The sequence below is a fragment of the Vibrio sp. Y2-5 genome (assembly GCF_014596725.1).
In the GTDB taxonomy this organism is placed as follows: Bacteria; Pseudomonadota; Gammaproteobacteria; order Enterobacterales; family Vibrionaceae; genus Vibrio.
The window spans coordinates 1-57671 of the sequence record NZ_JACVEG010000006.1 but is presented as its reverse complement, the minus strand read 5'-3'; the positions used below and the strand labels follow the sequence as shown (position 1 = coordinate 57671).

Genomic DNA, 57671 nt, shown 5'->3' with positions numbered 1-57671 from the left:
ACCAATATTTCTTTTTCATTTATAAAACGAGGTATCACTATGGTTTGGGTCGAGCTATTAGTTGTTCTTCTCTTCATCTTTTTGGGAGCACGTATCGGCGGCATTGGTATTGGCTTAGCAGGCGGTGCTGGTGTTATCGCACTTGCTCTGGGTCTTGGTGTACCAACCAGCCAAGCATTTATCCCTGTTGATGTAATTCTTATCATCATGTCTGTCATCACGGCGATTGCGGCAATGCAAGTGGCTGGTGGTATGGATTGGCTTGTCCAGATAGCCGAAAACTTCCTGCGCAAGAATCCACAACGCATTACTTTTTACGCGCCGATTGTTACCTTCATCATGACATTAATGGCAGGTACAGGGCATACTGCGTTCTCTACGCTTCCCGTGATTGCTGAAGTCGCTAAAGGTCAAGGCGTTCGTCCATCACGTCCTCTTTCTATCTCGGTTGTTGCATCACAAATCGCTATCACAGCGTCTCCAATCTCAGCGGCTGTTGTTGCTTTTGCAGCAATGCTGACTCCATTTGGCGTTGACTACTTAACGCTTTTAGCTGTGTGCATTCCAACGACGTTTGCAGCTTGTATGGTTGGTGCACTTGTCTCTAATTTCATGGGCGGTGAACTGAAAAATGACCCTGTTTACCAAGATCGTTTAGCGAAAGGTTTAATTAAACTTGCCGACCAACAGCAACGTAATATTCTGCCAACAGCCAAAATAGCGACTTACATTTTCCTCGCCGCTATTGGTTTCGTTGTTTGCTATGCAGCAGCGATCTCAAAATCTGTTGGTTTGATTGAAAACCCAGCTTTAGGCCGTAACGAAGCAATCATGACAGTTATGCTGGCAGCTGCAGCACTGATCGTATTCGTCACTAAAATCGATGCCGCGAAAATTTCAAGCGCACCAACATTCCGTTCAGGTATGACCGCATGTGTGTGTGTATTGGGCGTGGCTTGGTTAGGTTCAACTTTCGTTAATGCTCACGTTGCAGACATCAAAAATGTTGCTGGCGCACTATTGGCTGACAGCCCATGGATGCTAGCTATCGTATTATTCTTTGCTTCTATGCTGCTTTACTCGCAAGGTGCAACCACTGTGGCACTCATGCCAGCGGCGCTTGCTATTGGTGTTGCTCCTCTAACAGCAGTCGCATCCTTCGCTGCGGTAAGTGCTCTGTTTGTTCTACCAACTTACCCAACACTACTTGCTGCGGTTGAAATGGATGACACAGGCTCAACGCGCATTGGTAAATATGTTTTCAACCACCCATTCTTCATTCCGGGCGTTGCGACCATTGCTTCTGCAGTAACCTTTGGCTTCCTATTTGGCGGACTGTTCATCTAATTCTGACTAGTCCGTTAAAAGCCAGAAAAGAAAACCCGCGATATTCGAACAACCTTGTGTTGGATGAATTCGCGGGTTTTGTATTACTTCAATGAAACTTATTCACTCTCATCTCGGTCTGATTGAGTTAATATGGCACAATAATTTGTCGCCTTTGCCATTCACACTCAACCAGAAATTGATTAGATGATACGTAAATTTTTCTATTTTTTACTCTTAACACTGTCTGTATTCAGCCATCCAGCCTTTGCTGTATTCGGTAACAACAATACACTTTCGGTGAGTAATGACGGCAATAAGTTTGTTCCTGTCGATCAGGCTTTTCCGTTTAATAGCTTCCAGCAAGGCGATCGTCTTTTTGTTGACTGGCAAGTGAAAGATGGCTACTACTTATATCAAGATCGAATCACAATCAGTGCAGAAAACGTCACATTAGGTGACTTTGATCTGGTCGATGGTGAAGCTTATCACGATGAGTTCTTTGGTGATGTCACCATCTACACCACTCCGCTTTCTATTGAGCTGCCACTGAGAGACTACCAACTTGGTGCGCGTATTATCATTCAATATCAGGGATGCGCAAAAGCAGGCTTCTGTTATCCGCCAGAAACACGCGTAGTAGAAATCAGTAAATTCGACTTCTCACAACCAGCTAATTCAGAAACCATTTCCACCGTTCAAAGTGACAATACACAAGACACATTAAAGTCTGTGAGACTTAACAGCGCCCCTATTTCAGAACAAGACTCGTTAGCTGGCAAACTAGCGCAAAACTGGTGGACACCATTACTGTTCTTAGCATTAGGCATTGGTTTGGCTTTCACACCCTGTGTTTTGCCTATGTATCCGATTCTGACGGGTATTGTTTTAGGTAATGGGCAGCTAACTCATAAACGAACCTTGTTATTAAGCGTGGTTTACGTTCAAGGTATGGCGCTGACCTACACTCTATTAGGTTTAATTGTTGCTTCTGCTGGTTTGCAGTTCCAAGCCGCGCTACAACACCCTTATGTTTTGATTGGTCTAAGTGCAATGTTTGTGTTGCTCGCACTGTCAATGTTTGGCTTGTACACACTTCAACTTCCAAGCTCAGTACAGACTTGGCTGAACAATCTGAGCAACCAGCAGCAAGGAGGCCGTCTCGCTGGCGTTTTTGCTATGGGGGCTATTTCGGGATTAGTGTGTTCACCTTGCACAACCGCCCCACTTTCAGGAGCCCTGCTCTATGTCGCGCAAAGTGGTGATTTACTCACCGGTGGCATAGCGCTTTATGCACTGGCTATCGGCATGGGTATTCCGTTGATTCTAGTCGCTGTCTTTGGTAACCGCTTATTACCAAAAGCAGGGGCTTGGATGGGCAAAGTAAAAACCGCATTTGGTTTCATTCTTCTTGCTGCACCGATTTTCCTGCTGGAACGACTGCTCCCGGAAATCTGGGCGACCGCTCTATGGTCAGCATTGGGCTTCGCTGCTTTTGCTTGGTTATATCACATTAAAAACAGCCTGCCTTTTGGCGGTTGGAAGCAGAGTACTTTAGGCATCTTTGCGATTCTGGGATTGCTGACCTCTGCTCAGCCTGCTTTGAATTACTGGTTTAATGACACCCAGACAGAGCAGCAGCAATCATCCATCAGTTTCAAGCGCATTGCGAATGTGGATGAACTTAACGCTGAACTGGAAAAAGCCAAATTGGCGGGTAAGCCAGTGATGCTAGACTTCTACGCCGATTGGTGTGTAGCGTGTAAAGAGTTCGAAAAATACACCTTCCACCAGCCAGATGTTGAACAAAAACTGAAAGACATCGTGCTGCTACAGGCAGATGTCACACGCAATCAGCCACAAGACATTGAATTGCTTAAACAGATGGACGTTCTTGGTCTTCCTACCATTGAGTTTTGGAACAGTCAGGGCAAAAGAGTACCGAGTGCACGCATAACCGGTTTCATGCAAGCAGACCGCTTTTTACAACACCTAAAAGACCATCAGATCTAAATTTTCATCTCTTTGCGCGACAAGGTTTGGCCCTATACGTCAAACCTTGTCGTGGTATTCATCTTCATGCAGATAAAAACTGGATATAGTTCAGACTTTTAGTCCATAGACATTGTTCCAAACCTCAAACCAGACAATAATTTATTTAACGTAATTGTTAAAAGTGTTTAACGTCATGGATTCGACATACACCATCATCATCGCTGATGATCACCCGCTGTTTCGAAACGCATTGTTTCAATCCGTCCATATGGCGATAAGCGGTGCAAATTTGCTTGAAGCAGACTCTTTAGATGCTTTACTAAAACTGCTTGAAAAAGATCCTGAACCGGACTTGCTGCTGCTGGACCTTAAAATGCCCGGCGCTAACGGCATGTCTGGCCTTATTCAATTACGTGCGGAATATCCGGATTTACCGATTGTAGTGATCTCTGCCAGCGAAGAGTCTTCTGTGGTATCACAGGTGAAGAGCCATGGTGCGTTCGGTTTTATTCCTAAATCCAGTGACATGCGCGCGTTGATCAGCGCTTTAAATCAGGTACTTAACGGTGAACCCTACTTCCCTGAAGGCCTGATTACCAACAACGAAGCCTGTGATGATCTGGCGGGTAAGATAGCAACCCTAACTCCCCAGCAATACAAAGTACTGGGTATGCTTTCGGACGGTTTGCTGAATAAGCAAATTGCTTATGAGTTGAATGTTTCGGAAGCCACTATCAAAGCACATATGACCGCGATCTTCCGAAAACTGGGTGTAAAAAGTAGAACTCAGGCAGTAATCTTACTCAAAGAACTGAACAGCTAATATTGCGCCCCTAGGTTACTGACTCGGCTCCAAAACGTCTTCCTCGGCTGGTAAACGTAAACCTACTTTGGTCACTTGCCAGTCGACAACATCTGCAACCACCCAATGTAATCCATACCATTCAAATTGGTCACCCAATACCGGGGTTGTGCCCAAATGTTCGGTAACTAAGTCTTTTAGCGTCATATCTGCGCGGAATGGTCCTAACTCCAAACCATAAATCATGGCAACATCAACCAGTTTCGATTCCACATCTAAGAAGAAATCACCAAAGAAGCGAGCAAGAGACTCTTTCACTGGCGCTTCACTAAATAACTGGCTCAGCGCCGCCAAATCTTTCTCTTGGGCAACCACACAGAGAATATCACCAGATTCTAATCGAGTACTTCCTGAAGGATGAAGCAACGTTTTGTCACGAAACAAAGCGGCGATTCGCGTCCCCTCTGGCATAAAAAGATTGCGAATAGGTTCTCCGATACACCATTTATCTTTCTTCAACTGATAAACAAACAGCTCCCACTCACTGGTTGGAAAAATCTCAAGCCCAGAGCGAGAAATAGGTTCGGGTTTCGAAGGCAACTCGACTTTGGCCAGACTCATTGCCTTGGTTAGTGACCCACCTTGAATAATCAGCGACACCATCACCACGAAGAATGCCAAGTTAAAGTAAAGCTTGGCATCTGGCAGACCCGCCATCATTGGGAACACCGCCAAAATAATCGGTACAGCGCCACGCAACCCTACCCATGAAATGAACCATTTCTCTCTAGCTGTAAAGCTTTTAAACGGCAACAAACTCACCCAAACAGAGATAGGCCGAGCAAAAAGAATCATACCAAATGCCAGTGCTAAGCCCGGCAATGCGATGGTTAACAAGTTAGTTGGTGTCACCAATAAACCAAGCACAAGGAACATTCCGATTTGTGCTAGCCATGTCATGCCATCCAATACGTTTAAAATTGAATGGCGGCTACGGGTTGGACGATTTCCTAACAGCAAGCCCACCAAATAAATGGATAGAATCCCACTGCCACCGAGCGCATTCGCCAGAGCAAAAATGATCAGTCCACCACTTACGGTGAGAATGGAATACAACCCCTCAGGAAGCTGTGTGCTGTTGATGATTTTCCACAGTAACCAACCACCGGATAGACCTAATAAAGCTCCTACACCAAACTGCTGGACGAAGTTAAGCGCTAAGAAACTGACACTGAAATCTCTGCTAGCACTACTCAAAATAGCAATCATGGTGACGGTTAAAAACACCGCCATCGGATCATTGGTACCCGATTCTATTTCTAACGTTGAACCCACACGCTCGTTGAGGCTACGCCCTTTCAGCAGTGAAAATACAGCGGCGGCATCAGTCGAGCCTACGATAGCCCCAACCAAAATGCCCTGCATCAACGACAGGTCAAACAACCAGGTAGCTAATGCACCAGTAATTAAAGTGGTCAAGGCAACACCAAATGTTGCTAACGAAACCGAGGGCCAAAATGCAACTTTAAAGCTGGCAACGCGCGTCCTCATACCACCATCTAAGAGGATAATCGCAAGGGCCAAGTTACTGACTAAATACGCTAACGGATAATTATCAAACAGTATTCCACCAGGCCCATCTTCGCCCGCTAACATACCAACAGCAAGAAACACCAACAGAATCGGAATACCTAATTTCGAAGATACGGGGCTGAGCAACACACTCAATGCGATCAGCAATGCACCCACAAGAAAAAAGCCGTTTATCGTTATTGCATCCAATCTTTCACCTTTCCAACTGACTCAAACGTTTATAGATACATATTTATTATGCTCTCCATTGTGCACATTTTTATTACCTACGTCAGAAAAGTCTGTGTAAATAATTGCAACGTTTTCTCCCTCATTATCATTAGTCGTCAATGCCTGTTACTTACACAGTTATTTCCCCACTTCTGCACTCCGACCTTATACTTTTGGCTAATTTAACAGTTAATTAACATTCAAAAAGCAAACAGAAATAAACCAAAACCACATAAATACAATAAGTTATAAATAAAAATTTACAGACTAAAGTTGCACAGATCTCTTGCCTTAACACTGCTAATGTATAAATCGTAACATTACGTTAACACAACACTTAACAGGAAGGAGAAGGCCATGGCGTTCGAATCTACAGAACATGCTCAAGCCTACTGGAAAGAAAACTTGGGGATTATGGGATCACTGCTCGCAGTGTGGTTCTTGGTGTCTTATGGCGCAGGCGTTTTATTCGTTGATGCGCTAAATAGCATTCATTTAGGCGGCTTTAAGCTTGGATTCTGGTTTGCACAACAGGGCTCAATCTACACATTCGTCGCTTTAATCTTTATTTACGTTGCGCGCATGAACTCGCTCGACAAGAAATATAACGTGCATGAAGACTAAGAGGTTTTAGAAATGGATATTCAAACTTGGACGTTTATTCTTGTTGGTCTCTCTTTTGCTCTCTACATTGGCATCGCCATTTGGGCTCGAGCGGGATCAACCAGTGAATTCTATGTCGCTGGCGGCGGTGTACACCCTGTAGCGAACGGTATGGCGACAGCCGCAGACTGGATGTCAGCAGCATCTTTCATCTCAATGGCAGGTATCATCTCATTCATCGGTTACGATGGTGCGGTTTACCTAATGGGTTGGACAGGCGGCTACGTTCTATTGGCTCTATGTTTAGCACCTTACCTACGTAAATTTGGTCAGTTCACTGTGCCAGATTTCATCGGTGAACGTTACTACTCGAAAACTGCTCGTATGGTAGCGGTATTCTGTGCGATCTTCATTTCGTTTACTTACGTTGCAGGCCAAATGCGCGGTGTAGGCGTAGTGTTCTCTCGCTTCCTAGAAGTAGACATTAACGTTGGTATCGTTATCGGTATGGCGATTGTGTTCTTCTACGCTGTACTTGGTGGCATGAAAGGCATCACTTATACGCAGGTAGCTCAGTTCTGTGTTCTCATTTTCGCCTTCCTTGTACCTGCAATCTTTACGTCAATCATGATGACAGGCAATCCACTACCACAAATTGGTATGGGTTCAACCATCGCAGGAACCGATGTTTATCTTCTTGATAAGCTAGATGGTCTAACGCAAGAACTTGGCTTTACTCAGTACACTGAAGGCAGCAAGAGCATGGTGGATGTATTCTTCATCTGTGCTGCACTGATGGTGGGTACTGCGGGTCTTCCACACGTAATCATTCGCTTCTTCACAGTACCAAAAGTACGTGATGCGCGTATCTCTGCGGGTTGGGCGCTACTGTTTATCTCGCTACTTTATACTACTGCACCAGGCGTTGCTGCGTTTGCTCGCGTAAACCTAATCGAAACGATTAACGGTCCTGATATGCAAGGTGTTCCTGCTGAACAAGCACCAAGCTGGTATAAAAACTGGGAAAGCACTGGTCTAGTTAAATGGGAAGATAAAAACGCCGATGGTCGTATGTTCTACTCTGGTGACGCTCGTAACGAGATGAACATCAACCGCGACATCATCGTACTAGCTTCTCCTGAGTTGGCTAAACTTCCTAACTGGGTTGTTGGTCTACTAGCAGCAGGTGGCTTAGCTGCAGCACTATCTACAGCAGCAGGTCTACTACTAGTAATCTCTACATCTATCTCTCATGACTTGTTGAAGAAAGGCTTCAAGCCAAACATGACCGATAAACAAGAACTGCTCGCCGCTCGTCTGGCTGCAATTGTGGCTATCGTTGGCGCAGGTTACTTGGGCATCAACCCTCCGGGCTTCGTAGCGCAGGTGGTCGCCTTCGCCTTCGGCTTGGCCGCGGCATCCTTCTTCCCTGCCATCATCTTGGGTATTTTCTACAAGAAGATGAACAAAGAAGGTGCTATCGCAGGTATGGTTGCAGGTATCGTGTTCACAGCGGCGTACATCATCTACTTCAAGTTCATTAACCCAGCAGCAAGTACACCTGACAACTGGTTCTTCGGCATCAGCCCAGAAGGTATCGGTACTCTAGGTATGTGTTTGAACTTTGTGGTCTCTATCGTGGTGAATAAATTCACTGCAGAAGTACCAACTGAAGTACAAGACATGGTTGAGTCAATCCGCTTCCCTAAAGGTGCAGGCACAGCTCACGACCATTAATACGCAAAAAGGTTGGGCGAAAGCGTCTCAACTCTAGCGATAACAAAAAAGCCCAAAGCATTGCTTTGGGCTTTCTCTTTTTCGTTCGGTGCAAATTAAGCGTTAGCATCCACCGCAGTAAAACTTGGATTTACTGTAGTCAGTTTGCGGATCAGGTAGTTCAGTAACACACCATACATAGGCACAAATAAACCAAGGCTGATCACCAGTTTAAAGCCGTAATCGACTAAAGCGATTTCCGTCCAGTGCTCTGCCATAAATGGATCTGGGCTTTGGTAGAATGCAATACCGAAAAAAGCGACAGTATCTAAAGCATTACCAAATAGTGTTGATGCGGTCGGTGCTACCCACCACTGCTTCATTTGACGCAAGCGGTTAAACACATGTACATCCATGATCTGACCAAGTAGATAAGCCATGAAACTTGCAATCGCGATACGCGCAACAAACATGTTTAACTCGCTTAATGGGGCTAAACCTTGGAACTGACCTTCATAGAACACTACGGAAAGCAGATACGAAACCACAAGTGAAGGCAGCATCACGTAAAAAATGATTTTACGCGCAAGGCCAGCACCAAAAATACGTACCGTTAAGTCAGTCGCTAAGAAGATAAATGGAAAAGTGAAAGCGCCCCAAGTGGTGTGCAAACCGAATACGGTAAACGGGATTTGTACCAGATAATTGCTTGATGCAATGATCACTAAGTGGAACAAAACCAGAAATGTCAGGGCTTTGCGCTGTTGCGCAGGGGTAAAGTTACTCATATTGTACCTTTTTAGTTTGATTTGGGGGCGAGGGAACCCAAATGAAGCTTGCGCTTCTCACTGATTGTCATTCGGAAGATTTGGCTCTCCCGAGCTAAGGGCGGCGATTATACATTAATCAATTTTGCCTGCAATAGTTCACAAAATAGCAAACGTTTTCCAGCTCACGTTAAATATAGAAGCTTGGATTGCTTAGAAATAATGACGTTGACGGGTCAAAAATTGCGCCACTTTTGACCTTTTCCTTGAGAAGATCCTCAAGATCATGCTAATCTTCCGCTCCATTTTTCTAGCCTAAATTTCGTCAATTCGATGAAATAGTTAAGCTAGTGCTATCTTTAAGAGTGTCGGAGCACAATCCGATCACGCAATCCCAAACCAAAGTGGAACCAAATAAATGGGCAAAGGTACTCTGTATATTGTCTCTGCACCAAGCGGCGCAGGTAAATCAAGCTTGATCGCAGAAATGTTGGAACACAACCCAGCCTATGCGATGAAAGTATCCGTGTCGCACACTACTCGTGGTATGCGTCCGGGTGAGCAAGATGGTGTTCACTACCATTTTGTGCAGAAGGAACACTTTGAAGCGTTGATCGAAAAAGGCGAATTTCTGGAATACGCAGAAGTCTTTGGTAACTACTACGGTACTTCACGTGTCTGGATTGAAGAGACCCTTAATAAAGGTATTGATGTCTTCTTAGATATCGACTGGCAAGGTGCTCGCCAAATCCGTGAGCAAATGCCAAAAGCGAAGAGTGTCTTTATTCTTCCGCCTTCAAACGGTGAGTTAGAACGTCGTTTGAATGCGCGTGGCCAAGACAGCGAAGCTGTTATTGCTAAGCGTATGGCAGAAGCTAAATCTGAAATTTCTCACTACCACGAATACGACTACATCATCATTAATGATGACTTCGATACCGCCCTAACCGATTTTAGAGCGATCATTCGTGCAGAGCGATTAAAGCAAGATAAGCAAGCTGAAAAATACAAAGGTATGCTAAAAGCACTACTCGCAGAGTAATTAAACGTATTATTAACAACCCTACTAGCTAGAAACCGCTACCGTAAGGTTGTATACTTTCTCGTCATTCAACATTTTTGTTTATATTGGAGTTCTCATGGCACGCGTAACTGTTCAAGACGCTGTTGAAAAAGTTGGCAACCGTTTCGACCTAGTTCTGATTGCGGCTCGCCGCGCTCGTCAAATGCAAACTGGTGGTAAAGATTCACTTGTGCCTGAAGAGAACGATAAGCCAACGGTTATCGCTCTTCGTGAAATCGAAGAAGGTCTTATCACTAAAGACGTACTTGACGCTCGTGAGCGTCAAGAGCAGCAAGAGCAAGAAGCAGCTGAATTAGCAGCAGTGAGCAGCATTGTTCACAACCGTTAATCCCTGCAAGTAAGAAAATAGACAACTCTCGGGCCTATAATTTGTATCTATTCGATAGCCTCAAAGACGTTGCCCAGGAATATCTCACAGAGCCTCAACTTGAGGCTCTGCGCCAATCTTATATAGTGGCAAGAGATGCCCACGAAGGGCAAACCCGCTCAAGCGGCGAACCTTATATTATCCACCCAGTGGCAGTAGCTCGAATTCTGGCTGAAATGCGCTTGGATTTGGAAACACTACAAGCAGCCCTCCTTCACGACGTTATCGAAGACTGTGATGTCACCAAAGAAGATTTAGAAGCTCAATTTGGTCAAGCCGTGGCTGAACTGGTTGACGGTGTATCTAAGCTCGACAAACTAAAATTCCGCGATCGCAAAGAAGCTCAAGCTGAGAACTTCCGAAAAATGGTTCTTGCTATGGTGCAAGACATCCGCGTGATTCTTATTAAGCTCTCTGACCGCACGCATAACATGCGCACGCTAGGCGCTCTTCGTCCGGATAAAAAACGTCGAATTGCCCGAGAAACCCTAGAGATTTACGCACCACTCGCCCACCGTTTAGGTATTCACAACATCAAAACTGAGTTAGAAGAACTGGGTTTTGAAGCGTTATATCCAAACCGTTATCGGGTTCTGAAAGAAGTCGTAAAAGCGGCACGTGGTAACCGTAAAGAAATGATCCAACGTATTCACAGTGAGATCGAAGGCCGCTTACAAGAGGTTGGCTTACCGGCTCGTGTGTTTGGTCGTGAGAAAAACCTCTTCTCCATCTACAACAAGATGAAGACCAAAGAGCAGCGTTTCCACACCATTATGGATATCTATGCGTTTCGTGTTGTGGTTGATAGCGCTGACACCTGTTACCGAGCACTCGGCCAAGTACACAGCTTGTATAAACCACGTCCGGGTCGCATGAAAGACTATATTGCGGTTCCTAAAGCGAACGGCTATCAGTCTCTGCATACCTCGATGGTCGGTCCACACGGCGTTCCAGTTGAAGTTCAGATTCGAACCGAAGACATGGATCAAATGGCAGACAAAGGTGTGGCAGCACACTGGTCATATAAAGCCAATGGTGACCGCACTGGCACCACAGCACAGATTAAAGCTCAGCGCTGGATGCAAAGCTTACTTGAGCTACAACAAAGCGCAGGTAACTCGTTCGAATTTATCGAAAACGTTAAGTCTGATCTCTTCCCTGATGAGATTTACGTCTTCACTCCTAAAGGTCGTATCGTTGAACTGCCTGTTGGCGCAACCGCGGTAGACTTCGCGTATGCGGTACATACCGACGTGGGTAACACCTGTGTGGGTACTCGCGTTGACCGCAATCCGTACCCATTAAGCAAGCCTCTGAAAAACGGACAAACTGTTGAAATTATCAGTGCTCCGGGTGCTCGTCCAAACGCAGCATGGCTTAACTACGTAGTGACTTCACGTGCTCGTACTAAGATCCGTCAGGTTCTGAAAACCATGCGTCGTGAAGAATCGGTCAGCTTGGGTCGTCGCCTGCTTAATCATGCATTGGGTGAAGAGTCGATCACCACCATCAGCACAGAGAGTGTTCAACAGGTTCTCAGCGATCTGAAACTTTCCAGCGTTGATGATTTATTAGCTGCGATTGGTCTTGGCGAATTGATGAGTATCGTGATTGCTCGTCGTTTACTCGGCAATGCTGATGAACTGAGTGAAGTTGAAAGCAAAGACGGTCAGCCGAAGAAGAAACTGCCTATCCGAGGTGCAGAAGGTATTCTGTTAACCTTCGCTAACTGTTGTCACCCGATACCGGATGACCACATTATTGCGCACGTTTCTCCGGGGCGTGGACTTGTCGTACACCGTGAAACCTGTCCTAACGTACGTGGGTATCAGAAAGAGCCTGATAAGTACATGGCAGTGGAGTGGACCAAAGATTACGAGCAGGACTTCATTACTGAACTGAAAGTCGATATGCAAAACCGCCAAGGCGCACTTGCAGAATTGACTAATGTAATTTCGAAGACAGGCTCCAATATTCACGGTTTGTCGACTGAAGAACGTGACGGTCGTCTGTACACAGTGACAGTGGTACTGACCACCAAAGATCGTGTTCATCTAGCTGGCATTATGAAGAAAATTCGTGCAATGCCAAATGCACCGAAGGTGAGACGCAGAAGGCACTAATTGCGCCGATGCTCAAATAACCTAACGATGTAGCCCTTGATATGGCCTATCAAGGGCTTTTTTTATTTAATGTGGTGAGCCTTTTCTAACCACAGACTGAAACATAGAAACTTGTTATGAACTTAGAACGTTACACTCGAATTCAAGAGGTGCTGAAAGCACGCCAACCTGATCTGACCGTATGTTTAGAAGAAGTACATAAGCCGAATAATGTGTCTGCGGTCATTCGTACTGCGGATGCGATTGGATTGCATAAAATCCATGCAGTTTGGCCAAGCAAGCAAATGCGTACTCTTGGGCATACTTCAGCAGGCGCTCGTAACTGGGTCGAAGTGGACACTCATGACAATATTCAAGATGCAGTAAAAGCGCTAAAAGCACTGAACATGCAGGTATTAGTCACCAACCTTTCTGAAACTGCTGTGGATTTTCGTGAAATAGACTACACCAAGCCGACCGCGATTATCGTGGGTAGTGAAAAAGTAGGTATCTCAAAGCAAGCTCTTGAGCTGGCTGATCAAGACATAGTGATCCCTATGGTAGGGATGGTGCAATCACTCAATGTTTCTGTTGCTAGCGCACTGATTCTGTATGAAGCTCAGCGTCAGCGCCAAGCCGCGGGCATGTATCAGCAAGAAAAAAGCCCGCTTCCTGAAGAAACCATTCATCGAATTCTGTTTGAACGTGGTCACCCAGTATTAGCCAAAGTAGCTAAACGCAAAAAGCTACCCTACCCACCTCTGGATGATGAAGGCCAAATTGTTGCGGATGAATCTTGGTGGAAAGCGATGCAGAGCAAATAATTCCCCTGTACAAAAACACAGCTTAATGTTTGAATAAACCTTATTTCAAACAGCTAAATGGTTGATTATGTCTCAGCTTTTATCAGCAATTCCATTAACCTCACTTTCCGGAGTGGGCGCAAAAGTGGCCGAAAAACTGGAGAAAGTTGGGCTTATCACCGTACAGGATTTACTGTTCCACCTGCCGTTGCGTTATGAAGACCGCACTCGCATCTATCCTATCGTAAAACTGCATCCCGGCCTTTGGGTGGCAGTGCAAGGTAAAGTCATGGCCGTAGATACTACCTTCGGCCGTCGCAAAATGCTGACAGTAAAAATCAGTGACGGAAACGGCACCCTGACTCTGCGTTTTTTCAACTTTACGGCTGGGATTAAAAACAATTTTTCCGAAGGTAAGTTAGTACACGCTTACGGTGAAATTAAGCGTGGCAGTACTGGTCTGGAAATCATCCACCCTGAATACAAGTTCTATTTCCCAGAGCAAAAAACCGATGTTGAAGCAAACCTGACCCCAGTCTACCCTACCACTGAAGGTCTACGTCAGCTTACTCTGCGCAACTTAACCGATCAGGCTTTATCTCTCCTCGACAAAGCAGCAGTGCAAGAGCTTCTTCCTTCAGGCTTATACGATCATCAAATCACTCTGTCTCAGGCGTTGCATACCATTCATCGCCCACCATCTGATATTGATTTAAGCTTGTTTGATGATGGTCGCCATCCGGCGCAAATTCGCCTGATTATGGAAGAACTACTGGCACAGAACCTTTCAATGCTGGCAGTTCGCAGTAAAGGGCAGCAAGATGTTGCCCTTCCTCTTAAAGCCTCAGACACGCTGAAAAATCAGCTACTGGCTCAATTACCATTTTCGCCAACCAATGCCCAGACTCGCGTGGTTAACGAGATAGAAGCAGACCTTGCGAAACCTCATCCAATGATGCGTTTAGTCCAAGGGGATGTGGGTTCAGGTAAAACACTGGTTGCGGCACTAGCAGCAGCCAGAGCGATTGAAAACGGCTATCAAGTCGCCTTGATGGCACCAACAGAATTGTTAGCAGAGCAGCACGCCATCAACTTCAGCCAGTGGTTTGAGGCTATGGGTATCAAGGTTGGCTGGTTAGCAGGCAAACTCAAAGGCAAAGCCAAAGAAGCCGAGCTCGCTCGTATTGCCAGTGGCGAAGTAAAAATGGTAGTGGGTACTCACGCACTGTTTCAAGAACACGTTGTATTCGACCATTTAGCCTTAGTGATCATTGATGAACAGCACCGTTTTGGTGTCCACCAGCGTTTGGAACTACGCGAAAAAGGCGCTAAGCAAGGCGCGTATCCGCATCAGCTGATCATGACAGCCACACCGATTCCTCGAACGCTTGCAATGACAGCGTATGCAGATTTAGAAACCTCAATTATCGATGAACTTCCACCGGGCAGAACGCCAATTCAAACGGTCGCTATTCCAGATACCAAAAGGGATGACATCGTTGAACGGGTTCGTAATGCTTGTCTGAATGAAGGTAAGCAAGCTTATTGGGTTTGTACTCTGATTGATGAATCAGAAGTCTTGGAAGCACAAGCCGCCGCTGACACTGCGGAAGAGCTGCAACGCAAACTACCTGATGTAAAAATCGGTTTGGTTCACGGCAGAATGAAACCTGCCGAGAAACAACAAGTGATGCAGGCATTCAAAAATAATGAGCTGCATCTTCTGGTCGCAACTACAGTTATTGAAGTAGGTGTTGATGTTCCCAACTCAAGCTTGATGATCATCGAAAACCCAGAGCGCCTTGGTTTAGCCCAGCTCCACCAGCTGCGCGGTCGTGTTGGCCGTGGCTCTGTTGCCAGTCATTGTGTACTTCTGTACCACGCGCCACTTTCAAAAACAGCGCAAAAACGCCTAGGAGTACTACGCGAAAGTAATGATGGATTTGTTATCGCACAACGCGACTTAGAAATTCGTGGTCCCGGTGAACTACTCGGTACTAAGCAAACCGGTTTAGCGGATTTTAAAATTGCCGACTTAGTGCGAGATCAACGCTTAATTCCTGAAGTTCAGCGCATCGCTCGTCATATTCACGACAACTACCCGACAAACGCAACCGCGATTATTGATCGCTGGCTTGGCGAACGAGACGTTTACGCGAAAGCTTAAACCTTGAATTGATTGGCTGTATTTTCCTTTGCACCAAATTAAAGCAAACGTTTGCTTTTTACAGTTATTACTCTATAATCGCCGCAAAATTTAGCCTTAAATTATCTAAGACTAACTTCCAGAGCAGAATCTGATTAACAGCAATCACAGGTAACTATTCTGCTCCACAAGAAATGCCCATTCAGCGCATTTTTGTGTACGATTCTATTAGGAAAATAACAATGACAACCGAAAACGCGGCTCGTAAGTCCGATCTTGTTTATCAACTCAATGACAGACCACCTTTGCCACACACTTTATTCGCTGCACTTCAGCACCTGCTCGCTATGTTCGTAGCGGTTATCACGCCATCCCTTATTATTTGCCAAAGTTTAGGCGTTCCGGCTGCAGAAACTAACACCATTATCAGCATGTCGCTGTTTGCCTCAGGTGTATCTTCATTTATTCAAATTCGCACCATTGGTCCTATCGGCTCTGGCTTGCTGTCCATTCAAGGCACTAGCTTTAACTTCTTAGGTCCAATCATTGGTGCTGGCTTAGCGCTTAAAGCTGGCGGCGCAGATATTCAAACTATGATGGCCGCTATTTTCGGTACCATCCTTGTTGCTTCCTCTGCTGAAATTCTGCTTTCTCGCGTATTGGAATTTGCACAGCGCGTTATCACTCCGCTGGTTTCAGGCATTGTTGTTACGCTAATCGGTTTGACTCTAATCCAAGTCGGTCTCGTCTCTATGGGTGGCGGTTATGCGGCTATGGGGGACGGTACTTTTGGCAGCCTAGATAAGCTTGCACTTGCGGGAACAGTTCTGGCCATCATCGTTCTGCTTAACCGCGCTCACAATCCATACATTCGCGTTGCATCTATTGTGATTGCAATGATTGTTGGCGTAACCTTGGCTTATTTCATAGGCATGGTCGATACCAGCAAAATGAGTGAAACAGCACTTATCGCTCTGCCTGTACCAATGCAGTATGGCTTAAGTTTCGACTGGTCGCTGTTTATTCCATTAGTACTGATTTTCCTCATCACAGCATTAGAAGCAATCGGCGATATTACAGCAACATCAGAAGTCTCTGGCGAACAGGTGAAAGGTCCAGTCTACATGAAGCGCATCAAAGGTGGTGTATTGGCAGATGGCCTCAACTCTGCAATTGCTGCAGTATTCAACAGCTTCCCTAACTCAACCTTTAGTCAAAATAATGGTGTGATTCTACTGACTGGCGTTGCTAGCCGTTACGTCGGGTACTTTATCGCAGGTATGCTAGTGTTATTAGGCTTGTTCCCAGGTGTCGCAAGCTTTGTACAGCTGATACCAGAACCGGTACTAGGCGGAGCGACCATCGTGATGTTCGGTACTATCGCCGCAGCGGGTATTCGCATCATCGCTCGTGTGGATTTAGATCGCCGAGCAATTCTGATCATGGCGCTGTCATTCTCTATGGGTCTCGGCATCGCTCAAAAGCCAGAAATACTGCAATTCATGCCTGACTTTGTGAAAAGCATTTTCTCGACAGGTGTTGCCGCTGGCGGTATCACAGCAATTTTGTTGAATCTTCTGCTACCAGAAACGAAACCAGCAAGAAAAGAACAACCAGAACAAGAGCTTGAACAAGCTTTAGACTCGTAATCTGTAATCCAGAAATAACAGAAAGGCTCGCGTTGATGCGAGCCTTTTTCTTTCATATTCAGTTAATTAGCTATTTAGTTGGAAAACTAATCTGAGCGCGTAAGCCGCCTTCACTGCGATTACTCACTACAACTGAGCCACTGTGCTGACTGATAATACGTTTAACAATGGCTAACCCCAACCCCGTCCCTTCACTACCCCGAGCTGTATCGCCTCGAGTAAAAGGTTCAAACACTTTATTCACCTGACTTGGTTCAATACCGGGGCCATTGTCTTCAACACACACCCAAACCATGCTGTTGTCCGCTGTCACACCTGAGCTGACTCTCACCCAACCATTGCCGTAACGAACTGCATTCACAACAAGGTTGCTTATGGCACGTTTAATCGCAATTGGGTTACCAAACGCATCCGCTTTGTCTTTGTGCAATTCAACTTCGATTTGCACTTCGTAACCACCTTCAGAGCTTGCTACATCCTGAGCGATCTCATTCACATTCACCTTTTCAAAAGTCTGCTTATTTACAGGCTTCAAGTAGTCCATAAACTGGCTAATGATCTCATTGCACTCTTCGGTATCACTGATGATCCCTTCAGCCAGATAACTGTCTTCCGGAGACATCATTTCAGTAGCAAGACGAATGCGAGTGAGTGGTGTACGCAAGTCATGGCTGATACCTGCCATCAACAAGGCTCGATCTTCTTCTAGTGCTTGGATACCTTTTGACATCTGGTTGAATGCTCGAGTAACCGAACGAATTTCAGAAGCGCCTCTTTCAGGCAATGGCGGCGGCACTTCTCCTCGTCCAACCGCCTGCGCGACTTTTTCTAAAGCGATTAACGGCCGGTTTTGCATGCGAATAAACAACCAACCGCCAAAAATTATCATCAAAGCCATGACGATGCTGTTGCGAAACAGAGGTGAAAAGTCTTTTTCCCGCAATTCAGAAAGTGGAATACGTAGTAGTTGTCCCGGTATCGCCTCAATTTTCATCCATAAAATGTAACTTTCGGCGCCAGACATCATGCGAACTTCCGTTGGCGAACCGAGTTCCAAACTCATATCTTCGCTCATCAAATCAATGCTAACTGCATGCTCAAACTCACTGGCAATCGGACTATCTTCAGGATGAATAGTCACGCCTAATTGTTCCAGCACACGGCGACGCAACAACGCATCCATAGGCACACCTGTCTCTTGGTTGACCGTGTCATCAAGCATCAGATTAATTTCATGACTGAGGATTTTGTTGAACTGTTTTAAGCTGGGCAACAGAGCGTAATTGAATACGGCGTAATAGGAATAAACCTGACTCGCAATCAGCAAGCTTAAAAAGAGAAGGATGGATTGAGTAAACGAACTACGAATACGCATAATTTGCCTATGTTCTTGATCGACGAATTCTAAAAAATTGCTTTGACAGACCAGAGGTCACTGACTAATTGTTGCAGACAAAGGTTTATCGTCAATGATAATCACAGATTAGGCGCGAGTAGAATAGAGAAGCAACACGCGCCATCTCGTTGAATCAGCCGACGCGTGCATAAAACCGCATAAGTTAAATTTACGCTTAGTTTAGTTTACCGTCAGGAACGAACACATAACCTAAGCCCCATACTGTTTGAATGTAGCGTGGTTTACTCGGGTCTACTTCCAGCATACGACGTAAGCGAGAGATTTGTACGTCAATCGAACGTTCCATCGCTGAGTATTCGCGACCTCGAGCCATGTTCATCAGTTTATCGCGAGATAATGGCTCACGAGCATTCATCACCAACGCTTTTAGCACTGCGAATTCACCTGATGTCAAAGGCATTGGCTCATCGCCACGGAACATCTCACGGGTACCTAAGTTAAGGCGGAACTCACCAAACTCTACTAACGACTCTTCAGAACTTGGTGCTCCCGGCGCTTCAATAGTTTGACGACGCAATACCGCTTTAATACGAGCCAATAACTCACGAGGGTTAAAAGGCTTAGTCAGGTAATCATCCGCACCGATTTCTAAACCAACGATACGGTCGATCTCATCGCCTTTCGCCGTCAGCATCAGAATAGGAATCATATTGTTTGAATTGCGCAGACGACGACAGATAGATAATCCGTCTTCTCCAGGCAACATCAAATCCAACACCATGATATGGAAGGTTTCACGAGTTAATAGGCGGTCCATTTGCTCACTGTTCGCAACACTTCTAACTTGGAAGCCTTGCTCAGATAAGTAACGTTCCAACAGCGCACGCAGACGTGCATCGTCATCGACCACTAAGACTTTAAAGTTTTCTTGCATTTACGCCCTACCTATTTCGTTATTCGACCCATTTATACTCAAGTCACCTCAAGATGCAGGATTCAGAGCTTCATCAACGAGTTCAGGTCAAGCTCAATAACGGTAGGAATGGCATCCCCTTTTTACCGTTACTGAGCGCAGAAATGAGCTCGTTGATGGGCTCCCAAAGGGCGAGTTTTATTCGCTCCTATGCTGCGTTACTGATTTTCTACGTAGAATAACTATGTCTTCAAATCCGTGCCTTGCCTAAGAGCGAATAAATTCTCGCTGAACAAGTATCTTGAAGTGACTTGAGTATACGTCTGGGATAGTGAAATGTAACACCGTTCTGACGAAAGTAATTCAAAGAATTGTTAACGTTTATTTCTTTTTTAGCTAATGTAGCAGCCAGTTGCAATTACCATAAGTCAGGAACATGAAGACAAACCTTATTACACGTGAAGGCTTTGATCGTCTAAAAAAAGAACTGGATACATTATGGCGCGAAGAACGCCCTGAAGTAACAAAAAAAGTGACTTGGGCAGCCAGCCTAGGTGACCGCAGCGAAAACGCTGATTACCAGTACAACAAGAAACGATTACGTGAAATAGACCGTCGTGTTCGTTATCTGAGAAAACGTCTTGAGCAGGTGAAAGTCGTAGACTACTCACCTCAGCAGGAAGGCAAAGTGTTCTTTGGCGCGTGGGTAGAGATTGAAAACGAACATGGCGATTCAAAAGCTTTTCGTATTGTTGGGCCGGATGAAATCTACGGCGACGCAAAAGGTTATATCTCGATTGATTCACCCATGGCTCGCGCACTGCTGAAAAAAGAGGTGGACGATGAATTTGTGGTTCACACACCTGAAGGACCGAAAGAGTGGTTCGTCAACGCTATTCGCTACCAAGCTTAAGACTTTGAAACAGTGAAGCAGCGTATGACTCAAGACTGGAAAAATCTGCTTCATACCCCCATATAGCCCTATTAGTACCAATGAATTAAAGAGATCTACGGATGAGCCAAGCTATCTGCCAATTGATTGCCAATGAGCTAAACGTTCGCTCAGAGCAAGTCATCGCAGCCGTCAACCTAATTGATGATGGCAACACTGTTCCTTTTATCGCTCGTTACCGTAAGGAAGTGACTGGTGGTCTAGATGATACCCAACTGCGTACTCTGGATAGTCGACTGTCTTATTTACGTGAACTTGAAGACCGCCGACAAACCATTCTTAAATCGATTCAGGATCAAGGCAAACTCACGCCTGAATTAGAAAAAGCCATTTCTGAAAGTGACAGCAAAACCCGCCTTGAAGACCTGTATCTGCCATACAAACCAAAACGTCGCACTAAAGGTCAAATTGCTATCGAAGCAGGTTTGGAACCATTGGCAGACAAGCTTTGGAACGAGCCACAAACAGAGCCAGAATCGGAAGCTGCACGCTATATTGCCGCAGACAAAGGCATCGAAGATGTCAAAGCTGCTCTGGACGGTGCTCGCGCTATTATCATGGAGCGCATTGCTGAAGATGCAGACTTGCTGGAGAAAATCCGCCGCCACTTGACTCGTAATGCTGAACTGGTTTCTCGCGTAGTTGCAGGTAAAGAGCGTGAAGGAGAGAAGTTCAAAGATTACTTTGAACATCAAGAGCCAGTGAGCAAAGTGCCATCTCACCGCGCTTTGGCAATGCTTCGAGGACGTAACGAAGGTTTCCTCTCCCTCACTCTGAATGCCGACCCTGAGCTTGAAGAAACCGCTCGTCAGTCTCATTGTGAAACCATTATTGCGGAACATTACGGTATTCATTTGAGCCAAGCACCAGCAGACACATGGCGAAAACAAGTCATTAGCTGGGCATGGCGAATCAAGGTTTCTATGCATATGGAAACCGAGCTGATGGGCACCATGAAAGAGCGTGCTGAAATCGAAGCCATCAACGTATTCGCAACTAACCTGAAAGATCTGCTGATGGCGGCTCCTGCTGGACCTAGAGCAACCTTAGGTTTAGACCCGGGTCTGCGTACTGGTTGTAAAGTGGCGGTGGTGGATTCAACCGGTAAAGTGCTTGCTACCGATACCATTTACCCGCACCAGCCACAAAACCAATATGACCGAGCAATGCAGACGGTTTCGGCACTGGTTAAAAAGCACAATGTCGATTTGATTGCGATTGGTAACGGTACGGCTTCTCGTGAAACTGATGCCTTCGCCGCAGAAATGATCAAACGTGATGGCTTGAAAGTACAAAAAATTATGGTCAGCGAAGCGGGCGCTTCGGTTTACTCTGCCTCTGAGTTAGCGGCAAAAGAGTTTCCGAATATGGACGTGTCTTTGCGTGGCGCGGTATCTATTGCTCGCCGTCTACAAGACCCACTTGCCGAGCTCGTTAAAATTGACCCTAAATCAATCGGTGTGGGTCAGTATCAGCACGATGTAAGCCAATCTCTGTTGGCAAAACGCTTGGACGCAGTTGTGGAAGACTGTGTAAACGCCGTCGGCGTGGATGTGAATACCGCATCTCCAGCCCTATTAACCCGTGTTGCTGGCCTTTCAACTGTACTTGCGCAGAACATTGTTGACTACCGTGACGAAAATGGTCGTTTCAATGCTCGTACTGATCTTAAGAAGGTCGCTCGTTTAGGACCTAAAGCTTTTGAACAGTGTGCGGGCTTCCTACGCATTATGAACGGCAAAAACCCACTGGATGCCTCCGCAGTTCACCCTGAAGCCTATCCTGTGGTGAAAAGCATTGCAGAGAAAAACAAGCAAGACATCAAGGCGTTGATCGGTAACAGTGACTTCCTCAGTAGTTTGCGCGCTGTGGATTACACCGATGAAAACTTTGGTGTACCAACCGTAAGCGACATCATCAAAGAGCTTGATAAACCGGGACGAGATCCGCGCCCTGAGTTTAAAACTGCCACTTTTGCTGATGGTGTTACCGAAGTTTCTGATCTAGAGCCGGGTATGGTGCTGGAAGGCGTTGTTTCCAACGTAGCTAACTTCGGCGCCTTTGTTGATATTGGCGTTCACCAAGATGGTTTGGTGCATATCTCTGCGCTGACCGATCGTTATGTCTCCGATCCTCGCGAAGTAGTGAAAGCAGGTGATATCGTTAAAGTCAAAGTGATGGAAGTGGACGTGCAACGTAAACGTATTGCACTTTCTATGCGCCTGAACGATGAACCGGGCCAAGACAGCCGCCCTGCTCGCTCTGACAATACTCAGCCAAGGAGCACTCAGCCAAGAAACCAACAACCTCGTGGAAACAACCGTTCTTCCCAAGGCAATGGGGCTAATCGCGGTCGTAATGAATCTCAAGGTGGTGGCTTTAATAGTGCCTTTGCGGATGCATTTGCAAAAGCGAAACGCTAAGTCAACTTAGTGAAACATCAGTGCTGAAAATGAAAATCCCCATCGCATGTGCTTTGGGGATTTTATTTTGCCTGCTGCGAAATAACGATATTCATAATATCGCTATCACTTCTGACGGAACATTTGGCGCCACAGCATGACCATAGTGGTACTTAATTACAGTACGCCTGCGAGCCATTTTTCCAACAGTTATCGCATCATCAATGACACGTTTCGGTAAACGAAACCGCATTGCATAGCCTTTACCTTGCTCTTCACTGTATGTGGCGAGTGCTAACAGCTCAAACAGCCTATCTAGTTCGCTGTGTCGCTCTTCTTGATAAGAGGATTGTGCTTCATGTTCAGTCACTACATCATAATCTGGATGTTCTGACGGATCCCATGACGCCCGCTTTCGCCTTTTATCATCAGCTCTTACATTACGTTCCGAGTTGGTTCTAACCAGCTCAACGGTCGGCATCACAGGTTCACGGACTTTATTATCTCGTGCAACCTGTTCTGTCTGAACGTTCACTGATGGGGCGATAAGTGGCACACTAACGTTAGTCGGTGACACAATCATAGCCGAAACCTCCTCAGTATCGCCCAGCCCAATAAGACAGAGTTTTCCTTTGTCTCATCGGGTTAGCTTATTTATCGACCAATCTGTGTAAATATTTAGCACAAAAAGAAAACATATTCATATCAGATAGCTAGCTTCTTTTTAACTATTAGCTACGGGCAAAAGTGATCAACTGCTGACAGAAAGCATCCAGTTCGGTCATAAACGGTGCATGGGATGATTCGGTGAAAATGTACTGTTCACTTTCTGGCACAAATTGCTGCAAGTCTTGCGCGACTTTGATCGGTACCAGACCATCTAAACGTCCGTATAAACGTAGCATAGGAACAGAAATATGAGGCAGTTGTTCACGTAAATCGACATCAGCCAGCATCTTGAGCCCTGCGAGCAAAGCATTAGGGTTAGGTGTAGGACGAGACAATACCGCTTGCTTCAGCGTCTTCACATCTTGTCTTGCAGAAGGACTTCCCATTGCCTGCAAAGCCATAAAGCGCTCAATGGTGAGTTGGAAATCCTCAACCAACTGATCCGTAAATGCGGCAAGCACATTGGGTTGGATGCCTCGCCAAGGTTTGTCTGCGGCAAATTTCGGTGAAGAGGCAACCGTCACCAGTTTGCTGACGTAATCACGATGATGCAGCGCCATATGGGTCGCAACAAGTCCACCAAGTGACCAGCCAATCCAAATCGCATTTTTCGGTGCCTGAACCATCAGCGCCTGAGCGATCTCTTCTAGGTTTTCAGCATGACAATTTGCACTGTGACCATATCCCGGTAGATCGACAACGTGAACACGAAACTGAGTCTCAAGAATATCTACTGTCTGTTGCCAAACCGCGCCATTCATTCCCCAACCATGCACTAATACGATGTCCGGCCCACTGCCACTGACTTGCCAATACAACTCTGAAGTCATAGTCACACTCTCTCCTACTTTATCCATTCAATCCATTTTACAGAAAGCACAAGGTATTGATTCCATCTTTTTGAGGCAAAAAGCATGTTATCCGATTGGTTTCAAAAAGCTACGCTGCTGCAATTCAAGCTCAATGTCGCCCAATGGTTATCCCCACAATGCCCCATTTGTAAGTTGCCATTAAATAGCAAGGATCCTTACGGCGTCTGTTCTGCCTGTGAGGTTTGGTATGCTCCAACGCCTCGCTGCCAACGTTGTGGCTTAGCGACACTGACACCAGTAGACATGTGTGGCCTATGCCTTTCAAAGCCACCGCTTTGGCACAGGTTGTATTGTATCGGGGACTATCAATTTCCATTAAGCAATAGCATCCACCAGCTCAAATATCAGCGCCAGTTCTGGCAGGCACAACCGCTCGCCAAGCGTCTCTCTAAGTGTATTGATGACCCAGCTCCCGTGATAACCAGTGTACCGTTGCATTGGCAGCGATATCTACATAGAGGCTTTAACCAAAGCGACCAGATTGCTAAACACTTGGCAGCATATCTGGGTGTGGAGCATCAGACAAAACTATTTTCCCGAGTGCAGAATACCAAAGCCCAACAGGGTTTAGACAAGACTCAACGCAGACGCAATTTGGCTCAAGCTTTTCGTCTCAACATCCGCCCAAACGGTCATCATGTTGCAATCGTGGACGATGTTGTCACCACAGGGAGTACTGTGCAGCATTTATGTCAACTGCTACTTGAAGTGGGCGTCGAAAGGATTGATATTTACTGCATATGCCGCACTCCTGAGCCGAAAGATAATCCCTAAAGCCCCCGCTTCAAATCAAAAGGGCTGGATTCTTCCAATCACTGGAGTAGAATGGTGACCAAATAACCTACAAATGCACTCAGGTATTCGTCGTGTCAAATATTAACACTATAACTATTACTGAATCTGCTCAGTCTCACTTTGCAAAACTGCTTTCTCAGCAACCTGAAGGCACAAACATTCGTGTTTTTGTCGTAAACCCAGGAACACAAAATGCTGAATGTGGCGTTTCTTACTGCCCACCAGAAGCGGTTGAAGCGACAGATACTGAGATTTCATTTAGCGAGTTCTCTGCTTATGTTGACGAACTAAGCCTACCTTTCCTTGAAGATGCGCTGATTGATTTTGTTACCGACAAAATGGGATCACAGCTAACGCTTAAAGCACCAAACGCGAAAATGCGTAAAGTGGCTGATGATGCAAGTCTGATTGAGCGTGTTGAATACGCAATCCAAACTCAAGTAAACCCACAACTAGCAGGCCACGGCGGCCACGTAAGCCTAGTTGAAATCACCGATGAAGGTGTTGCAATTGTTGCTTTTGGCGGCGGCTGTAACGGCTGTTCAATGGTCGATGTAACCTTGAAAGAAGGTATTGAGAAAGAGCTACTGGCTCAGTTCGAAGGTGAACTTACTGCCGTTCGCGACGCAACAGAACATGACCGTGGTGACCACTCATACTACTAATGAGTCACGACAAAAAAGCTGATGCCAACACGCATCAGCTTTTTTATTTCTATCGACGATGAAAGTGATATTTTAAGTTGCGACATTTTCTCATATAGTAAGAAAACTAATGCAGTGAAGGAGTAAGTGAATGTCATCCAAATTACCGGAGATTCTCGCCAAGAACGTAGTGGCTAAGTCAAAGCTATTTTCTATCGAAGCACTCGATCTTCGTTTTTCGAATGGAGAGCAACGCACTTACGAACGAATGAAACCCAGCGGCCGCAATGCCGTTATGATGGTTCCGGTGACCGAGCAAGGTGACCTGTTATTAGTCCGCGAATACTGTGCCGGAACAGAGCGCTATGAATTAGGCTTTCCAAAAGGTCTGATTGATCCGGGAGAAACTGCCGAAGCAGCAGCAAACCGTGAAATGAAAGAAGAAGTTGGCGTCGGCGCACACAAACTTACCGCGCTAAAAGAAGTGGTACTGGCTCCCTCTTATTTTTCGAGCAAAATGACGCTCTTTATTGCACAAGATCTATACTCTGAACAATTGGAAGGTGATGAACCCGAGCCTCTTCAAGTGGTTCGCTGGCCTTTAGCCCAAGCTGAAGAGCTGCTTACTCATTTAGATTTCTGCGAAGCTCGCAGTATCACCGCCCTGATGCTTACTCTGCGCTACTTACAATAATTACCGCCAGAGTTATAGGAAAGATTATGCCAACAGCCAAAGATCTCTCTCATCTATTACCAGACGTCATCGAAATTGCTCGCTCTGCCGGTCAGTTGATCCTCGATATCTACGAGAAAAAATCTTACCAAGCGTTTACGAAGAAAGACGAAACCCCTGTCACCAGTGCCGACCTCGCAGCGCACAAGCTGGTGATGGAACGTTTGAAAGAGTTAACACCGGATATTCCAATTCTCTCTGAAGAAGACGCAGATGTCAGTTTACAAACGCGTGAGACTTGGCAGAGATACTGGTTGGTAGATCCGTTAGATGGCACTCAGGAATTTATCGCTCGTAGTGGCGACTTTGCTACCATTATTGCTTTGGTTGAACACAACCAACCGGTAATGGGTGTGGTCTATGGTCCGGTTTCAGGTGTCACCTACTATGCTTACGCGGGTAAGGGCGCTTGGAAAATCCCAGATATGTCTGAGAGCCTGCGCATCCGTACTCACACACATGAGTTGCCTAACCAGTCGATTGCGATTGCTATCAGTCGTCGTCAGGACATCAACCGTATAACCAGTAAACTCAGTAGCGCTTGGAACTATGATTTAGTTCCTCTAGGTTCTGCTGCGCTAAAAGCGTGTTTAGTGGCGGAAGGCGCTGTGGACTGTTACTTACGCTTGGGGCCAACCGGTGAGTGGGATACTGCAGCGACACAATGTATTGTCGAAGAAGCGGGCGGACGTATTTTGAATACCAACCTAGAACCGCTTTCATACAATGAGAGAGAAACCTTGGAAAATCCAAATTTCATCGTGTTAGGCGATGCGGACCTTCCTTGGGATAAAATCCTGAAATGCTAATCAAGCGTGTTTTAAGTTAAAAAGGCGAGAACCCAGTTCTCGCCTTTTGCTTATTTGTCACCGCACAATGCCGCTTGTTATAAGCGATCTTGGTGCTTAAACGCATAACGGCCTTGAGCATCTGGCTTAGGTAACCATTTAAGTTGCTCAGCTAACTGCTCAGGAAATTCGGCGCCCACCTTAAACCAACCATCTGCCTGATAAGTGCGGTCTGGATTCAACTGAGCTGAAAACTCGCTGTTTACTTGAGTGCTCTCTTGGTTGCCCTTGATCTTCAACGTATTCTCGCTGCACTCTAAATCCGCAATCACTTGTGCCAGCTGTAACGAGCCTAGTGGCGACTCCACATTCGCGGAACTCCACGCTAATGTACCCAGAGCAGTTGAACAAAATGGCGCTTGATAACGGTATTCTTTGAGTGACAGTTCCAACTGACCTTGCGCCACAATAGGAACAGCAATAGGTAGTTGTCTAAGAACGACATCTGCCGGAATAGAAGCTATTATATTCTCCGCATAAAGACCCGCTAAGCCATAACCAATCGTGCCTTTGCCACGTAAGCTCAGTTCACTGTCTCGACCAAAGCGAACATCAACTTCAGCTTTTGCACCCAGCAAAGCCGAAGGTTTAAACTGCCAGCTGACGTCACCGAAGTTACGATTCTGCCAACGTACTTGTTCCACCTTGCCTTGCCATAAAGAACCTTGAATTCCGGTCACCTGCAATTGCGAAGGTAGTGGCAGGTGTTTAATCACAAACTGTGCTGGAAGATGTACCAATGCACTGGCAACGAATACCGCTACAAACACCATTCCGTAACCAACAACTTTCTTCAACTTAACCGCCTCGTTTTAACTGTAAGCGTTGCACTTCAACCACACCTGCTTGTTTACTGCGTTTGATGTCCATAAAGTCCACATCCACACCTTGCTGTTCTTTAAGGTAAGCAACCCAAGCAACCAACTGAGAAAATGGTAAAGGCTGTATCCACACCTGCATCATCTCTCCACGAGGCTGCATACGAATAAGCTCAATCTTAAATTGACGAGTCGAGGTAGTGATCACCTGATTCAACGGGGTTGAACTTCGCACAACTCCGCCTTGTTTACGCAAAGCGGTAATTTTATCTGCACTGTCAGCAACCCATGTCAGCAGTTGCTTCTCTGATTGGATTCGACTTTTAGCTTGTGCACTTCGCTCGCTGAGCGGCTGTAATACTCCCCAAAAAACTATCGCAACCACCACTAAGAGTGCACAGATCGATACCATCACCTTTTCACGCTGATTAATGCTTTGCCACCAGTGTTGAAGTGGCGCTATTACTTTATTCGCTATTTGCTCACTCATTGCCAACACCTACTTCTGCTTCAACACAAATGAACCCGCAACCACATCGCCATTTTTGTTCACTTGACCTTGTTCCACAATAAACTGTTCAGCAAGCTTCAATCTCGCCTGTTCAAAGCTTTGGAAGTCCTTGCTTGTGGTTTCTAAGCGTACTTCACCTCGATTGCTATCAAACTTAATACTTTGCAGTTCCATGCCTTGAATACTTCTCAGCGTTGCGGGCAGTGGTATCAGCCATTCCAAAACGGTCCCCTGCGCGCTTCCACCTTGCAGCGCATTGAGTTCATCGTTCATTATCCGCTTGAGGTAACTCACGGTTGGAATTTTCTTTCGCTCAGGAAATACTGTACGGAATATACGTTCACTTTCCACACGATAGGCTTGAACTTGTTGCTCAAGGCGGTGAGTTTCTAAAAGCTTATAGCCAATAAGCACGGTAAGGAACACAAGTGCAGCGTACGCCGCTTTCCGCCAAATGCGCCAATACTTCAGAGAGGAAGACTTCACTCTAAAGCTGCCGGTTAACATATTCACTTTGCTTTGTAGAACCTGCTCCGTCAGCAATTGCATGACTAATGGCGAAGGCGTGAAATGCCAATCTTGACCATCAGCTAAACTAAGTTCTGGCAAAGGGGTATAAGCAGTTAAAGGTAAAAAGTTGTCGCCCTCTTTGACCCAGTCAGACTGACTAAATAATTCAAGCCACTCGTTATCAACACAAATTCCCTCTGAGTCACCTCTGCGGATTAGCCACTCTTTTCCCAACTGAACCGCGGCTAAACCTTGCTGGACTGGTACAGTGAGCACATCTGGAACCACGCGTTTAACCGTTATCCCTAACGAAGTAAGCTCATCAATACAAGATTGCATAAAATCACGGTCAATCCCGGCTACTTCGACGACATTACCCATTTTTTTGAGGATACTAAAGTGCATATCGTCAACATCTTGCGCCACTTCATCTTCAATCAGATAAGGCAACATAGATTCAATTTTACGATTGGCGCCAGCAGGTATTTCCACTCGACTCAAAACCACGTCACTGGCCGACATCAAAACGATCGTTGCACGCTGTTCAGCGTATGAGCGAAGTTGTCCAAGTTGTTCCCAACCTGTAATTTCTCCGCTCGCAATCACTTCTTGCTGTGTTGAAGACCACACCAACCAAGGGATAATGGCTTCTTTTTGACTACTCAGTCGAACGGTCAGAAACTCGCTCACTGATTCCTCCAAAGCGACGGCGAACCACCGTTGCAGTTTCTCGATTATCACTAAAAAACAGGCTGCGAAGTCTCACGCGCGCCTCATCCACTACCACTTGCACATCTAATTCAAAATACTGGCTATCGACGGTTAAATAACCTTTAGCCTGATCGATAATGCTGTCGCCTGTCGCGGCGATTTGAGCCTCAGCTAAAAATGCGTCAACACTGGCCCACCCATCAAAAGGACGATTTTTCAGCACTGCTTTCGCATTCGATTCAGACAAATTTGGACTGAACATCGCCGCTAATAATTTGGCATTTTCAGGTGCTAATGTATTCACATTGAGTCGCCAATCATCGGTTGGCAATACGCACACATAAGGCGCTACTTTTAGCATCACGTCGCCAGTAACTTGCTGAATGGCGCGTAACTCGCTAGGTTCCGCTATTAAGCTGTTTGCAGCCATGTAAGAGGGTGACATTGACTCATAATAACTGTCTTCTGCACCGTAGGTACTTTGCACTATATTATCACCATCAATGAACTCTCTTGTGGAATCTGCGATCACTTCAGCCTGATAACTATCAACTTGCAATTCTTCCAAAAGCGTCTGCCAAACACGTAGCAGGTACGGTTTGCTATTGCTGCCTGAGCTGGGTTCAATCGAATTCAATACATTGAGATTGAAACAGGCTTGCTTATCATAAATGTGCCCGCGCAACTGCCCGTAGTCCAGAGGATAAGTTTGCTCTTCTAAAGCCCATACCTGACTCAAATTGATGGTGTCGCTATCCTTGTAACTTTGTTCAATCGCGACAGTCGCCAAACCTTCAGCGCCTACACTATACCAATAGGCTTGCTGATAATTCACTTGATGGCTAGCTCGTTGAAACTGAGTAAACAATCTCTCAGTCATCGTAGCTGCGATTGATACCATGATCGCCAGAAGTAAAAGCACGACGATCAGTGCGACACCCCGTTGAGACCCTTTGTGTCGAAAAGAACGAGGCTGAACATTCCTATACCGAACACGGTTACGAGGCATCTGCGCCTCCTTGTCCCGCGCCACCAGCAACGAGATAAATACGTTCAATATCACCATAATCTGCCAGCGTCATCTTCACTGCTATCGCATCAGGCAGGGCCATGTTCTGTTCCCAAGTATCGCTCCATTTACCTTCGAAATAGAAACGCATGCTCCAGCTATCGACTTGAGTCAGTATTGGGGTAACAATCCCATCTTGCCCTATCGGGGTATCCGGATAACGCCACCAGATTTTTTCCAATACACCGTCTCTGATACGGTAAGCCACTTTAGTGATTTCACCACGAGGAAATTGCTGTTGCGGGTTACTCCAACCTAAGCGGGTAAATACGATTCCCTTTTGCTCCGACTCAAATAGCGCATCTTGCCAAATAATAAACTGCTTACTTGGTTCTCCGCCTTGTGTGCGGAATTGACGAGCTGCAATTTGGCGAAAATCAGCATCCATAAGCACTACGGCTCGATTGATTTCATTCAGCCGCGTTGTCCGTTGCTGTGAAAGCTCATTGCTGCGTTGTACTTGATTTAAAACTTGGTAGGCACCGATGCTCAAGCTGGCAAAGATTGCGATAGCCACCAACACTTCAATCAATGTGAAACCGTTATTTCGCATTCTTCTTCTACTTCGCGACATAACTTCGCACCGTAGTTATAGGGCTTGCTGTTTCATCTACCGATACACTGATATCAAAAGCACTTAAGTAGCCGCTAGATGTTTCGATAGGAGTGACTTTCCAATACCAAGTACGTCCCGCCAGTGATTCTGTGCCCTTCTTGGCTCGAAATTCCTTGGGTGCCAGCATCACTAACGCCATTTGATTATCTATCACCATGGAAGCAAAGGTTTTTTCTTCCAGATATTGAACCGTATTAATGTGTTGACTCACCGCTCGTATCACACTGACCGCCGCGGTAGCAAAAATGGCTAACGCAACTAACACCTCAAGCAAAGTAAAGCCTTTATGCTTTTTCATCTTGCTCTCCCGGTGCGAATAAACGTATCTGCCCATTTTCTTCAACCACAATGCGCCAACTGTCCGCACGCGACTGCTTTGGATGAATGCTAACCACAAAGGGAGTGACTTCACCACTCGACAGAATGAAGATCTGTGGAGGCTGCTGTTTTTGCTCTTCAGCAAACATCTCATGATCAAATAGTGAGTCCGACTCAAACAATCGCTCATCGTTGGTCCAAGCATTACCACCCAACTGAAAATCGGTCACTAACTCTGAAGGGAGCTTCAACTCAGAACCAAACTGGCGTTTTTCCAGCATTTTCCAGCCTTCCTCAGATAATTCGAGAAAGAGAAAAGCACCTTTTATATCATCGATTCTTAAGCCAAAATCGCGCCCGCTTAAAATGGCTTCTTCATTGATAAGCTGAATGCGCTGGAACAGACTCTGTGCTGCCAGCTTGGCTTCATTTTTCTGAGAAACAGGAAATGTGGCAATAACAGCAACAGCACTGACCGATATCAGCACTAGCACCAACAGTATTTCCAGTAATGTAAAGCCGCGAGATTGCTTCATGAAAGAAAAGCGGGGGCTACCGCCCCCTATCCTTAGTTATCGGTGTTATTGAAAATCCTGAATATTCCAGTTACCAATATCGGCGTTTGCGCCTTCTCCGCCTTCCTGACCATCAGCACCAAGAGAGAAAATATCAATAGCACCATTGTCACCCGGACTTAAATATTGGTAATCATTACCCCAAGCATCTTTGGGTAGACGGCGAATATAGCCACCATCACGGTAGTTGCGAGGTTCAGGGCTAGATGGCTTGGTCACCAACGCTTCCAGACCTTGGTCTGTGGTTGGATAAACGCTGTTGTCCAGCTTATACATATCCAGAGCATTCTCTAATGCAACAATATCCGTAACGGCTTTTTGCTGATCCGCTTTTTCCTTATTGCCCATTAAATTGGGTACAACTAGGCTTGCCAAAATACCTAAGATCACAATAACAACCATGATTTCTAAAAGAGTGAAACCAGCCTGCGTTTTATTACTTCTTTTCATTTCTGCTCCGTTTCGCAAATTTGTATTTTTTGTATTTGCTAAAAATAACCCCCTGGCACGAATCAAAAGCCAAGAACGTGTTATCTCGTCATTAAATTATTCATTTCTAGGATTGGCATTAATGTCGCCATTACGATGAACAACACCATCCCCGCCATCACCGCAATTAATGCAGGTGTAAATATACCCAATGCGATATTCACCGTGGATTCAAAATTGGCATCTTGGTTATCGGCAGCTCGAGTAAGCATGCTTTCCAATTCACCACTTTGTTCACCGCTGGCAATCATATGCAGCATCATTGGCGGGAAAAGTTTGCTCTCCGTTAACGCCCCTCTAAGACTAATACCCTCACGAACCTTATCGGCTGCAATACTGACCTGTTGCTTGGCATAGTGGTTTGGCATCACATCCACCGCGATTCTCATGCCGTCCAAAATTGGAATGGCACTGGAGGCACATATCGACAGGGTGCGGGAAAAACGGGATGCATTTAAGCCACGCACAATCTTTCCAATCACAGGCCAATACATCAGATTTTTATCCCAGCTCAAGCGCATATCTGGTTTACGTAGCGCCCATTTGAACAGATAGAAGATCGCAATGCCGCCTGTCAGAACCACTAGCCCCCAGTTTTGCACAAACTCACTCGCAGAAAGCAAAAACTGAGTGGACACTGGCAGTTGTTGATTCATCTGTACAAATTGTCCGACAATTTTCGGTACAACCGACGCTAATAGGAAGGCAACAATACCGACCGCAAACACAACCAAAACAATCGGATAAATCATGGCTTGCAGAAGTTTCGACTGCAATTTCTGGCGGTTTTCGGCGTAGTCCGCCAAACGTTCTAAAACCGAATCCAAATGCCCTGATTTTTCTCCGGCAGCAACCATAGAGCGGAACAGATCATCGAATACGTGTGGGTAATCACTAAAGCTGTCTGCCAGCGTATGACCTTCGGTTACTTTGGAACGTACCGCTAAAAGCATATTTCGAATATGCGGCTTTTCTGCCTGTTCAGATACAGCGATCAAACACTCTGCTAATGGCATTCCCGACTGAACCAAAGTCGAAAGCTGACGGGTAATCAGTGCTAAATCTTGGGTACTTATCCCTTTTTTAAAACGGAAAGAAGAGTTGCCAGAGCGTTTTGATTTCGCTCTGGTTTCAACCACTTCAACGGGTACTAGATTCTGTTCTTTCAGGCGTTGGCGTACCTGACGAGCACTGTCACCTTCAATCACTCCGGTTTTATTTCGCCCTTTCTCATCCAGAGCTCTATATTCAAATGCCGCCATTATGATTCCTTGGTCACTCTCATCACTTCTTCCAGTGATGTGATGCCTTGTATCACTTTATCTAGACCATCTTGGCGAATGCTTGGTGTGTAGTCGCGAATGTGTCTTTCTATCGCTTGTTCACCAAGTTCATCGTGGATCAGCGCCTGCACCTTGTCATCCACCAGCAGTAATTCATGGATGCCGGTTCTTCCGCGATATCCCTTATAATTACAATGCGGGCAACCAGTGGCTCGATAGAGAGTCAGTTGAGACTTTTTCTTCACACCACACAGCTTTTTCTGTGACTCATCCGCTTCATAGCCTTGTTTACAGTCTGGACATAATGTTCGTACCAAACGTTGAGCCAGAACACCAAGCAATGATGAAGAAAGTAAGAAAGGTTCGATACCCATATCGCGCAAACGCGTAATAGCGCCAATTGCGGTATTGGTATGCAAAGTGGACATCACTAAATGACCAGTAAGTGAAGCTTGCACAGCGATTTGTGCCGTTTCTAAATCACGAATTTCGCCGACCATCACCACATCTGGGTCTTGGCGCAAAATCGCCCGCAACCCACGAGCAAAGGTCATATCAACCCTTGGGTTTACTTGTGTCTGACCAATACCATCAATATCAAATTCGATAGGGTCTTCTACGGTAAGAATATTGCGTTCATTTGAGTTAATCTCCTGCAAACCCGCATACAAAGTGGTCGATTTACCAGAACCTGTTGGTCCCGTAACCAGCAAGATGCCATGAGGTTTTTCAATCAGTTTGCGGAAACTCTCTTGGATTGTTTGTGTCATCCCCAAGCTATGCAGATCCAGACGCGTGGCGTTTTTATCCAACAAACGCAACACCACTCGCTCTCCGTGGGAAGAAGGCATGGTTGAAACACGAACATCCACGGCTCTGCCGCCAATACGTAAAGAAATACGCCCATCTTGAGGAACGCGCTTTTCGGCAATGTCGAGTTTCGCCATGACCTTCACACGAGAAACCAGAAGAGGGGCTAACTTACGACTTGGACTGAGTACTTCACGCAGCACGCCGTCCACACGGAAACGAATCGATAATGACTTTTCAAAGGTTTCGATATGAATATCCGAAGCGCCTTCTTTGATCGCTTCTCCCAACATAGCGTTAATTAACTTAATGATTGGCGCATCATCGTCCGATTCTAATAAGTCTTCGTTTTGCGGAAGTTCTTCTGCCAGCGAAAAGAAATCGTCACTGTCGGCACTAATGTCTTCCATTAACTGACGGGCTTCAGAAGAGTCTCGCTGATATACCTGAGTGAGTTTGCTTTCAAACTCACTTTCCGTCAGTTCCACTAACTGAAAATGGCCACGAACCACACGTTTGACTTCCGCTAATGCAACCATCGAAACTGGCGTGACGTAATAGACCGAAGCCGAAGCTTGGTTCCACTCCAAAACCAACTTGAAGCGGTTGGCAAAGCTAAACGGCAATCGTCGAACAATGGAAGCGGCTACCTCTGTCATTGCTTCGCTTCCATCTGACCGGAGTTGATTTGATCTATAAATGCCTGTATCTCCGCTGGATGGCGTCGATCTTCACCAAATTTAGGCAATACCGGAATATTACTGTTATCCATCAGTTTCAAGCCTTCTTCGGCTTTAAACAACTGTTCGGCACGGATGTAATTGTATTTGCGCTGAGTAATACCATCGGCGGTCATACCATCGCGGATGATGGTTGGTTTGATAAACACCATCAGGTTTTTCTTTTCAACCTGAGTACTGGTTGATTTAAACAGATAGCCCAGCACAGGAATATCACCTAACAGTGGAACTTTAGACTCACTCTCTAATGCTCTTTCGTCAATCAAACCACCCAGTACCAACATCTGACCGTCTTGTACCATCACCGACGTATTGAGCTGACGTTTAGCAAAACGCACGTCTACCGCGCCATTCGCACCTAAAACGTTAGACACTTCTTGTTCAATCTTCAGTTGAACCGAGTCTCCTTCGTTAATCTGGGGAACAACTTTAAGCTTGATACCCACTTCCTTACGATCAACCGTCTGGAATGGGTTTTCGTTATTTGAGCTAGAGGTCGATCCCGTTAGCACAGGAACTTCTTCACCAACGATAAAAGACGCTTCCCCGTTATCCATCACTGTAATGCTTGGCGAAGACAGAATGTTGGAATTGGAATCGCTTGATACTGCACTGAGTAAAGCCGTCCAGTCACCCATCATGATACTGACAGCCGCACCGTTAATACCAGACAACGCCGATGCTAGGGTGCTGTAATCACCCGACTCGGTTGAATTGTAAGGATGACGGTTACCCGCTGAATCGTAATAGTATTCTGTTGTGGTTTGGTCTTTCGCTTCTTCAAGACCAACCATTACATTACCGATTGAAGCACCAGTGTTGCCATACTGAATAACAGAACCGCTTTCCAGAGAGCCCCATTGAACCCCAAGGTTGATGCCGTCACCTTCTGACATTTCAACAATCAAGGCTTCTATAAGTACCTGAGCACGGCGAATATCCAATTGCGCGATCACATCCAGCATCGCATTCATAATGTCTTGCGGTGCCGTAATCACCAGTGAGTTGGTACCCGCATGAGCCGAGATCATGACGTCTTTGTTTTTTGAACGGCTGCTATTACCCTGTTGGTCTTTAGCTTGAAGGTTTTCTGAAACACCTTTAAGGACATCAACCAACTCTTCCGCTTTCGCGTATTTCAAATACACAACGCGGTTATTGCCCTTGGTTGCCATCTCAACATCAAGCTGCTTGATTAATTGTCTGAGTCGTTGACGAACTTTAGGATCACCAGAAATCAGAATTGAGTTGGTACGATCATCTGCCACCAGTTTCGGCTGTAAAAATTCAGGCGTATTTTTCGCGTCTGTGGTTTTATTTAACGCTTCCACAATACGAACCATTTCAGCAGCGGAGGCGTTTTTGAGCTCAACCACTTCAATGTCTTTGTCTCCCGCTTGGTCAACACGATGAACGATTTCAGCTAAACGATTCACCACCGCGGCACGGCCTGTAATCAAAATGATGTTCGCTGGGTCATAATGAACAACGTTACCCGCTCCAGCGTTATCAATCAGTTGGCGTAAAAGTGGGGAAAGTTCGCGTACCGATACGTTTTTAACCGCAACGACTTGAGTCACAACGCTATCGCCGGATGCTCTGTCATTGTCCCCCAACACAGGGATTGGTGACGTTTTAGCATCTTTAGCTTTAACGATTTTAAGTACACCGTTATCCATTTCAATCACGGCGAAACCGTACACTTCAAGGACATTTAAAAAGAAGCTGTAATATTGTTCTTCATTAAGCGTGTCATAGCTGCGCACATCAATCTTTCCACGCACAGATGGATCAACAATGATGGTTTTTTCAAGGTTACGACCAACGATATTAACGAACTCTTGAATGTCCGTGCCTTTAAAGCTCGCACTAAATTCACTGGCTAATACTGCAGGTGAAATCAATAAGCTACTGGCAATCAGCCACGCACTTTTTTTAAGCCAATGCTTCACAAATACTCCCTAGGCTGAAGCTGATGCGTCAGTCTTACAATTGTATATAGATATCATGTTGTTGACCGTCACGAAGAACTGACAGATTAATCTCTGTCATCTCTGACACTGCCGACGCTAAATCATTCATTACATTTGGTTGGGTTAGATCAAAACCATTAAATTCAATCGCTATATCACCATCTTTCAGGCCAACCGATTCAAATAATGCCGTATCTCTACCCGGGCTAACCCGGTACCCCACAATGCTATCGTCTTCTTTTACTTGAGAAAGACGAACATATTGGAAAATTTCTTGTGGATTCTTGAGAATTGCCTCACGAATCGCATCTAATTTGGCTTCATTTTTTCTTGTATCACTGGCTACTGCTCGCTGAGATCTAGGCTGGTCATCGGTTGAAATTCCATTTCGAGCTGCGTAATCAATGCCATCCAGCATTAGAGTTTCATCTCGCCCTGAATTATCAATAATGACTCGGTCAGCAAACACCGCTTTTAGCTTTGCCCTTGTGCCTTCTATAACTTCATTGATTCCATAAGTAGACTGAGCGCCTCGGTTTGCAATAACAGCCAGATTTTTATTGACTTCGCTACTGGCGACAACGCCGACAAGGACTAGGTTTAAACGAGTTTTTGGTGCATCGACAACTTGAGGAGTATCAACCACAGGTGTTGATTCGGAATAAAGACCAAACAGACCGCCTTTTTGCAAAGCGCTAATATCGATAGTTCTAGCTTTGCTTGGAACAGAAACATTGGAAGAAGAATTCCAAGCAGATACAAGGACAGGCTCGCTTTGAACCATCCAGACCATTTTTCCTAGCATCCATGCTGAAGCAGAAAGCAATATAAGAGTGAGAATGCCACTGACAGGTTTCTGCCATTGAGAGATATTTTTCAACATATTAATTTGCCACGCAGTCGAAAATAAATTTGCTTAACCGCATTTTTCTCACTTTCCTTGATTAATCATTTGATTTTATTAAACCTCTAGCCATTGCCATCCAAATAAACAACAGTCGAACAATATAACATTAAACAATAGAGCATATTTTTTTCTATTATTAAATTTTCGATTCGGTTGAAAATATGAGGCTTAAGCACCATTTCATCCACAATCTAAGAGTAAAGAGCATTGATTAGAGGTTATTAAACCCAATGAGTTCCACTAGCGAAGAAGTTCGACTCGATAAATGGCTTTGGGCCGCAAGATTTTATAAAACTCGTTCAATTGCACGAAATATGGTCGATGGTGGCAAAGTTCATTATAATGGCCAACGTTCAAAACCAAGCAAGATTGTCGAGCTTGGTGCAGTGATAACCCTGCGCCAAGGTCAAGAAGAAAAAACCGTTACCATTGACAGGATTTCGGATCAAAGGCGCGGTGCACCGGAAGCGCAAACCCTCTATTCAGAAACGCCTGAGAGTATAGAAAAACGTGAGCGCCAAGCGTTAGTACGCAAGCTAAATGCTCACAACCCAAGCCCAGATCGCCGCCCAGATAAAAAACAGCGTCGAGATCTTCTAAAATTTAAACATCAGTAAATAGCCGGATTATTCCTTATGACTACAAGCGCCATGGCGACCAACGTATTAAATCGCTACCTATTTGAAGACTTATCAGTACGCGGTGAGCTCGTACAGCTAGATAAAGCGTACCAACAAATTATCACTAGCAAGGAATACCCCGCACCAATTCAAACTCTGTTGGGCGAACTCCTAGTTGCAACAACCTTACTAACAGCAACGCTAAAATTCGAAGGCTCAATTACCATGCAACTGCAAGGTGATGGCCCTGTATCTTTGGCTGTCATTAATGGCGATAACAACCAACGTATTCGTGGTGTTGCGCGCTGGGAAGGCGACATTGCCGACGACGCAGGTTTACATGATTTGATGGGTAAAGGTCATTTAGTCATCACCATCGAACCGAAAAAAGGCGAACGTTACCAAGGTGTCGTTGGACTTGAAGGTGAAAACATCGCGCAAGTGATTGAGAACTACTTCTTACGTTCTGAGCAGTTAAAAACCCGTTTGTGGATTCGTACAGGCGAGCATGAAGGCAAACGTCATGCCGCAGGTATGCTGCTGCAAGTTGTTCCAGATGGCACAGGTTCCCCTGAAGATTTTGAGCACTTAGAACAGTTAACAAATACGGTGAAAAACGAAGAACTTTTCACACTTGAAGCGAACGAATTGCTATACCGTCTATACAACCAAGAGCAAGTAAAATTGTTTGAACCTCAAGAAGTTGAGTTCCTTTGTGGCTGTTCACGTGATCGTAGCGGAGCGGCGATTGTGACTATCTCTCGCGATGAAATAAACGACATTTTGGCAGAGGAAGGATCGGTTTCTTTACATTGTGATTACTGCGGTACAACGTATTCTTTCGATTCAGCCCAGGTAGAAGAGCTCTATTCACAAGTACAAAGCGAACAAAAAACGTTGCATTAATTCACTAGGATTAACAAGCACGTCATTCTCCCGAAAAAGCCAGCCTAAAGCTGGCTTTTTTTGTGATCAAAACCCAATAAAATCAAGGCTTACACGCACCGTACAGCATACTTAATTTCTGAGTATTATTAATAATTTCCTCTGGTATCTCTCGCCAACTACAAGATAAAATACTCAGGCTAAGATATGTGACGAGTTACCTAAAACCATAGGAAATAAGTGGGTATTTTTTGAACTATCTCCCTGTTTTCCCCCAGACCCGTTGATAGCATGGTTAGCAGATAACAATTAAAAACATTATTACAAAATCCCTACAAAAATCCTTATAAGGAGCACCTATGACCGTTATGGAACATACAAAGGCTGCACAATTAGACCTAACCCAATACGGAATTACTAACGTAACTGAAGTCATACACAACCCAAGTTACGAAACGTTATTCGCCGAAGAAACACGCTCTGATTTAGAAGGCTACGAAAAAGGCGTAGTTACTGAACTCGGTGCAGTCGCAGTAGACACGGGTATCTTTACTGGTCGTTCGCCTAAAGATAAGTTTATCGTTAAAGATGACACCACACGTGACACGCTATGGTGGACATCAGAGCAAGCGAAAAACGATAACAAACCAATCAGCCAAGAAATTTGGAATGACTTGAAAGATCAAGTGAACAAACAGCTTTCTGGCAAACGTCTGTTCGTATTTGACGGTTATTGTGGCGCTAACGCTGATACGCGTTTATGTGTGCGCTTTATTACTGAAGTAGCTTGGCAAGCCCACTTCGTGAAAAACATGTTCATCCGCCCAAGCGATGAAGAATTAGCCAACTTCAAACCAGATTTCGTTGTCATGAACGGTGCTAAGTGCACCAACTCGAAATGGCAAGAGCATGGTCTGAACTCTGAAAACTTTACCGTGTTTAACCTGACTGAAAAAATGCAACTTATCGGCGGTACTTGGTACGGCGGTGAGATGAAGAAAGGTATGTTCGCAATGATGAACTACTTCCTTCCTCTTCAAGGCATCGCGTCTATGCACTGTTCTGCGAACATGGGTAAAGATGGCGACGTAGCGATTTTCTTTGGTCTGTCTGGCACAGGTAAAACCACGCTTTCTACCGATCCTAAACGTGCATTGATCGGTGATGACGAACATGGCTGGGACGATGACGGTGTCTTCAACTTCGAAGGCGGCTGCTACGCGAAAACCATCAAGCTTTCTAAAGAAGCAGAGCCAGATATCTACAACGCAATTCGCCGTGACGCTCTACTAGAAAACGTGACTGTTCGCGCCGATGGCTCTATCGACTTTGATGATGGTTCGAAAACCGAAAATACCCGTGTTTCTTACCCTATCTACCATATCGATAACATCGTTAAGCCTATTTCAAAAGGCGGCCACGCAAATAAAGTTATCTTCTTGTCAGCAGATGCATTCGGTGTACTACCACCAGTATCTAAATTGACTCCAGAACAAACCAAGTACCACTTCTTATCAGGCTTCACTGCAAAACTCGCAGGTACTGAACGTGGTATCACCGAACCAACACCAACTTTCTCTGCATGTTTCGGCGCAGCGTTCCTAACGCTACACCCAACACAGTATGCAGAAGTACTGGTAAAACGTATGGAAGCGGTAGGTGCTGAAGCTTACCTAGTGAATACAGGTTGGAACGGTTCAGGTAAGCGTATCTCTATTCAAGATACTCGCGGTATTATTGATGCTATTTTGGATGGTTCAATTGAAGAGGCAGCAACGAAACATGTGCCGATTTTCAATCTAGAAATTCCAACCGCATTACCTGGCGTTGACCCATCCATTCTAGACCCACGTGATACTTACGTTGACCCGCTACAATGGGAAAGCAAAGCAAAAGACCTTGCTACTCGCTTCATAAACAACTTCGATAAGTACACAGACAATGCAGAAGGTAAATCACTAGTCGCAGCAGGTCCGCAACTAGACTAAAACGATCACCTCAGCATTTGACGTTAAAAAACTAAGCAAGCCCCTATTTTTAGGGGCTTTTTTGTTGAAGCGAATCAATATTTGATCAAAGCTGTTAGCTTGTTCTGTTTAGCCGATACAAACCATGAAGAAGCTGTTAGCACTAGGGATTGGAGTTATAGCCTTACTACTTACGTTAACGTTGGTGGTATTTGGTGTTATGCACACCCGCTATTTTACCCCTTCAGCTCAATGGTTAACTCAGCAGTTATGGCCAGGCAAACTCACTTTTTCTGAGCTCGATTATGAATATCCAGCTCACTTCACCTTACACAACGTCAGTATTGAGACGGAGGAACAGCCGCTCTCTTTTTCCACAATCGATATCTGGCTAAACGAAAAGCTAATCAAACAAGACAAACTCGTCATTGATAGTTTGTTGCTCGATGGCGCGAACTTTTCTCAAGGTCTGCCGTCTTCAGACTTCCTTCAAAACTTACAGTTGAATCAACTTGCTCTGCACAATGTGGACTTTTCACATCAAGGGCTAATTGCCCGTGGTGTCAATCTTCAGGTGAAGCACCCTTTATGGAACAGTAGCGAGCAGTTACTGCCTTATGGTGAACTTCAGCTTTCCGCAGACCAGTTTTATTGGGATGGTGAAGCTTTCGACAAGGTTTTAATTGATGCTGACTACAAGACTGAAGACAGCACAGTATACGGAGCATCATTTCAATGGCGAGGCGCTGACTTTTCAGGTCAGGCAGAGCAGTTTGCTTCGGGATGGTCACTGATTAACACCACCATCAGTCACTTAAAGCTACCAGAATCATTAAGCAACACGGCAGATAAACTGTGGCAACTCGCGCTCAAATACGTCACTCATATAAACAGTCTGGATATTCTTAATAGTCAGCTTACGGTTGCGGGCTTTGAGCTGGAGAACACTGCCGCTTCGTTAGAGAACTTTTCTTTCACTCAATCCATTTGGCAACAAGACAAAGGTTATCTGTCATTAAACGCTGATTCTATTTCATGGAAAGGGCTGCAATGGGTTGAACCAAGCATGAAGCTCGATTTTTCTGATCAGGCCATTTCTATCAGCGATTTTTCAACAGAGGTGTTGCAAGGTAGCGTTCGTTTATCAGGTACTGTGACCCCCACCAGCATCCACTTAAAACAGCTTAATGCGAGAGGTATTAAATGGTTTGCAGAAACGCAGCAAGATTTAGCTTGGATACCAAAACAATGGCCGCAACTTAATGATCTAGCTATTGATAGCCTAGCGCTTAATAATCTGCAACTAATTCAATTGATCAACAAACCTTTCTGGCAACTGTCGGGATTGACCATCGAAGGATCGGATACTCAGTTGGTCAAAAATGCTCAGTGGGGGCTATGGGATGGTCAACTATCTCTCAGTGCTAACAGTGCGAGTATTGGAGAACTGATGAGCACTCAAGGGGTGATTGAGATGCACAGCGACAAAGGTAACTGGCAACTCGACCGAGCCTTTATCCCCCTTGAGAAAGGCTATCTAGAAGCGAATGCTAGTTGGGACTTCTCTCAGCCTAGTGCTCCTTGGTCTTTGACGGCGCACGCAGATGGATTGCCATTTCCTGTGATAAACCACTTCGTTAAACTTCCAATAAAGATCGATGCGATTACTGAATTCGACATCAATGCTGATGGGTTGGCGGGTGACTATTCTATGCTTTCCCACTCTATCACAGGGGAGCTAAATGGCAGTATGCGAGACGGTATAATACTGTTCCAAAACCCTGACTCACTCGTTGTTCAGCCATTTGAAGTGGACAACCTTAAATTTATTGCAGACAGAGGCCGCATCAACCTCACAAAGACTCCGTTGAAAGGATTAGGGCTGCAAGCAGATATTGCTGCCCAACTTGATTTGGTATCACCTCAAGAAGGGCAATTTGAGATTAATGTGGTTAATGGGTGTGAAAAAGTCAGTTACGACTTACTCCGAGATACTCAACAGCAGCAGCCTTGTCCTAACTAAAATGCTAAGGGTTAACTCGCACCCGCTTTTAGTAGGATATCTTGGTAATTAGGGATAAGCATGTAGGTTCCAACGAACGCTACAGCGTCGACATTACCACTCGATATGTTCACATTTACGACAATTCGCGCTTTTCGGCCTGATGCTAAACGATCCAAATCACCACTAATGCCATCTAAAGATGTTGATGCAACAGGATTGTGAACGACGGGATGGCGATAACGGATACTGCTGTCCACCAGCACTATATCCCCTTCTAGACCACGTTCGCGCATCAACAACCATGCCATTCCCCAGCCAGTCAATGTTGCCAATGTAAAGGCAGAACCAGCAAACATTGTATTGTGCGGGTTAAGGTTCGGGTTTATCTGAGCACAACATTGAAACTGATAGCCAGTATATTGCTGAACTTTGATACCCATTTTATCGCTGATTGGAATTTGCGTCGCCCAGCGATCCTGAAGTTCTGTACACCATTCGGGTTTACGTAACACATTCGCCATTGGGTCGAGATGTTTCACCATCTGTTGATGGCGAACGGGGCCGCGTTCATCGTTCAATTCACCACGACGTTCAAAGCCATTTCTTTCATAAAATGAAATCGCATCTTCACGAGCATTACAGACCAAACGTTTTGCACCTTCCTGACGCGCAAGAGACTCTAGGGCGACTAATACTAATGACCCCATCCCCTTGCCCCGGCGAGGTGATTTCACCGCCATATAGCGAATTTGGCCTTCACTATCAGGGGTAATGTATAAACGGCCGATTGCGATGGGTCTTCCTCTACCATCAACAATCATTCGATGATGACTCATAGGGTCATATTCATCGCGCTCTGAGCCGATAGGCATTCGCCAAGGCTCACGCAACATCTGCCAGCGGAAGTGATAATACTTATTGAGCTGATTATCCGTAGTCGGCGTAATAAGTTTAAACATAGATTCCGTTCCTAAACATTATACCTGTAACCAGAATGTCACAGGACCATCGTTGACCAGTGAGACTTTCATGTCCGCCGCAAAGCATCCTCGCTCGGTTGGCAGCACATCTTCACATAAGTCAGAAAAGTAATTATATAAACGCTCAGCGTCTTGTGGGTGAGCGCCACGAGAGAACCCCGCTCTCGTCCCTTTTTTTGTATCGGCTGGCAGAGTGAACTGAGAAACAACCAGTACGCTGCCTCCTACATCTTTCACACTTAAATTCATTTTGCCAGCTTGGTCTTCAAATACTCGGTAAGAGGTCACGCGCTCCATCAAACGCTTCGCTTTCGCTTCGTCATCTTCGCGTTCAACACCTAGCAACACCAATAAACCTTTTTCAATTTCACCGACTACTTCACCGTCGACGCGTACTGCAGCTTCACTTACTCTTTGAATCAACGCTATCACTGGAATTCTCTTCCTTGTTACTCTTTGAAAGGGAACTCGAGTTTATCATGTCTTCTTCCTCACTCCAGCACTCACGCTCACCCAAAGCCGCAGTCACTTCTGCACCAATCAAGACAATGACCCAGCACAGATATATCCAGACGAAGAGTATCGGTATCGCTGCCAGAGCACCGTAGATAAGCTGATATGAAGGGAAGTGAGTAATATAGGCCGCAAAGGCTTTCTTACTCAGCTCAAAGAGAACGGCCGCCACCAGCGCTCCAGCAAGAGAATGATAAATATAGACCTTTTTATTCGGAACCAGTAAATACAAACCAGAAAAAGCGAAAAAAGAAAGCAAAAAAGGAAGCCAGCGCAAAAACAGGTTGTAGACGCCAACCAACGCCTCGCTATCAATGATTTTCAAAGAAGTGATATATGATGTCACCGCAATGCTCGCACCCAATAGCAGAGGTCCCAGCGTCAAAATCATCCAATACATAGAAAAAGAAAAAACGACACGTCGCTTATTTCTCACCCGCCATATGTAGTTCAAGTTTTTATCGATGTTGGAAATCAGCATTAAGGCAGCAACAAACAAAAACACACTACCCACGGCAGTCATTTTTGCGGTATTGGCAATGAACTCGGATAACGCAGTTCTTACCGCCAAACCTGCGGCGGGAACAAAGTGTTCAATCACAAAATCTTGCAAGACTTCACCCACATTAGAAAAGATCTCAAAAGACGACATAATTGCGAGTGAAACAGTGAACATTGGCACAATAGAGAGCAAAGTGATGTACGCCAGATACCCCGCGTTAACATTGACTCGGTCATGTTTGACTCTCAAAAGCAGATAACGGCTAAACGCAAAGGTCTGCTTAGCTAAGTTCTGTAAGTTCAACATTCTCTCCTAGAGGTGGGTATCACATCACCTGTTCATTTTAATCGATGATGTAAGAATTTGCTTAACCCATTGATTCATTATTAATTTGACAAGGTATTCTTACATACAAAACAGCAAAAACAAAAAGCCCCGAACTGTCACAGTTCAGGGCTTTTTTAAACGTTAGCAAAGAGTGGTTAATTAACCACGAGCAGCACGTTTACGATCGTTTTCAGTCAGGTGACGTTTACGAATACGGATGCTTTCTGGTGTTACTTCTACTAGCTCGTCATCATCAATGAACTCAAGCGCTTGCTCTAGCGTGTACTTGATAGCTGGAGTAAGAACCTGTGCTTCATCAGTACCTGATGCACGAACGTTCGTTAGCTGTTTACCTTTCAGACAGTTTACTGTCAGGTCATTTGAACGGTTGTGAATACCGATTACCTGACCTTCGTACACTTCATCTGCGTGCTCAGTAAATAGACGACCACGTTCTTGTAGGTTGAACAGTGCGTAAGTCAGAGCTTTACCAGTTGCGTTAGAAATCAATACGCCGTTTACACGTTGACCAATGTCGCCGCCTTTGTGTGGAGCGTAGTGATCGAATGTATGGTAAAGAAGGCCAGAACCAGAAGTCAGAGTCAGGAACTCAGTCTGGAAACCGATCAAACCACGAGAAGGCATAACGAAGTCTAGACGAACACGACCTTTTCCATCTGGAGACATATCTTTCAGCTCGCCTTTACGCATGCCGATTTTCTCCATGATGCCGCCTTGGTGTTCTTCCAGTACGTCAATCGTTACTGTTTCAAACGGTTCCATTAGCTGGCCGTCTTCTTCTCTCAAAATTACTTCTGGACGAGATACTGCAAGCTCGAAGCCTTCACGACGCATGTTCTCGATCAGAATTGAAAGGTGAAGTTCACCACGACCTGATACACGGAATTTATCTGGATCGTCAGTTTGTTCTACACGCAGTGCTACGTTGTGTACCAACTCTTTCTCTAGACGTTCAAGGATGTTACGTGAAGTCACGAACTTACCTTCTTTACCCGCAAACGGAGAAGTGTTTACTTGGAAAGTCATAGTAACTGTTGGTTCATCAACACTTAGTGGTGGTAGAGCTTCCACTGCGTTCACGTCACAAATAGTGTCAGAGATTTTCAGTTCGCCAAGACCAGTAATCGCAACGATATCACCCGCAGTCGCTTGTTCAGTATCAGAACGTTGTAGACCTAAGTAACCAAGTACTGTACCTACTTTGCCGTTACGTTTCTTACCATCAGCACTGATAACTGTCACTTGTTGGTTTGGTTTTACGGTACCGCGAGTTACGCGACCAACACCGATAACACCTACGTATGAGCTGTAATCAAGCTGAGAAATTTGCATTTGAAGTGGACCTTCAAGGTCTACTTGAGGCGGTTCAACGTTATCAACGATAGCTTGGAACAATGGTTCCATGTTTTCGCCAGTCTCACCTTCTTCCAAAGTAGCCCAACCGTTTAGTGCTGATGCATAAACCACTTGGAAATCTAACTGTTCGTCAGTTGCACCTAAGTTGTCGAATAAGTCGAATACTTGGTCCATAACCCAATCAGGGCGAGCACCCGGACGGTCAATTTTGTTAATAACTACGATTGGCTTCAAGCCATGAGCAAATGCTTTTTGTGTAACGAAGCGAGTCTGTGGCATCGGGCCATCAACTGCGTCAACGATCAGACATACACAGTCAACCATAGACATGATACGTTCAACTTCGCCACCGAAGTCTGCGTGTCCTGGAGTATCTACGATGTTGATACGGTAGTCGTTCCAGTTAATTGCAGTGTTCTTAGCTAGAATCGTGATACCACGTTCTTTTTCGATGTCATTCGAGTCCATGACTCGCTCTTCGATGTCACCGCGAGACTCTAACGTACCCGATTGTTGCAGTAGTTTATCGACAAGGGTAGTTTTACCGTGGTCAACGTGCGCGATGATCGCGATATTTCTTAATTTATCAATTTGTGGAGTAGCCATGGATTTTGCTTCACTTATATACACAAAATGGCCCGTCTCTACAGGATATAAAGACGTAGCCTTAATTTGGTTCAAAAAACGGGCAATAATGTACCAGATTTTGGCGAAAAACCTAGGAATATGTGATCCATCACGCTGATTTTCGCTCTATAGAGCCTAGTCGTTAATCTGATTTTAAACAAACAGTGACAAATTAAAGTTAATTACACTTAAAAAATTGAGTGAATCATTGTGTGAATAGTGTACGCTTTGATAGAAATTGGTGCACCGCACTCGAGGTCGCACTAATTTGGTTCATTAAAGGATCTTTTTGGTGCATCGACAAGCACCAAAAAAAACATAATGCAAGTAATGCATTGATTTATATAAGCTAAAATGTTTGGCACGAATATCGCAAGCATGTGACCAACATCGATTAAGATGGGTTTAAGCACTGATTGATGCAAGAAACTAATTTTGATTCGAGCCCAAATCGCTTTATTAACACTGGAGGTTATCCGAGATGTCAGTAGAAAACGTACTATCGCTGATTCAAGAAAACGAAGTTAAGTTTGTGGACCTACGTTTCACAGATACAAAAGGTAAAGAGCAACACATTTCGATCCCTGCTCACCAAATTGATGCAGACTTCTTCGAAGAAGGTAAAATGTTCGATGGTTCATCAGTTGCTGGCTGGAAAGGTATTAATGAATCTGACATGGTAATGATGCCTGACGCAGCATCTGCTGTGCTAGACCCATTCACAGAAGAATCAACACTGAACATCCGTTGTGACATCTTAGAGCCTGCAACAATGCAAGGTTACGACCGTGACCCTCGTTCTATCGCTAAACGCGCAGAAGACTACATGCGTTCAACTGGTATCGCAGATACTGTTCTTATTGGTCCAGAGCCAGAATTCTTCCTATTTGACGATGTTAAGTTCTCAACTGACATGTCTGGTTCTTTCTTCAAGATCGATGACGTTGAAGCTGCATGGAACACTGGTTCTGACTACGAAGATGGTAACAAAGGTCACCGTCCAGGCGTTAAAGGTGGTTACTTCCCAGTAGCTCCTGTAGATTCATCTCAAGATATCCGTTCTGCTATGTGTCTAATCATGGAAGAAATGGGTCTTGTTGTTGAAGCTCACCACCACGAAGTTGCAACTGCGGGTCAAAACGAAATCGCAACTCGTTTCAACACGCTAACAGCAAAAGCTGATGAAATCCAAATCTACAAGTACGTTGTTCACAACGTGGCACACGCATTCGGTAAAACAGCGACTTTCATGCCTAAACCACTCGTTGGCGACAACGGTTCTGGTATGCACGTTCACCAATCTCTAGCGAAAGACGGTGTTAACCTATTCGCTGGCGACAAGTACGGCGGCCTATCTGAAACTGCTCTTTACTACATCGGCGGTATCATTAAACACGCTCGTGCAATTAACGCATTTGCTAACCCATCAACTAACTCGTACAAGCGTCTTGTACCTGGCTTTGAAGCTCCTGTTATGCTTGCATATTCTGCACGTAACCGTTCTGCTTCTATCCGTATCCCAGTGGTACCAAGCCCTAAAGCACGCCGTATTGAAGTTCGTTTCGGTGATCCAGCAGCTAACCCATACCTAGCGTTTGCAGCAATGCTAATGGCTGGTCTTGACGGTATCAAGAACAAGATCCACCCAGGCGAAGCTATGGATAAAGACTTGTACGACCTACCTGCAGAAGAAGCAGCTGAAATCCCAACAGTTGCAGAGTCTCTACAAGGTGCACTAGCTGAACTAAGCGCAGACCGTGAGTTCCTAACTTCAGGTGGCGTATTCTCTGATGACTTCATCGATTCATACATCGCTCTGAAATCACAAGACGTACAACGTGTAAACATGTCTACTCACCCACTAGAGTTCGAATTGTACTACTCTGTATAAGTTTAGCTTTAGCTATATATTAGGCTCGCCTCGCAGGCGGGCCTTTTTTCTATTCTCAGATACGAATTTCTCATTAGCATAACCAGCACTATTTCGTTCTAATTCGTATCGGAGATCACATTGAAAAACGTTCTGTTTTTATTCTGTCTGCTGGGCATCGTTGACTCATCAACAAGCAAAGAGATCTACATTTGGTTAGACGATAAGGGTATACAGCATTTCAGTGATACCCCAGCACCAAACGCGACAACTCTTTCAATAGAGAGTTTCGACGGTTCCAAAAACAGCAAGTCATCAACCGATGTTAAACAGCCAAAACCTCAAAGCATTGCTAAAGCGCTAACACCTAAAGTTAACATTCTCTCGCCCAGTGATGGTGAAACCATTCGCAGCAATGAAGGCAACATAAACATCCAGATAGGCTTAAACAGAGAACTTTCAGAGTCCGAACAGCTACAATTGTTGATGAATGGACAGCTCTTTGGTGAACCAAGCACCAAAACGGTGTGGCAACTAAAAAACATTGAGAGAGGTACTCATCGCTTTTCAATTCAAATAGTTGGAAGCGGCAAGGTTATTGCATCTAGCTCTATAGTAACGGTGTATCTTCATCGGGCGTCCGTGAATTAGATGGTAACCTGCTAATTAGCCTGATATCACAAAGAGTTTTTCTTTTTCTTTGCATACCGTTGCGCCATACTTGACATTTTAATGCACCAAAAAAGTGCATTGCATTATATTGGAACACGGACAAGGAAGAAACTGTGAGTGCAGAACTGAGTCACACCATTTTAAACAACGTCGTAACGGCCACTTTAATGTTGGATGAATTGTTGTGCGTTCGTTATGCAAATCCAGCAGCCGAGCAACTGTTTTCTCAAAGTGCCAAACGCATTACCAACCAGCCACTTTCAAAGTTGATTCAACATGCCTCAATGGATTTAGCATTACTGACACAGCCATTGCAAAGCGGACAGAGTATTACTGACAGCGATGTGACATTTGTCGTCGATGGTAAGCCGCTAATGCTTGAAGTGACGGTAAGTCCTATGTCTTGGGATAAAGATTTGTATTTATTGGTTGAGATGCGACGTATAGGCCAACAAAGACGCTTAACTCAAGAACTCAACCAACATGCCCAACAACAAGCAGCAAAATTGCTGGTTCGCGGGTTGGCTCATGAAATTAAAAATCCGCTAGGAGGATTGCGAGGCGCAGCACAGCTTTTAGAGCGAATGTTGCCCGATCAAAGCCTTACGGAATACACCCAAATCATTATTGAACAAGCTGATCGCTTAAGGGCTTTGGTTGACCGTTTACTGGGTCCGCAAAAACCGGGAAAAAAGAAATCGGAAAACCTGCACCTTATTTTGGAAAAAGTGCGTCAACTTGTTGAGCTCGAAGGTGGACCTGAACTGGTCATTGAACGCGACTACGATCCGAGCTTACCTGACATCGTGATGGACACGGATCAAATAGAGCAAGCTTTACTCAATATCGTCAGCAACGCTGCGCAGATCTTATCTAATCAAAAACATCAACAGATCACGCTGCGCACCAGAACCGTCCATCAAGCAACCATTCAAGGCCAGCGACATAAGTTAGTGGCCAGAATTGAGATTACAGACAACGGTCCGGGCATTCCCATGGAATTGCAAGATACCTTGTTCTACCCGATGGTCAGTGGGCGCGAAGGCGGAACTGGCCTAGGGTTATCAATCTCTCAAAATCTGATCGACCAGCACAATGGAAAAATCGAAGTAGAAAGCTGGCCAGGCAGAACCACATTCACCATTTATTTACCTATTTAGACACATTAGTCACAAGATTTGCTGCTAAGGAATTAAAACTATGAGTAAAGGATACGTATGGGTTGTCGATGACGACAGTTCTATCCGCTGGGTTATGGAGAAAACTCTTTCATCAGCCAATATCAAATGTGAAACCTTTTCTGATGCCGAAAGCGTTTTAATGGCATTAGAACGAGAAACGCCTGATGTGTTAGTTTCCGATATTCGTATGCCTGGGATTGACGGTATCGAATTGCTTAACCAAGTCCACTCACGTTCACCAGAGCTGCCTGTGATCATCATGACCGCTCACTCTGATTTGGATGCTGCGGTTAACGCCTATCAAAAAGGTGCGTTTGAATACTTACCTAAACCGTTTGATGTAGATGAGACTCTTACTTTGGTTGAGCGTGCAATTGCTCACGGCCAAGAGCAACGTAAGGAACAATCAAAACAACAGGATCAACCCTATGATTCACCTGAAATCATTGGTGAAGCACCGGCTATGCAAGAAGTGTTTCGCGCCATTGGTCGTTTGTCCCGCTCTTCCATCTCAGTATTGATAAACGGTGAATCCGGTACAGGTAAGGAGCTAGTAGCCCATGCTCTTCATCGTCACAGTCCTCGCGCTCAAAAACCGTTTATCGCACTTAACATGGCAGCGATTCCCAAAGATCTGATTGAGTCAGAGCTATTTGGACATGAAAAAGGCGCCTTTACTGGAGCAAATAATGTGCGCCAAGGTCGCTTTGAGCAAGCAAACGGAGGCACACTATTCCTTGATGAAATCGGGGATATGCCACTCGATATTCAGACTCGATTATTGCGAGTATTGGCTGATGGTCAGTTCTACCGTGTCGGTGGACACTCAGCGATTAAGGTTGACGTTCGTATCGTAGCGGCAACTCACCAGAACCTAGAGAAACTGGTTCACCAAGGTAAGTTTCGAGAAGACTTGTTCCATCGTTTGAATGTAATACGTATTCAAATTCCATCTTTACGTGAGCGACGTCAAGATATCGAAAAGCTCACTCAACATTTCCTCGCTCTTGCCGCTAAAGAATTAGGTGTCGAGATGAAAACTCTTCATCCTAAAGCTGTAGAAATCCTTAACCGTCTAGATTGGCCGGGTAACGTTCGTCAACTAGAAAACATGTGCCGTTGGTTAACGGTCATGGCAAGTGGTTCAGAGGTTCTGCCAAGTGATCTTCCATCAGAATTGATTTCAGAGAAGAAAAGTGTCGATTTTGAAAATGACACCAGTTGGCAAAAGCAGCTGGAGTCTTGGGCTAAATCAGCACTGGCATCGGGAGAAACGGAAATTCTTTCGTACGCATTACCTGAATTCGAACGTATACTTCTAGAAGCAGCACTGCATCATACGAATGGTCATAAACAAGATGCTGCAAAAGTACTAGGCTGGGGTCGTAACACGCTTACAAGGAAACTCAAAGAGCTGTACTGATTTTCTTTTATCAGGCATTTAATGAATTTTTTCCAGTAAGCATAGGGATAGTGCTTTATAAAGATCAGGGATATGCCTTTTAAAAAGAAAATCAAATTAAAAACCGCTGTATTGCTACCGTTCGTGATCATTTTCTCGGTCACGTTCGGTGTCATTGCTTTTGTACAAAAAGCCAACTACGAACAAATGGTTCAGGATATCAGTAGCAAACAACTGACCTACCTGACCAATAATGTCGAGCAGCGCCTCTACAATTTTCTCGAAGAACCTTTTTTAGCCAACTTAAGCTTGAGCCACAACCTTGGCTTCCATCATCTTTATCAAAAAGGTAATACGCAAGAAATAGAGGATTTCTTCAGATTTAATTTCTCAAATCTTTACAAATCTATCCCTCAATTAGATGTGATCGGATTTGGTGGTATCAACGCAGAGTATGTCGGGTTTCGCAAAGAGATAGATCATAGCTACACCTTGATGGTTCAAGACAGACGAACCAAAAATAAATTAGTTATTTATCAAAACGATACTATTAGCAAAGATATCCGCTCAGTGATAGAAAACTATGATCCTCGCGTACGTCCTTGGTATGCGCCTGTCGCTAAAAATCCTAAACCAATGTGGTCTTCGATTTATACCAACGCCGATGAAAGACAAGAAATTACACTTTCTTCATTAAGTCCCGTTTTTCAAGACCAACAATTTGTTGGTGTATCCGTCACAGATGTAAAAATCGATACGTTCAATGCTTTTTTACGTGAAATGAAGCTGAAAACTGGAGCCGATATCTACATATTTGATGACGAACATCGATTAATTGCTCATTCAAGTGCTGGCGGTGTGGTTTCATGGGGAACCAGCTTATCACCGAAAGGAACACGCCTTCTGGCGACTGAAAACGCCAGCCCAGTCATTAAAGCCAGTGCTGAAAGCTTCAAACAGCTTACTCTACCTTCAGATATTACGACTAATAACTTCATCACCTATGTAAAGAACGATAGATATTTCAACAAAGTAACACCTTTTGAAGACGAGTTTGGACTGCACTGGTTCATTGGTGTCTCCATTTCTGAGCCAAAGCTCTTGGGTGAGGTCCCTTACAATCAACGTAATGCTTGGTATATCGGTCTATTAATCAGCATGTTGGGTATCGGTATTGGTTACATTGCTTTTAATCGAATTACCGCACCAATTACATCAACGGCGGCAGCAGCCCAACATTTGGCTCGTGGAGATTGGGCAAGCCCAATGCCAAAATCTGGCAATATTTATGAAACTAGCTTACTGGTTCACGCGTTTAGTGAAATGGCCAACAACCTGAAAGCATCATTTAAAGCACTGCGAACCCAGTTGGTGTATGACTCACTAACTAAGCTTTATAGCCGAGAGGGTTTAGTTGAAAGTTGCAGTAACCTAAAAAAACTCAATGGTTGTTTGTTCCTTATTGGTATTGATAAATTCAGGGATATCAACGATAGCTTGGGTCATCAGTTGGCAGACCAACTGCTTATCGCTATCGCACAGCGGCTGAAAAACATTTACGCGTCCGACGCCTATATCGCACGAATTGGCGGTGATGAATTTGCACTATATCTCCCTCTCGTACAAGATGATCAGGAAATTCAAGACGAAGCAAATCGTATTCTGCAATTATTTGCAACACCTTACTCAATGCCAAACGAGCCTATAGCCGTTAACGTATCTATAGGCATAGTGCATAACTCTGACTCATCGAACATGACCGTTTGGCTGAGAAATGGCAGCATTGCTTTAAGTAACGCCAAATCAGATTCGACCCGAATCAGTTACTACGCACCAGAAATGGCAGGTATATCTCGCAAGAGAACTCAGATGGTTACTCTACTTAAAGTTGCTATCGAGAAGCATGAATTTGTTCCGTTCTATCAGCCAATCGTTGACCTAAACAGTGGTGAAGTTCTAGGAGCAGAAGCTCTGGCTCGTTGGATTTCACCTGAACTTGGTTTAGTACCACCAATCGAATTCATTCCTGTTGCTGAAGAGAGTGGGTTAATCAACACCATTGGTGAACAAATTCTCCTCCAAGCCTGTATCGACACAGTAAAAGGAATTGAAGAAGGTAAGTGGGCATGTGATTTTCGTATGCACGTCAATTTATCTGTCAGCCAGCTTTCCAGTTACCTCTTCTTACCACAACTTGAAGAAATACTGCGAATCACTCAGTTAAGGCCAAGTAATCTGGCGCTAGAGATTACGGAATCGAAAATAGTGGATAACGACCCTATCATTTTGAACAACATGCTTGCGTTGAAGAAATTGGGGATACATATCGCTATTGACGATTTTGGTACTGGCTATAGTTCGTTATCTTACTTACATAAGCTGCCTTTCGATTGCTTAAAGATAGATAGAGCCTTTGTTACACAGCTCAATCAGGATCATCTTGAAGAAAGTATCGTTGCTGCCATTATCAACATGATGAAAGGCTTTAAAGTACAACTTGTCGCGGAAGGGATAGAAACGCAGGAGCAAGTCGATTTGCTTCATCAACTAAACTGCCCGCAAGGCCAAGGTTTTCTATTCAGTAAACCAATCCCATACCAAGAATGGCCAACAAACTTAGTTAACATGAGGAAAAAAACAGCAAATTAGGTTCATTTTGCCTCGATCAGTTACTGACAGGTGCCACATTGGTTCTTATACTTCTTCCCAGATAACAATGGGGATAGATAATGATAACCAAGAACTTACCATTAACGGATTTACACCGTCATTTAGATGGCAATATACGCACTCAAACTATCCTAGATCTAGGCACAAAGTTTGGTGTGAAATTACCAGCGAACAACATTATCGAGTTAACACCTCATGTGCAGATAGTAGAAGCAGAACCCTCATTGGTCGCATTCCTATCAAAACTCGATTGGGGTGTAGCGGTATTAGGCGATTTAGATGCGTGCAGACGCGTAGCCTATGAAAACGTAGAAGATGCGCTGAACGCTCAGATTGACTACGCTGAACTTCGCTTCTCCCCTTATTACATGGCGATGAAGCACAACTTACCGGTTGAAGGTGTCGTAGAAGCAGTTGTCGACGGCGTTAAAGCTGGTATTCGCGACTTTGGTGTTAAGGCTAACCTTATCGGCATAATGAGTCGTACATTTGGCACAGAGGCCTGCCAGCAAGAACTCAACGCAATATTATCTCAACGAGATAATATTGTTGCTGTTGACCTTGCTGGGGACGAGCTGGGTCAACCAGGTGAGCTTTTCACTAGCCACTTTAAGCAAGTTCGCGACTCAGGTTTAAGTATCACTGTTCACGCTGGTGAAGCGGCTGGTCCAGAAAGTATGTGGCAGGCAATCCAAGATCTCGGAGCGACACGTATTGGTCACGGCGTAAAAGCAATTCAAGATCCTAAGCTGATGGACTATCTCGCTGAGCATAAGATCGGCATTGAGTCTTGCTTAACGTCCAACATTCAGACAAGTACAGTAGAAAGCTTGCGCAACCACCCTCTCAAACAGTTCTTAGAACATGGTGTGCTCGCTTGTCTGAATACCGATGACCCAGCAGTAGAAGGCATCGAACTACCACACGAGTATGAAGTCGCAGCCCCTCAAGCCGGACTGTCACAAGAACAAATCCGCCAAGCTCAGATAAACGGATTAGAGCTGGCATTTTTGTCTGACTCAGAAAAAGAAACACTTAAGCTGAAAGCCTCAAAAAGAGCTTAAACGTAATACGTTAAAAGCCGATGCATCTGCATCGGCTTTTTTATATCTGTTTTTTGAGATGGGGAAACATTTGAAAAGTGGGATCAAAAGGATACAAAGAATTCGGTCGATATGGACTAGCCCTGATAAAACGATGCCTTCAAACGTAACAAGCTCGTCATTCCTCAAAAGACCCTACCGTAACGTAAACACCTTCTTGGTACATCACCAGTGTGACAGACCGGATTTCTTCTAAACCAAGTGCAACCCACTGAAATACCGCTTCGCATTAATTACTTTTCTTCAGACGCAAAAAAGCCCCGTCATTTCTGACGAGGCTTTCAAATAGTGG

Annotated in this window: 49 protein-coding genes; 27 read left to right on the top strand and 22 right to left on the bottom strand. The window is 45.0% G+C overall.

Translation table 11 applies throughout. The features are described from left to right. Nucleotides 1-39 precede the first annotated feature (39 nt). The 3 genes from HUO09_RS14880 to HUO09_RS14870 all read left to right on the top strand — a co-directional run bounded on the left by HUO09_RS14880 (nucleotide 40) and on the right by HUO09_RS14870 (nucleotide 4144). Nucleotides 40-1347, top strand: coding sequence for an anaerobic C4-dicarboxylate transporter (locus tag HUO09_RS14880; RefSeq protein ID WP_188234467.1), 1308 nt, complete (start codon nucleotides 40-42; stop codon nucleotides 1345-1347). A 186-nt stretch (nucleotides 1348-1533) separates the two neighbouring features. Next, nucleotides 1534-3339: a protein-disulfide reductase DsbD gene (locus HUO09_RS14875; protein WP_188234466.1), complete on the top strand. Its 1806-nt coding sequence runs from the start codon at nucleotides 1534-1536 to the stop codon at nucleotides 3337-3339. 175 nt (nucleotides 3340-3514) lie between these two features. Further along, nucleotides 3515-4144: a response regulator transcription factor gene (locus tag HUO09_RS14870; RefSeq protein WP_188234465.1), complete on the top strand. Its 630-nt coding sequence runs from the start codon at nucleotides 3515-3517 to the stop codon at nucleotides 4142-4144. Nucleotides 4145-4159: 15 nt separating this feature from the next. Here HUO09_RS14870 and HUO09_RS14865 read toward each other — a convergent pair whose 3' ends face one another. Then, nucleotides 4160-5905, bottom strand: coding sequence for a potassium/proton antiporter (locus tag HUO09_RS14865; RefSeq protein ID WP_188234464.1), 1746 nt, complete (start codon nucleotides 5903-5905; stop codon nucleotides 4160-4162). A 378-nt stretch (nucleotides 5906-6283) separates the two neighbouring features. Here HUO09_RS14865 and HUO09_RS14860 point away from each other — a divergent pair, with 378 nt between their 5' ends. Together HUO09_RS14860 and HUO09_RS14855 are read left to right on the top strand one after the other, a co-directional pair. Next, the gene (locus HUO09_RS14860) at nucleotides 6284-6550 is read left to right on the top strand and encodes a DUF4212 domain-containing protein (RefSeq protein ID WP_020329362.1); all 267 of its coding nucleotides are present in this window, start codon (nucleotides 6284-6286) and stop codon (nucleotides 6548-6550) included. Nucleotides 6551-6562: 12 nt separating this feature from the next. Then, on the top strand, nucleotides 6563-8266 hold the full coding sequence (locus tag HUO09_RS14855) for a sodium:solute symporter family protein (protein WP_102953934.1): 1704 nt from the start codon (nucleotides 6563-6565) through the stop codon (nucleotides 8264-8266). A 95-nt stretch (nucleotides 8267-8361) separates the two neighbouring features. On the opposite strand, the gene HUO09_RS14850 is transcribed toward HUO09_RS14855, so the two are convergent. Further along, a complete protein-coding gene (locus HUO09_RS14850; protein WP_102962819.1) occupies nucleotides 8362-9033 on the bottom strand; it encodes a 7-cyano-7-deazaguanine/7-aminomethyl-7-deazaguanine transporter in 672 nt (223 codons plus the stop codon). A gap of 397 nt (nucleotides 9034-9430) precedes the next feature. Here HUO09_RS14850 and gmk point away from each other — a divergent pair, with 397 nt between their 5' ends. The 6 genes from gmk to HUO09_RS14820 all read left to right on the top strand — a co-directional run bounded on the left by gmk (nucleotide 9431) and on the right by HUO09_RS14820 (nucleotide 17163). Further along, entirely contained in the window at nucleotides 9431-10054 is a 624-nt protein-coding gene (gene gmk / locus HUO09_RS14845; protein WP_042484885.1) for a guanylate kinase, read from the top strand. 97 nt (nucleotides 10055-10151) lie between these two features. Then, entirely contained in the window at nucleotides 10152-10424 is a 273-nt protein-coding gene (gene rpoZ, locus HUO09_RS14840) for a DNA-directed RNA polymerase subunit omega (protein WP_004728487.1), read from the top strand. A gap of 41 nt (nucleotides 10425-10465) precedes the next feature. Continuing rightward, nucleotides 10466-12586, top strand: coding sequence for a bifunctional GTP diphosphokinase/guanosine-3',5'-bis pyrophosphate 3'-pyrophosphohydrolase (gene spoT / locus HUO09_RS14835; protein ID WP_188234463.1), 2121 nt, complete (start codon nucleotides 10466-10468; stop codon nucleotides 12584-12586). Nucleotides 12587-12702: 116 nt separating this feature from the next. Then, complete coding sequence (trmH, locus tag HUO09_RS14830) at nucleotides 12703-13389, top strand: tRNA (guanosine(18)-2'-O)-methyltransferase TrmH (protein ID WP_188234462.1); 687 nt, start codon at nucleotides 12703-12705, stop codon at nucleotides 13387-13389. A gap of 67 nt (nucleotides 13390-13456) precedes the next feature. Then, entirely contained in the window at nucleotides 13457-15535 is a 2079-nt protein-coding gene (gene recG, locus HUO09_RS14825) for an ATP-dependent DNA helicase RecG (RefSeq protein ID WP_188234461.1), read from the top strand. 221 nt (nucleotides 15536-15756) lie between these two features. After that, the gene (locus tag HUO09_RS14820) at nucleotides 15757-17163 is read left to right on the top strand and encodes a uracil-xanthine permease family protein (protein ID WP_188234460.1); all 1407 of its coding nucleotides are present in this window, start codon (nucleotides 15757-15759) and stop codon (nucleotides 17161-17163) included. Nucleotides 17164-17233: 70 nt separating this feature from the next. Here the strand turns inward: HUO09_RS14820 and envZ are convergent, their stop codons facing one another. Continuing rightward, nucleotides 17234-18538, bottom strand: coding sequence for a two-component system sensor histidine kinase EnvZ (gene envZ / locus HUO09_RS14815; RefSeq protein WP_188234459.1), 1305 nt, complete (start codon nucleotides 18536-18538; stop codon nucleotides 17234-17236). A 196-nt stretch (nucleotides 18539-18734) separates the two neighbouring features. Next, complete coding sequence (ompR, locus tag HUO09_RS14810; protein WP_167411201.1) at nucleotides 18735-19454, bottom strand: two-component system response regulator OmpR; 720 nt, start codon at nucleotides 19452-19454, stop codon at nucleotides 18735-18737. A 415-nt stretch (nucleotides 19455-19869) separates the two neighbouring features. Here ompR and greB point away from each other — a divergent pair, with 415 nt between their 5' ends. Both greB and HUO09_RS14800 read left to right on the top strand, forming a co-directional pair. After that, complete coding sequence (gene greB, locus HUO09_RS14805) at nucleotides 19870-20346, top strand: transcription elongation factor GreB (protein WP_167413467.1); 477 nt, start codon at nucleotides 19870-19872, stop codon at nucleotides 20344-20346. Nucleotides 20347-20447: 101 nt separating this feature from the next. Then, nucleotides 20448-22808, top strand: a complete 2361-nt coding sequence (locus tag HUO09_RS14800) for a Tex family protein (protein WP_188234458.1) — start codon at nucleotides 20448-20450, stop codon at nucleotides 22806-22808. A gap of 91 nt (nucleotides 22809-22899) precedes the next feature. On the opposite strand, the gene HUO09_RS14795 is transcribed toward HUO09_RS14800, so the two are convergent. Further along, nucleotides 22900-23370: an ATP-dependent Lon protease gene (locus HUO09_RS14795; protein ID WP_167413465.1), complete on the bottom strand. Its 471-nt coding sequence runs from the start codon at nucleotides 23368-23370 to the stop codon at nucleotides 22900-22902. A gap of 148 nt (nucleotides 23371-23518) precedes the next feature. Continuing rightward, on the bottom strand, nucleotides 23519-24286 hold the full coding sequence (gene bioH, locus HUO09_RS14790; protein WP_188234534.1) for a pimeloyl-ACP methyl ester esterase BioH: 768 nt from the start codon (nucleotides 24284-24286) through the stop codon (nucleotides 23519-23521). Nucleotides 24287-24370: 84 nt separating this feature from the next. On the opposite strand from bioH, the gene HUO09_RS14785 reads away from it, so the two are divergent. The 4 genes from HUO09_RS14785 to cysQ all read left to right on the top strand — a co-directional run bounded on the left by HUO09_RS14785 (nucleotide 24371) and on the right by cysQ (nucleotide 27309). Further along, nucleotides 24371-25102, top strand: coding sequence for a ComF family protein (locus HUO09_RS14785; protein WP_188234457.1), 732 nt, complete (start codon nucleotides 24371-24373; stop codon nucleotides 25100-25102). Nucleotides 25103-25203: 101 nt separating this feature from the next. Beyond that, nucleotides 25204-25788: a Fe-S biogenesis protein NfuA gene (gene nfuA / locus HUO09_RS14780; protein WP_167413468.1), complete on the top strand. Its 585-nt coding sequence runs from the start codon at nucleotides 25204-25206 to the stop codon at nucleotides 25786-25788. Between the two features lie 130 nt (nucleotides 25789-25918). After that, complete coding sequence (nudE, locus tag HUO09_RS14775) at nucleotides 25919-26461, top strand: ADP compounds hydrolase NudE (RefSeq protein WP_102941256.1); 543 nt, start codon at nucleotides 25919-25921, stop codon at nucleotides 26459-26461. Between the two features lie 26 nt (nucleotides 26462-26487). After that, complete coding sequence (gene cysQ, locus HUO09_RS14770) at nucleotides 26488-27309, top strand: 3'(2'),5'-bisphosphate nucleotidase CysQ (protein ID WP_167413463.1); 822 nt, start codon at nucleotides 26488-26490, stop codon at nucleotides 27307-27309. A 77-nt stretch (nucleotides 27310-27386) separates the two neighbouring features. Here the strand turns inward: cysQ and HUO09_RS14765 are convergent, their stop codons facing one another. From HUO09_RS14765 to gspC, 12 genes are all read right to left on the bottom strand, one after another. Beyond that, nucleotides 27387-28145 carry a type II secretion system protein N gene (locus HUO09_RS14765; RefSeq protein WP_167413462.1) on the bottom strand — a complete coding sequence of 253 codons (759 nt, stop codon included), beginning with the start codon at nucleotides 28143-28145 and terminating at the stop codon, nucleotides 27387-27389. Nucleotide 28146: 1 nt separating this feature from the next. Further along, the gene (locus HUO09_RS14760) at nucleotides 28147-28656 is read right to left on the bottom strand and encodes a type II secretion system protein M (RefSeq protein ID WP_188234456.1); all 510 of its coding nucleotides are present in this window, start codon (nucleotides 28654-28656) and stop codon (nucleotides 28147-28149) included. A 9-nt stretch (nucleotides 28657-28665) separates the two neighbouring features. Beyond that, nucleotides 28666-29877, bottom strand: coding sequence for a type II secretion system protein GspL (gene gspL, locus HUO09_RS14755; RefSeq protein ID WP_167413460.1), 1212 nt, complete (start codon nucleotides 29875-29877; stop codon nucleotides 28666-28668). Beyond that, nucleotides 29846-30907 carry a type II secretion system minor pseudopilin GspK gene (gene gspK, locus HUO09_RS14750; protein WP_188234455.1) on the bottom strand — a complete coding sequence of 354 codons (1062 nt, stop codon included), beginning with the start codon at nucleotides 30905-30907 and terminating at the stop codon, nucleotides 29846-29848. The genes gspL and gspK overlap by 32 nt, the downstream gene beginning before the upstream one ends. After that, nucleotides 30897-31541, bottom strand: coding sequence for a type II secretion system minor pseudopilin GspJ (gene gspJ, locus HUO09_RS14745; RefSeq protein WP_167413458.1), 645 nt, complete (start codon nucleotides 31539-31541; stop codon nucleotides 30897-30899). The genes gspK and gspJ overlap by 11 nt, the downstream gene beginning before the upstream one ends. Next, complete coding sequence (gene gspI / locus HUO09_RS14740) at nucleotides 31528-31881, bottom strand: type II secretion system minor pseudopilin GspI (RefSeq protein WP_188234454.1); 354 nt, start codon at nucleotides 31879-31881, stop codon at nucleotides 31528-31530. The genes gspJ and gspI overlap by 14 nt, the downstream gene beginning before the upstream one ends. Beyond that, entirely contained in the window at nucleotides 31868-32437 is a 570-nt protein-coding gene (gene gspH / locus HUO09_RS14735) for a type II secretion system minor pseudopilin GspH (protein ID WP_188234453.1), read from the bottom strand. Before gspH ends, gspI begins: the two co-directional genes overlap by 14 nt. 45 nt (nucleotides 32438-32482) lie before the next feature. Further along, a complete protein-coding gene (gspG, locus tag HUO09_RS14730) occupies nucleotides 32483-32926 on the bottom strand; it encodes a type II secretion system major pseudopilin GspG (protein WP_188234452.1) in 444 nt (147 codons plus the stop codon). An 80-nt stretch (nucleotides 32927-33006) separates the two neighbouring features. Further along, nucleotides 33007-34227 carry a type II secretion system inner membrane protein GspF gene (gene gspF / locus HUO09_RS14725; protein ID WP_188234451.1) on the bottom strand — a complete coding sequence of 407 codons (1221 nt, stop codon included), beginning with the start codon at nucleotides 34225-34227 and terminating at the stop codon, nucleotides 33007-33009. Next, complete coding sequence (gspE, locus tag HUO09_RS14720) at nucleotides 34227-35717, bottom strand: type II secretion system ATPase GspE (protein WP_188234450.1); 1491 nt, start codon at nucleotides 35715-35717, stop codon at nucleotides 34227-34229. Before gspE ends, gspF begins: the two co-directional genes overlap by 1 nt. Beyond that, the gene (gene gspD, locus HUO09_RS14715) at nucleotides 35714-37750 is read right to left on the bottom strand and encodes a type II secretion system secretin GspD (RefSeq protein WP_373563702.1); all 2037 of its coding nucleotides are present in this window, start codon (nucleotides 37748-37750) and stop codon (nucleotides 35714-35716) included. The genes gspE and gspD overlap by 4 nt, the downstream gene beginning before the upstream one ends. A 34-nt stretch (nucleotides 37751-37784) precedes the next feature. After that, entirely contained in the window at nucleotides 37785-38654 is an 870-nt protein-coding gene (gene gspC / locus HUO09_RS14710) for a type II secretion system protein GspC (RefSeq protein ID WP_188234449.1), read from the bottom strand. A gap of 254 nt (nucleotides 38655-38908) precedes the next feature. On the opposite strand from gspC, the gene hslR reads away from it, so the two are divergent. The 4 genes from hslR (at nucleotide 38909) to HUO09_RS14690 (ending at nucleotide 44173) form a co-directional block, all read left to right on the top strand. Continuing rightward, nucleotides 38909-39295: a ribosome-associated heat shock protein Hsp15 gene (gene hslR / locus HUO09_RS14705; protein ID WP_167412902.1), complete on the top strand. Its 387-nt coding sequence runs from the start codon at nucleotides 38909-38911 to the stop codon at nucleotides 39293-39295. 33 nt (nucleotides 39296-39328) lie between these two features. Beyond that, nucleotides 39329-40204, top strand: a complete 876-nt coding sequence (gene hslO / locus HUO09_RS14700; protein WP_167412907.1) for an Hsp33 family molecular chaperone HslO — start codon at nucleotides 39329-39331, stop codon at nucleotides 40202-40204. Nucleotides 40205-40542: 338 nt separating this feature from the next. Beyond that, on the top strand, nucleotides 40543-42171 hold the full coding sequence (gene pckA, locus HUO09_RS14695; protein WP_188234448.1) for a phosphoenolpyruvate carboxykinase (ATP): 1629 nt from the start codon (nucleotides 40543-40545) through the stop codon (nucleotides 42169-42171). A gap of 124 nt (nucleotides 42172-42295) precedes the next feature. Further along, nucleotides 42296-44173: an AsmA family protein gene (locus HUO09_RS14690; protein WP_188234447.1), complete on the top strand. Its 1878-nt coding sequence runs from the start codon at nucleotides 42296-42298 to the stop codon at nucleotides 44171-44173. Nucleotides 44174-44184: 11 nt separating this feature from the next. Here the strand turns inward: HUO09_RS14690 and HUO09_RS14685 are convergent, their stop codons facing one another. The 4 genes from HUO09_RS14685 to typA form a co-directional block, all read right to left on the bottom strand. Beyond that, nucleotides 44185-45114, bottom strand: a complete 930-nt coding sequence (locus HUO09_RS14685; RefSeq protein WP_167412899.1) for a bifunctional GNAT family N-acetyltransferase/hotdog fold thioesterase — start codon at nucleotides 45112-45114, stop codon at nucleotides 44185-44187. A gap of 18 nt (nucleotides 45115-45132) precedes the next feature. Further along, complete coding sequence (gene dtd, locus HUO09_RS14680; protein WP_167412898.1) at nucleotides 45133-45567, bottom strand: D-aminoacyl-tRNA deacylase; 435 nt, start codon at nucleotides 45565-45567, stop codon at nucleotides 45133-45135. Further along, nucleotides 45539-46456 carry a virulence factor BrkB family protein gene (locus HUO09_RS14675; RefSeq protein ID WP_188234446.1) on the bottom strand — a complete coding sequence of 306 codons (918 nt, stop codon included), beginning with the start codon at nucleotides 46454-46456 and terminating at the stop codon, nucleotides 45539-45541. Before HUO09_RS14675 ends, dtd begins: the two co-directional genes overlap by 29 nt. Before the next feature lie 180 nt (nucleotides 46457-46636). Next, nucleotides 46637-48460 carry a translational GTPase TypA gene (gene typA, locus HUO09_RS14670; protein ID WP_167412897.1) on the bottom strand — a complete coding sequence of 608 codons (1824 nt, stop codon included), beginning with the start codon at nucleotides 48458-48460 and terminating at the stop codon, nucleotides 46637-46639. Between the two features lie 502 nt (nucleotides 48461-48962). On the opposite strand from typA, the gene glnA reads away from it, so the two are divergent. The 6 genes from glnA to add all read left to right on the top strand — a co-directional run bounded on the left by glnA (nucleotide 48963) and on the right by add (nucleotide 57340). Further along, the gene (glnA, locus tag HUO09_RS14665) at nucleotides 48963-50372 is read left to right on the top strand and encodes a glutamate--ammonia ligase (RefSeq protein ID WP_167412896.1); all 1410 of its coding nucleotides are present in this window, start codon (nucleotides 48963-48965) and stop codon (nucleotides 50370-50372) included. A 120-nt stretch (nucleotides 50373-50492) separates the two neighbouring features. Beyond that, complete coding sequence (locus HUO09_RS14660; RefSeq protein WP_175579766.1) at nucleotides 50493-51002, top strand: DUF4124 domain-containing protein; 510 nt, start codon at nucleotides 50493-50495, stop codon at nucleotides 51000-51002. 134 nt (nucleotides 51003-51136) lie between these two features. Further along, nucleotides 51137-52183 (top strand): nitrogen regulation protein NR(II), encoded by a 1047-nt coding sequence (glnL, locus tag HUO09_RS14655; RefSeq protein WP_167412895.1) that lies wholly within the window; start codon nucleotides 51137-51139, stop codon nucleotides 52181-52183. Nucleotides 52184-52223: 40 nt separating this feature from the next. Then, nucleotides 52224-53627, top strand: coding sequence for a nitrogen regulation protein NR(I) (glnG, locus tag HUO09_RS14650; RefSeq protein ID WP_167412894.1), 1404 nt, complete (start codon nucleotides 52224-52226; stop codon nucleotides 53625-53627). Nucleotides 53628-53699: 72 nt separating this feature from the next. After that, nucleotides 53700-56255 carry a GGDEF and EAL domain-containing protein gene (locus tag HUO09_RS14645; RefSeq protein WP_188234445.1) on the top strand — a complete coding sequence of 852 codons (2556 nt, stop codon included), beginning with the start codon at nucleotides 53700-53702 and terminating at the stop codon, nucleotides 56253-56255. An 80-nt stretch (nucleotides 56256-56335) separates the two neighbouring features. Then, complete coding sequence (gene add, locus HUO09_RS14640) at nucleotides 56336-57340, top strand: adenosine deaminase (RefSeq protein WP_188234444.1); 1005 nt, start codon at nucleotides 56336-56338, stop codon at nucleotides 57338-57340. Nucleotides 57341-57671 lie beyond the last annotated feature (331 nt).

What these genes read in the sequence shown, in the direction of transcription:
- pckA (WP_188234448.1), top strand. Translation starts at nt 40,543, where the DNA reads ATGACCGTTATGGAACATACAAAGGCTGCACAATTAGACCTAACCCAA.
- nudE (WP_102941256.1), top strand. Translation starts at nt 25,919, where the DNA reads ATGTCATCCAAATTACCGGAGATTCTCGCCAAGAACGTAGTGGCTAAG.
- recG (WP_188234461.1), top strand. Translation starts at nt 13,457, where the DNA reads ATGTCTCAGCTTTTATCAGCAATTCCATTAACCTCACTTTCCGGAGTG.
- hslO (WP_167412907.1), top strand. Translation starts at nt 39,329, where the DNA reads ATGGCGACCAACGTATTAAATCGCTACCTATTTGAAGACTTATCAGTA.
- gspI (WP_188234454.1), bottom strand. Translation starts at nt 31,881, where the DNA reads ATGAAAAAGCATAAAGGCTTTACTTTGCTTGAGGTGTTAGTTGCGTTA.
- HUO09_RS14800 (WP_188234458.1), top strand. Translation starts at nt 20,448, where the DNA reads ATGAGCCAAGCTATCTGCCAATTGATTGCCAATGAGCTAAACGTTCGC.
- HUO09_RS14675 (WP_188234446.1), bottom strand. Translation starts at nt 46,456, where the DNA reads ATGTTGAACTTACAGAACTTAGCTAAGCAGACCTTTGCGTTTAGCCGT.
- gspE (WP_188234450.1), bottom strand. Translation starts at nt 35,717, where the DNA reads ATGACAGAGGTAGCCGCTTCCATTGTTCGACGATTGCCGTTTAGCTTT.
- HUO09_RS14785 (WP_188234457.1), top strand. Translation starts at nt 24,371, where the DNA reads ATGTTATCCGATTGGTTTCAAAAAGCTACGCTGCTGCAATTCAAGCTC.
- rpoZ (WP_004728487.1), top strand. Translation starts at nt 10,152, where the DNA reads ATGGCACGCGTAACTGTTCAAGACGCTGTTGAAAAAGTTGGCAACCGT.
- gspJ (WP_167413458.1), bottom strand. Translation starts at nt 31,541, where the DNA reads ATGTCGCGAAGTAGAAGAAGAATGCGAAATAACGGTTTCACATTGATT.
- add (WP_188234444.1), top strand. Translation starts at nt 56,336, where the DNA reads ATGATAACCAAGAACTTACCATTAACGGATTTACACCGTCATTTAGAT.
- gspH (WP_188234453.1), bottom strand. Translation starts at nt 32,437, where the DNA reads ATGAAGCAATCTCGCGGCTTTACATTACTGGAAATACTGTTGGTGCTA.
- HUO09_RS14860 (WP_020329362.1), top strand. Translation starts at nt 6,284, where the DNA reads ATGGCGTTCGAATCTACAGAACATGCTCAAGCCTACTGGAAAGAAAAC.
- HUO09_RS14685 (WP_167412899.1), bottom strand. Translation starts at nt 45,114, where the DNA reads ATGTTTAAACTTATTACGCCGACTACGGATAATCAGCTCAATAAGTAT.
- typA (WP_167412897.1), bottom strand. Translation starts at nt 48,460, where the DNA reads ATGGCTACTCCACAAATTGATAAATTAAGAAATATCGCGATCATCGCG.
- HUO09_RS14875 (WP_188234466.1), top strand. Translation starts at nt 1,534, where the DNA reads ATGATACGTAAATTTTTCTATTTTTTACTCTTAACACTGTCTGTATTC.
- HUO09_RS14870 (WP_188234465.1), top strand. Translation starts at nt 3,515, where the DNA reads ATGGATTCGACATACACCATCATCATCGCTGATGATCACCCGCTGTTT.
- greB (WP_167413467.1), top strand. Translation starts at nt 19,870, where the DNA reads ATGAAGACAAACCTTATTACACGTGAAGGCTTTGATCGTCTAAAAAAA.
- HUO09_RS14690 (WP_188234447.1), top strand. Translation starts at nt 42,296, where the DNA reads ATGAAGAAGCTGTTAGCACTAGGGATTGGAGTTATAGCCTTACTACTT.
- HUO09_RS14855 (WP_102953934.1), top strand. Translation starts at nt 6,563, where the DNA reads ATGGATATTCAAACTTGGACGTTTATTCTTGTTGGTCTCTCTTTTGCT.
- bioH (WP_188234534.1), bottom strand. Translation starts at nt 24,286, where the DNA reads ATGACTTCAGAGTTGTATTGGCAAGTCAGTGGCAGTGGGCCGGACATC.
- gspF (WP_188234451.1), bottom strand. Translation starts at nt 34,227, where the DNA reads ATGGCGGCATTTGAATATAGAGCTCTGGATGAGAAAGGGCGAAATAAA.
- gspG (WP_188234452.1), bottom strand. Translation starts at nt 32,926, where the DNA reads ATGAAAAGAAGTAATAAAACGCAGGCTGGTTTCACTCTTTTAGAAATC.
- HUO09_RS14820 (WP_188234460.1), top strand. Translation starts at nt 15,757, where the DNA reads ATGACAACCGAAAACGCGGCTCGTAAGTCCGATCTTGTTTATCAACTC.
- HUO09_RS14760 (WP_188234456.1), bottom strand. Translation starts at nt 28,656, where the DNA reads ATGAGTGAGCAAATAGCGAATAAAGTAATAGCGCCACTTCAACACTGG.
- cysQ (WP_167413463.1), top strand. Translation starts at nt 26,488, where the DNA reads ATGCCAACAGCCAAAGATCTCTCTCATCTATTACCAGACGTCATCGAA.
- gmk (WP_042484885.1), top strand. Translation starts at nt 9,431, where the DNA reads ATGGGCAAAGGTACTCTGTATATTGTCTCTGCACCAAGCGGCGCAGGT.
- glnA (WP_167412896.1), top strand. Translation starts at nt 48,963, where the DNA reads ATGTCAGTAGAAAACGTACTATCGCTGATTCAAGAAAACGAAGTTAAG.
- gspC (WP_188234449.1), bottom strand. Translation starts at nt 38,654, where the DNA reads ATGTTGAAAAATATCTCTCAATGGCAGAAACCTGTCAGTGGCATTCTC.
- HUO09_RS14795 (WP_167413465.1), bottom strand. Translation starts at nt 23,370, where the DNA reads ATGATTGTGTCACCGACTAACGTTAGTGTGCCACTTATCGCCCCATCA.
- trmH (WP_188234462.1), top strand. Translation starts at nt 12,703, where the DNA reads ATGAACTTAGAACGTTACACTCGAATTCAAGAGGTGCTGAAAGCACGC.
- hslR (WP_167412902.1), top strand. Translation starts at nt 38,909, where the DNA reads ATGAGTTCCACTAGCGAAGAAGTTCGACTCGATAAATGGCTTTGGGCC.
- glnG (WP_167412894.1), top strand. Translation starts at nt 52,224, where the DNA reads ATGAGTAAAGGATACGTATGGGTTGTCGATGACGACAGTTCTATCCGC.
- ompR (WP_167411201.1), bottom strand. Translation starts at nt 19,454, where the DNA reads ATGCAAGAAAACTTTAAAGTCTTAGTGGTCGATGACGATGCACGTCTG.
- envZ (WP_188234459.1), bottom strand. Translation starts at nt 18,538, where the DNA reads ATGCGTATTCGTAGTTCGTTTACTCAATCCATCCTTCTCTTTTTAAGC.
- HUO09_RS14880 (WP_188234467.1), top strand. Translation starts at nt 40, where the DNA reads ATGGTTTGGGTCGAGCTATTAGTTGTTCTTCTCTTCATCTTTTTGGGA.
- HUO09_RS14645 (WP_188234445.1), top strand. Translation starts at nt 53,700, where the DNA reads ATGCCTTTTAAAAAGAAAATCAAATTAAAAACCGCTGTATTGCTACCG.
- HUO09_RS14850 (WP_102962819.1), bottom strand. Translation starts at nt 9,033, where the DNA reads ATGAGTAACTTTACCCCTGCGCAACAGCGCAAAGCCCTGACATTTCTG.
- gspK (WP_188234455.1), bottom strand. Translation starts at nt 30,907, where the DNA reads ATGCCTCGTAACCGTGTTCGGTATAGGAATGTTCAGCCTCGTTCTTTT.